The sequence below is a fragment of the Pseudomonas muyukensis genome (assembly GCF_019139535.1).
GTDB classification, from domain to species: domain Bacteria; phylum Pseudomonadota; class Gammaproteobacteria; order Pseudomonadales; family Pseudomonadaceae; genus Aquipseudomonas; species Aquipseudomonas muyukensis.
On record NZ_CP077073.1, the window covers coordinates 5083020 to 5140396 of the forward strand.

General features: G+C 65.2%; 53 protein-coding genes (2 of these 53 cut by a window edge). 28 read left to right on the top strand and 25 right to left on the bottom strand.

What is annotated here, in order from left to right:
• The 7 genes from KSS95_RS22555 to edd form a co-directional block, all read right to left on the bottom strand.
• Positions 1-657, bottom strand: the 5' portion of a protein-coding gene (locus tag KSS95_RS22555; protein WP_217849773.1) for a carbohydrate ABC transporter permease. 252 nt of this gene lie to the left of the window's left edge; 657 of the gene's 909 nt are visible here — the first part of the coding sequence; the start codon lies at positions 655-657; its stop codon lies beyond the left edge, outside the window.
• 115 nt (positions 658-772) lie between these two features.
• The gene (locus tag KSS95_RS22560) at positions 773-2059 is read right to left on the bottom strand and encodes an ABC transporter substrate-binding protein (protein WP_217849775.1); all 1287 of its coding nucleotides are present in this window, start codon (positions 2057-2059) and stop codon (positions 773-775) included.
• A 115-nt stretch (positions 2060-2174) separates the two neighbouring features.
• Positions 2175-3392 carry a D-mannose isomerase gene (locus KSS95_RS22565; protein ID WP_217849777.1) on the bottom strand — a complete coding sequence of 406 codons (1218 nt, stop codon included), beginning with the start codon at positions 3390-3392 and terminating at the stop codon, positions 2175-2177.
• Positions 3393-3637: 245 nt separating this feature from the next.
• Positions 3638-5092 (bottom strand): ATP-binding protein, encoded by a 1455-nt coding sequence (locus tag KSS95_RS22570; protein ID WP_302467658.1) that lies wholly within the window; start codon positions 5090-5092, stop codon positions 3638-3640.
• Positions 5076-5771, bottom strand: a complete 696-nt coding sequence (locus KSS95_RS22575; RefSeq protein WP_290445348.1) for a response regulator — start codon at positions 5769-5771, stop codon at positions 5076-5078. The genes KSS95_RS22570 and KSS95_RS22575 overlap by 17 nt, the downstream gene beginning before the upstream one ends.
• A 111-nt stretch (positions 5772-5882) precedes the next feature.
• A complete protein-coding gene (locus KSS95_RS22580; protein WP_217849785.1) occupies positions 5883-6839 on the bottom strand; it encodes a glucokinase in 957 nt (318 codons plus the stop codon).
• Complete coding sequence (edd, locus tag KSS95_RS22585) at positions 6836-8662, bottom strand: phosphogluconate dehydratase (RefSeq protein ID WP_217849787.1); 1827 nt, start codon at positions 8660-8662, stop codon at positions 6836-6838. Before edd ends, KSS95_RS22580 begins: the two co-directional genes overlap by 4 nt.
• A gap of 265 nt (positions 8663-8927) precedes the next feature.
• Here edd and gap point away from each other — a divergent pair, with 265 nt between their 5' ends.
• The 7 genes from gap to KSS95_RS22620 all read left to right on the top strand — a co-directional run bounded on the left by gap (position 8928) and on the right by KSS95_RS22620 (position 17124).
• Positions 8928-9929 (top strand): type I glyceraldehyde-3-phosphate dehydrogenase, encoded by a 1002-nt coding sequence (gap, locus tag KSS95_RS22590; RefSeq protein WP_217849789.1) that lies wholly within the window; start codon positions 8928-8930, stop codon positions 9927-9929.
• 239 nt (positions 9930-10168) lie between these two features.
• Positions 10169-10681: an RNA polymerase sigma factor gene (locus KSS95_RS22595; protein WP_217849791.1), complete on the top strand. Its 513-nt coding sequence runs from the start codon at positions 10169-10171 to the stop codon at positions 10679-10681.
• Positions 10682-10774: 93 nt separating this feature from the next.
• Positions 10775-11737, top strand: coding sequence for a FecR family protein (locus tag KSS95_RS22600; protein ID WP_217849793.1), 963 nt, complete (start codon positions 10775-10777; stop codon positions 11735-11737).
• 125 nt (positions 11738-11862) lie between these two features.
• The gene (locus KSS95_RS22605) at positions 11863-14469 is read left to right on the top strand and encodes a TonB-dependent receptor (RefSeq protein ID WP_217849795.1); all 2607 of its coding nucleotides are present in this window, start codon (positions 11863-11865) and stop codon (positions 14467-14469) included.
• A 181-nt stretch (positions 14470-14650) separates the two neighbouring features.
• Complete coding sequence (locus tag KSS95_RS22610) at positions 14651-15256, top strand: biliverdin-producing heme oxygenase (RefSeq protein WP_134691693.1); 606 nt, start codon at positions 14651-14653, stop codon at positions 15254-15256.
• A 49-nt stretch (positions 15257-15305) separates the two neighbouring features.
• Entirely contained in the window at positions 15306-15719 is a 414-nt protein-coding gene (locus KSS95_RS22615; RefSeq protein WP_217849797.1) for a YbaN family protein, read from the top strand.
• A gap of 58 nt (positions 15720-15777) precedes the next feature.
• Positions 15778-17124, top strand: coding sequence for a CoA transferase (locus KSS95_RS22620; RefSeq protein ID WP_217849799.1), 1347 nt, complete (start codon positions 15778-15780; stop codon positions 17122-17124).
• Between the two features lie 118 nt (positions 17125-17242).
• Here KSS95_RS22620 and arcD (KSS95_RS22625) read toward each other — a convergent pair whose 3' ends face one another.
• Positions 17243-18670, bottom strand: coding sequence for an arginine-ornithine antiporter (arcD, locus tag KSS95_RS22625; RefSeq protein WP_217849800.1), 1428 nt, complete (start codon positions 18668-18670; stop codon positions 17243-17245).
• Positions 18671-19095: 425 nt separating this feature from the next.
• On the opposite strand from arcD (KSS95_RS22625), the gene arcD (KSS95_RS22630) reads away from it, so the two are divergent.
• From arcD (KSS95_RS22630) to KSS95_RS22685, 12 genes are all read left to right on the top strand, one after another.
• Positions 19096-20523 (top strand): arginine-ornithine antiporter, encoded by a 1428-nt coding sequence (arcD, locus tag KSS95_RS22630; RefSeq protein WP_217849802.1) that lies wholly within the window; start codon positions 19096-19098, stop codon positions 20521-20523.
• Between the two features lie 33 nt (positions 20524-20556).
• Complete coding sequence (gene arcA / locus KSS95_RS22635; protein ID WP_217849804.1) at positions 20557-21813, top strand: arginine deiminase; 1257 nt, start codon at positions 20557-20559, stop codon at positions 21811-21813.
• Positions 21814-21884: 71 nt separating this feature from the next.
• The gene (locus KSS95_RS22640) at positions 21885-22895 is read left to right on the top strand and encodes an ornithine carbamoyltransferase (RefSeq protein ID WP_217849811.1); all 1011 of its coding nucleotides are present in this window, start codon (positions 21885-21887) and stop codon (positions 22893-22895) included.
• Positions 22896-23015: 120 nt separating this feature from the next.
• Positions 23016-23945, top strand: coding sequence for a carbamate kinase (gene arcC, locus KSS95_RS22645; RefSeq protein ID WP_217849828.1), 930 nt, complete (start codon positions 23016-23018; stop codon positions 23943-23945).
• Positions 23946-24001: 56 nt separating this feature from the next.
• Complete coding sequence (locus KSS95_RS22650; RefSeq protein WP_217849835.1) at positions 24002-24370, top strand: DUF5064 family protein; 369 nt, start codon at positions 24002-24004, stop codon at positions 24368-24370.
• Between the two features lie 171 nt (positions 24371-24541).
• A complete protein-coding gene (gene gcsR / locus KSS95_RS22655) occupies positions 24542-26050 on the top strand; it encodes a transcriptional regulator GcsR (RefSeq protein ID WP_217849837.1) in 1509 nt (502 codons plus the stop codon).
• A gap of 282 nt (positions 26051-26332) precedes the next feature.
• Entirely contained in the window at positions 26333-26716 is a 384-nt protein-coding gene (gene gcvH, locus KSS95_RS22660) for a glycine cleavage system protein GcvH (RefSeq protein WP_217849839.1), read from the top strand.
• A gap of 11 nt (positions 26717-26727) precedes the next feature.
• Positions 26728-29583, top strand: coding sequence for an aminomethyl-transferring glycine dehydrogenase (gene gcvP, locus KSS95_RS22665; protein WP_217849845.1), 2856 nt, complete (start codon positions 26728-26730; stop codon positions 29581-29583).
• A gap of 140 nt (positions 29584-29723) precedes the next feature.
• Entirely contained in the window at positions 29724-31100 is a 1377-nt protein-coding gene (locus KSS95_RS22670) for an L-serine ammonia-lyase (RefSeq protein WP_217849847.1), read from the top strand.
• 26 nt (positions 31101-31126) lie between these two features.
• A complete protein-coding gene (gene gcvT / locus KSS95_RS22675; RefSeq protein WP_217849849.1) occupies positions 31127-32248 on the top strand; it encodes a glycine cleavage system aminomethyltransferase GcvT in 1122 nt (373 codons plus the stop codon).
• A 347-nt stretch (positions 32249-32595) separates the two neighbouring features.
• Positions 32596-32808 (top strand): cold-shock protein, encoded by a 213-nt coding sequence (locus KSS95_RS22680; RefSeq protein ID WP_217849850.1) that lies wholly within the window; start codon positions 32596-32598, stop codon positions 32806-32808.
• 100 nt (positions 32809-32908) lie between these two features.
• Positions 32909-33397, top strand: coding sequence for an RDD family protein (locus tag KSS95_RS22685; protein WP_217849852.1), 489 nt, complete (start codon positions 32909-32911; stop codon positions 33395-33397).
• 122 nt (positions 33398-33519) lie between these two features.
• On the opposite strand, the gene lptG is transcribed toward KSS95_RS22685, so the two are convergent.
• Together lptG and lptF are read right to left on the bottom strand one after the other, a co-directional pair.
• On the bottom strand, positions 33520-34581 hold the full coding sequence (lptG, locus tag KSS95_RS22690) for an LPS export ABC transporter permease LptG (protein WP_217849854.1): 1062 nt from the start codon (positions 34579-34581) through the stop codon (positions 33520-33522).
• Positions 34574-35689: an LPS export ABC transporter permease LptF gene (gene lptF, locus KSS95_RS22695; RefSeq protein ID WP_134691709.1), complete on the bottom strand. Its 1116-nt coding sequence runs from the start codon at positions 35687-35689 to the stop codon at positions 34574-34576. The genes lptG and lptF overlap by 8 nt, the downstream gene beginning before the upstream one ends.
• Positions 35690-35979: 290 nt before the next feature.
• Here lptF and KSS95_RS22700 point away from each other — a divergent pair, with 290 nt between their 5' ends.
• From KSS95_RS22700 to rlmF, 5 genes are all read left to right on the top strand, one after another.
• Positions 35980-37473 (top strand): leucyl aminopeptidase, encoded by a 1494-nt coding sequence (locus KSS95_RS22700; protein ID WP_217849855.1) that lies wholly within the window; start codon positions 35980-35982, stop codon positions 37471-37473.
• Between the two features lie 52 nt (positions 37474-37525).
• Positions 37526-37954: a DNA polymerase III subunit chi gene (locus KSS95_RS22705; protein WP_217849857.1), complete on the top strand. Its 429-nt coding sequence runs from the start codon at positions 37526-37528 to the stop codon at positions 37952-37954.
• A gap of 5 nt (positions 37955-37959) precedes the next feature.
• Complete coding sequence (locus KSS95_RS22710; protein WP_217849859.1) at positions 37960-38331, top strand: DNA polymerase III subunit chi; 372 nt, start codon at positions 37960-37962, stop codon at positions 38329-38331.
• A gap of 155 nt (positions 38332-38486) precedes the next feature.
• Complete coding sequence (locus tag KSS95_RS22715) at positions 38487-41333, top strand: valine--tRNA ligase (protein WP_217849866.1); 2847 nt, start codon at positions 38487-38489, stop codon at positions 41331-41333.
• 163 nt (positions 41334-41496) lie between these two features.
• Complete coding sequence (rlmF, locus tag KSS95_RS22720; protein WP_217849874.1) at positions 41497-42447, top strand: 23S rRNA (adenine(1618)-N(6))-methyltransferase RlmF; 951 nt, start codon at positions 41497-41499, stop codon at positions 42445-42447.
• A gap of 47 nt (positions 42448-42494) precedes the next feature.
• On the opposite strand, the gene KSS95_RS22725 is transcribed toward rlmF, so the two are convergent.
• Positions 42495-42776, bottom strand: a complete 282-nt coding sequence (locus KSS95_RS22725; RefSeq protein WP_134691715.1) for an HU family DNA-binding protein — start codon at positions 42774-42776, stop codon at positions 42495-42497.
• 390 nt (positions 42777-43166) lie between these two features.
• On the opposite strand from KSS95_RS22725, the gene yejK reads away from it, so the two are divergent.
• The 3 genes from yejK (at position 43167) to KSS95_RS22740 (ending at position 45166) form a co-directional block, all read left to right on the top strand.
• Entirely contained in the window at positions 43167-44174 is a 1008-nt protein-coding gene (yejK, locus tag KSS95_RS22730) for a nucleoid-associated protein YejK (RefSeq protein WP_217849876.1), read from the top strand.
• A 429-nt stretch (positions 44175-44603) separates the two neighbouring features.
• Positions 44604-44846: a hypothetical protein gene (locus tag KSS95_RS22735; protein ID WP_217849878.1), complete on the top strand. Its 243-nt coding sequence runs from the start codon at positions 44604-44606 to the stop codon at positions 44844-44846.
• Between the two features lie 56 nt (positions 44847-44902).
• Complete coding sequence (locus KSS95_RS22740) at positions 44903-45166, top strand: DUF3077 domain-containing protein (RefSeq protein ID WP_217849881.1); 264 nt, start codon at positions 44903-44905, stop codon at positions 45164-45166.
• 46 nt (positions 45167-45212) lie between these two features.
• Here KSS95_RS22740 and KSS95_RS22745 read toward each other — a convergent pair whose 3' ends face one another.
• The 14 genes from KSS95_RS22745 to KSS95_RS22810 all read right to left on the bottom strand — a co-directional run bounded on the left by KSS95_RS22745 (position 45213) and on the right by KSS95_RS22810 (position 57057).
• Positions 45213-45521: a GIY-YIG nuclease family protein gene (locus tag KSS95_RS22745; RefSeq protein ID WP_217849883.1), complete on the bottom strand. Its 309-nt coding sequence runs from the start codon at positions 45519-45521 to the stop codon at positions 45213-45215.
• Between the two features lie 43 nt (positions 45522-45564).
• The gene (locus KSS95_RS22750; RefSeq protein ID WP_217849884.1) at positions 45565-46023 is read right to left on the bottom strand and encodes a nuclear transport factor 2 family protein; all 459 of its coding nucleotides are present in this window, start codon (positions 46021-46023) and stop codon (positions 45565-45567) included.
• 105 nt (positions 46024-46128) lie between these two features.
• On the bottom strand, positions 46129-47409 hold the full coding sequence (locus KSS95_RS22755) for a CynX/NimT family MFS transporter (RefSeq protein ID WP_217849886.1): 1281 nt from the start codon (positions 47407-47409) through the stop codon (positions 46129-46131).
• Positions 47410-47422: 13 nt separating this feature from the next.
• Positions 47423-48070: a FadR/GntR family transcriptional regulator gene (locus KSS95_RS22760; RefSeq protein ID WP_217849893.1), complete on the bottom strand. Its 648-nt coding sequence runs from the start codon at positions 48068-48070 to the stop codon at positions 47423-47425.
• A gap of 1064 nt (positions 48071-49134) precedes the next feature.
• Positions 49135-50184 carry a histidinol-phosphate transaminase gene (gene hisC, locus KSS95_RS22765; RefSeq protein WP_217849895.1) on the bottom strand — a complete coding sequence of 350 codons (1050 nt, stop codon included), beginning with the start codon at positions 50182-50184 and terminating at the stop codon, positions 49135-49137.
• 2 nt (positions 50185-50186) lie between these two features.
• On the bottom strand, positions 50187-51509 hold the full coding sequence (gene hisD / locus KSS95_RS22770; RefSeq protein ID WP_217849897.1) for a histidinol dehydrogenase: 1323 nt from the start codon (positions 51507-51509) through the stop codon (positions 50187-50189).
• A gap of 126 nt (positions 51510-51635) precedes the next feature.
• Positions 51636-52271, bottom strand: a complete 636-nt coding sequence (gene hisG / locus KSS95_RS22775; RefSeq protein ID WP_011532429.1) for an ATP phosphoribosyltransferase — start codon at positions 52269-52271, stop codon at positions 51636-51638.
• An 85-nt stretch (positions 52272-52356) separates the two neighbouring features.
• Entirely contained in the window at positions 52357-53622 is a 1266-nt protein-coding gene (murA, locus tag KSS95_RS22780) for a UDP-N-acetylglucosamine 1-carboxyvinyltransferase (protein ID WP_217849899.1), read from the bottom strand.
• Between the two features lie 23 nt (positions 53623-53645).
• Positions 53646-53885: a BolA family protein gene (locus KSS95_RS22785; RefSeq protein WP_134693912.1), complete on the bottom strand. Its 240-nt coding sequence runs from the start codon at positions 53883-53885 to the stop codon at positions 53646-53648.
• A 118-nt stretch (positions 53886-54003) separates the two neighbouring features.
• Entirely contained in the window at positions 54004-54306 is a 303-nt protein-coding gene (locus tag KSS95_RS22790) for an STAS domain-containing protein (RefSeq protein WP_217849901.1), read from the bottom strand.
• On the bottom strand, positions 54303-54956 hold the full coding sequence (locus KSS95_RS22795) for an MlaC/ttg2D family ABC transporter substrate-binding protein (RefSeq protein ID WP_217849903.1): 654 nt from the start codon (positions 54954-54956) through the stop codon (positions 54303-54305). Before KSS95_RS22795 ends, KSS95_RS22790 begins: the two co-directional genes overlap by 4 nt.
• Before the next feature lie 9 nt (positions 54957-54965).
• On the bottom strand, positions 54966-55451 hold the full coding sequence (gene mlaD, locus KSS95_RS22800) for an outer membrane lipid asymmetry maintenance protein MlaD (protein ID WP_217849909.1): 486 nt from the start codon (positions 55449-55451) through the stop codon (positions 54966-54968).
• Positions 55451-56248, bottom strand: coding sequence for a lipid asymmetry maintenance ABC transporter permease subunit MlaE (gene mlaE / locus KSS95_RS22805; RefSeq protein ID WP_217849910.1), 798 nt, complete (start codon positions 56246-56248; stop codon positions 55451-55453). Before mlaE ends, mlaD begins: the two co-directional genes overlap by 1 nt.
• The gene (locus KSS95_RS22810; RefSeq protein WP_217849912.1) at positions 56248-57057 is read right to left on the bottom strand and encodes an ATP-binding cassette domain-containing protein; all 810 of its coding nucleotides are present in this window, start codon (positions 57055-57057) and stop codon (positions 56248-56250) included. Before KSS95_RS22810 ends, mlaE begins: the two co-directional genes overlap by 1 nt.
• Before the next feature lie 244 nt (positions 57058-57301).
• Here KSS95_RS22810 and KSS95_RS22815 point away from each other — a divergent pair, with 244 nt between their 5' ends.
• Positions 57302-57377 carry the beginning of a KpsF/GutQ family sugar-phosphate isomerase gene (locus tag KSS95_RS22815; RefSeq protein ID WP_217849914.1) on the top strand. 899 nt of this gene lie beyond the right edge of the window, so the window shows 76 of its 975 coding nt (coding positions 1-76); it begins with the start codon at positions 57302-57304; its stop codon lies beyond the right edge, outside the window.

A 57377-nucleotide genomic window follows, 5' to 3' on the forward strand; every position in this document is an offset into this window, starting at 1 on the left:
CAGGCTGGGCAGCACCACGGTCCAGTAGATGCGCGGCAGGCTGGCGCCGTCGAGTTGGGCGGCGCGGATGATCGACGGGTCGACGCCGCGCAGGCCAGCGAGGAACATCGCCATGATGAAGCCCGAGGCCTGCCACACGGCAGCGATCACCAGGCAGTAGACCACTCGGTCGGGGTCGATCAGCCAGTCCAGGCGAAAGCCTTCCCAGCCCCAGTCGCGCAGCAGCTTGTCCAGGCCCATGCCGGGGTTGAGCAGCCACTTCCAGGCGGTACCGGTGACGATCATCGACAGCGCCATGGGGTAGAGGTAAATGGTGCGGATAAAGCCTTCGCGGCGGATGCGCTGGTCGAGCAGCACGGCGAGGAACACGCCGATGGCCAGGGTGATGCCGATGAACAGGCCGCCGAACAGCAGCAGGTTCTTGCTCGCCACCCACCAGCGGTCGTTGTCGAACAGCCGGGCGTACTGCGCCAGGCCCGCCCACTTGTAGGTGGGCAGGAAAGTCGAGGTGGTGAACGAGAGGACGAAGGTCCACAAAATGTAGCCGTAGAAGCCCACCAGGACGATGAACATGCTCGGCGCCAGCACCAGTTTCGGTAGCCAGCGCTGCAGCGCGTCCAGGGGGGAAGCCCGCAGGCGGGCGGTTGCTGTGGTCATGGTTCATGATCTCGTTTCGAAAACGAACATAGCCCTGTAGGAGCGGCTTTAGCCGCGATCACCCGCGAAGCGGGTGACGGACACCGCGTTGCCTGCATCGTGGCTGAAGCCGCGCCTACTGAGCCGCCTTCACCGCCGCGTAGAGCTTCTTCGCCGCATCGGCAGGATCGGCCTTGGGATCGTTGATGTAGTTGGTCACCACATCGAAGAACGCGCCCTGTACCGCCAGGCTGGTGGCCATGTTGTGCGCCATGCTCGGTTGCAGTCCGCCAGTCTTGGCGTCGGCCAGGAAGTCCTTGGCCGCAGTCTGGGCGCAGCTGTCGAAGCCGTATTTGCCCATGTCGGCAAGCATGTCGTTGCGCACCGGGATCGAGCCCTTGTTGATGCTGAAGACCTTCTGGAAGTCCTCGCCCAATACCTTGCGCGCGATGTCCTGCTGGCCCGCCGCAGTACCCTTGTCCTTCTGCTTGAACACCACCAGCGAGTCGATGTTGTAGAGGAAGGCCTGGTCGGTGCCGGGGAAGGCCACGCACTGGTAGTCCTTGCCGGCGGTCTTCTTGGCCAGGGTCCACTCGCTCTTGGCCCAGTCGCCCATGATCTGCATGCCGGCCTTGCCGTTGATGACCTTGCCCGCTTCCAGGTTCCAGTCCTGGCCCTTGCCGTCGGGGTCCATGTAGGTGGCGACCTTCTTCAGCTCGGTGAGGGCCTTGACCATTGCCGGGCCGGTCAGGGCATCCTTGTCCAGCTCGACCAGGGCCTTCCTGTACCCGTCAACGCCCATGACCGAGAGCACCACGCTCTCGAACACCGTGCTGTCCTGCCACGGCTGGCCACCGTGGGCCAGCGGGATGAAACCGGCGGCCTTGAGCTTGTCGGCGGCGGCGTAGAATTCGTCGAGATTGCTCGGGGCCTTGTCGATACCGGCCTTCTTGAACACCTGCGGGTTGATCCACAGCCAGTTGATGCGGTGGATGTTGACCGGCACGGCCACGTAGTCACCGTCGTACTTCACGGTGTCGGCCACTTTCTTGTCGAGCAGGCTGTCCCACTTTTCTTGCTTGGCCACCTCCTTGAGTACGTCGGGATCGAGCAGCCCGGTGGCAGCCCAGTCCTGGATATCCGGGCCCTTGATCTGCGCGACTCCAGGCGGGTTGCCGGCCACGGCGCGGCTCTTGAGCACGGTCATGGCGGTGGCGCCACCGCCACCGGCAACGGCGCCGTCCTTCCAGGTGAAGCCATCTTTCTCGACCTGGGCCTTGAGCACATCCACCGCGGCCTTTTCACCGCCGGAGGTCCACCAATGGACGACTTCCACGCTGCCTTTGGAGTCGGCGGCCTGGGCACTGAGGGAGAACAGGGAAGCGAAGGAGATCGCGGCGGCGAGACGAAGCGTTGGATGCATGGGAATACCTTTCTTGTTGTTATGCGCGGCAAGACTGTCGCTTGCATGGCATGGAGTGTAGGGAGGTCGCGCGCGGCGCCAGGTAACGAACGGATGGGCGAATGTCATCAGTTGGTTACATAGCCAGGGCGCAAGCCAAGCTGGGCGCCAACGGCAGGCGTGGCAGCAGCAGCGCCTGCAGGGCGTGATAAAGGTCGGGCTTGCCACCCCAGATACGCGCGCTGGGCTGGTTGGACGGGTCGAGCTCGTGGTGCCAGCTGCCATGCACGGGGTCGATGAAGTGCGCGGCGATGAACTCCCAGAAGCAGCGATACCAACCCTCGTACTGCGCCTCGCCGGTGCGTTGCAGCAGGGCCGCGGCGCAGGCGCTGGCCTCGGCATGCACCCAGTGCAGGCGCTCGCGCACCACTGGGCGCTCGTGCCAGTCGAGGGTATAGACCAACCCCGGCGCGCCATCGGCTTGCCAAGCATGGCGGCAGGCACCGTCGAACAGGCCCCTGGCGGCCGGCAGCAATGAGCTGGGCACCGGCAACCGCGCCCGTTGCAGGGCCGCCTCCAGGTGCAGCACCAGGCGCGCCCATTCGAAGGCATGACCTGGCGTGGTGCCGTAGGGACGAAAGCCATCGGCGGGGTTGTCGCGGTTGTAGTCGGGCAATGGCTGCCAGTGCGCGTCGAAATGCTCGGTGACCCGAAAACCGTCGGCGGCGGCCTGGGCGAGGATCAAGCGTTCGACGATCCGCAGGGCGCGGCGCAGCCACCGCGTGTCGCCGGTCACATCGGCCAGGGCGAGAAACGCTTCGACGCCGTGCATGTTGCTGTTGGCGCCCCGGTAAGCCTCCACCTGCCGCCAGTCGCGGGAGAACGACTCGCGCCAGGCGCCCTGCTCCTCGCACCAGAAGCGCTGCTCGATGACCTGGACCACTGCATCCAGCAGGGCCTGGGCCTGTGTGACACCCGCCACCAGCGCCGAGCTGGCGGCCAGGGCGACGAAGGCATGCAGGTAGGCGGCCTTGGCGGTGTCGCCATGACCTTCGGGCTGCGCGTACCAGCCATCGTGCTCCTGGTCGCGCAGCGGGCCTTGCAGGGCCTGGACACCATGCTCGACCAGTTCGCGACACCCCGGCACACCCTGGATATGCGCCAGGGCGAAGCTGTGGCTCATGCGCGCGGTGTTCAAGGTCTCGGCCAGGGCGCAACGGGGCAGACGACCTGCGTCGTCGAGGTTGCCGAAACCCTGGGGCAGGCGCGAGGCTCTAGCGAAGGCAAGCAGGCGCAGGGCCTCGGCGTCGAGCCAGGCACGGTGTGTCGGGGAGTCGATCCAGCGGTTGGCCATGGGCGATGTCTTCCTTGTTGTTGTCAGCCGAGTCTAGTCAGCCGTCCTGGCTGGCATGTCACGAAGGCTCGACGAATTGTCACCATGTAGTGACATCAGGCCCCTGTAGGAGCGGCCTTGTGTCGCGAAAGGGCTGCGAAGCAGCCCCAGCAATTTCAGTATCTGCGCCGAGATCCTGGGGCCGCTCTGCGGCCCTTTCCGACCGGTCCGACGCCTCGGCAAGGCCGCTCCTACAGGGGATCGCGTCATTCGGCTGTACGGGGTAGGTACAAGGTCACCCGCAACCCACCCTCACGCAGGTTGAACAGGCTCACCTCGCCACCATGGCTGTGGGCGATGTTGCGCGCGATCCCCAGCCCCAGCCCATAGCCCTGCTGCTGCCCGGCCAGCCGGAAGTGCGGCTCGAAGACCTGCTCCAGGCGCTGTTCCGGCACCCCCGGCCCCTGGTCGTCCACCTGCAGGACGAAGCTCTCGGCACTGTCGAGGATCCGCAGCTGCGCCCGTTCGCCGTACTTGATGGCGTTGTCGATCAGGTTGCCGATGCAGCGCCGCAACGCCAGTGACTTGCCCAAATACGGCGCCAGCGCCCGTCCCTCGAGGGTGATGCGACCATCGCCCAGGTAAGGCTCGGCGAGCATCTCCAGCACCTGGTTGAGGTCGATCGGCTCGATGTTCTCGTGAATGTCGGTGTCCTTCACGCACTGCAAGGCGCCCTTGACCAGCAGCTCCAGCTCGTCGAGGTCGCGGCTGAATTTCGCTTGCAGTTGCTCGTCCTCGAGCAGTTCGACCCGCAGGCGCAGGCGGGTGATCGGCGTGCGCAGGTCGTGGGACACCGCACTGAACAGCTGGGCGCGCTCGGTCAGGTAGCGGCTGATGCGCTCGCGCATGCTGTTGAATGCCCGCCCCACCTCGACCACCTCGCTGCCGCCGCCCTCGGCCACCGGCGCCACGTCGGCGCCCAGCGACAACTCCCGCGCCGCCCGCGCCAGGCGCTTGAGCGGCCGGCTCTGCCAGTGCACCAGCAAACCGATGAACAGCAACAACAAGGCAGTGGTCAGGGCGATGAAGCCGATCTGCTGGCGCGGCAGGCGCTCGGCCTCGAGGCTGGTGTAGGGCTCGGGCAGCAACGAGGCGATGTACAGCCACTCGCCTTCGCCCAGGCGGATCTGGGTCACCAGCACCGGGGGGTTGAGCGGTTCCAGGGTCAACGAGTAGTGCGCCCAGGAGCGAGGCAGCTCATCGAGTTTCAGGCCGCTGTTGAAGATGCGCAGATCGTCCGGGCTGACGAATTCGACGGAAATCTCCATCTGCTGGCCCAGGCGCTCGTGCAGCACGTCCTGGAACACCTCGATCACCGCCTGCTTGCGCGGCGTCACCGGCAGCACCGACATGTCCAGCGGCTTGACGTTGAGCGAGACGAAAAAGCGCGTGCCGCCCATGCTGCGCAACTGGTCGAGGACCATCGGCCGATACGCCACCGGCAACGAGCGGAAGTAGCTGACGCTGGCGCTCATCGAGTGGGCCAGGCTGCTGGCGCTGGCGCGCAATCCCTGCAACTGGCTGGCGCGCAACTGCGCCACCCAGATCAGGCTCGACAAGCCCTGGGCCAGCAACACCACCAGCAAGGTGAGCAGCAGCATGCGCCCCAGCAGCGAGCGCGGCAGCAGGCGCCAGCGCCCGTCGCTAGCCCGCGCAGACATGGGCCGCCAGCAGGTAGCCACTGCCACGCACGGTGCGGATCAGCCGCGGCGGCTTGTCGGTGTCGCGCAGGCGTTGGCGCAGGCGGCTCACCGCCATGTCGACGATACGGTCCAGTGGCATCGGCTCGCGGCCCCGGGTGGCGTTGCCGATGGTGTCGCGGTCGAGGATCTGTTGTGGGTGGTCGAGGAACAGCTTGAGCAAGGCGAAGTCAGCACCGGAGAGAATCACCTCCTCGCCGTCGCGGTGGAACAGGCGATGGCTGACGGTGTCCAGGCGCCAGTCGTCGAAGGCCAGCACGGCACTGGCCGGCGCGGCCTGGCCGAAGTCGGCGCGGCGCAGCAGGGCCTTGATCCGCGCCTGCAACTCGCGCGGGCTGAAGGGCTTGCCCAGGTAGTCGTCGGCGCCCAGCTCCAGGCCGATGACCCGGTCGGCCTCATCGGAGCTGGCGGTGAGCATGATGATCGGTACCCGTGCCTGGCGCGGGTGCTGGCGCACCCAGCGGCACAGGCTGAAACCATCCTCGTCGGGCAGCATCACGTCGAGGATCACCAGGTCGTAGGGGGTGGCGTCCAGGGCGCGGCGAAAGCCCTGGCCATCGGGTTCGGCATGGACCTGCAAGCCGCAGCGGGCAAGGTAGGTCTGCAACAGTTCGCGGATATCCTGGTCGTCGTCGACCATCAGGATCGATTTGCCGGCAGTGGTCACAATGGTCAGCCCTCTTGTAAACGCAGGTCTTCATGCCTGCTGTTGGGTCCTCATCGCGGGGCAGGCCCGCTCCCTCGATGAGGATCAGTGAACCAGCGACTGCTGCAAGGCTACCCCGGCCCCCAGCAACCCGGAAAACTCCGCCGTCACCAACCATACCGGCACCCCGGCGAAGTAGCCGCTCATGCAGCCCTTGTCGGCGAAACTGGCGGCAAAGCCACTGCGCAGGAACAGTTCGGCGAAGCGCGGGATCACCCCCCCGACAATGTAGACCCCGCCCCGGGCGCCCAGGGTGAGCACATTGTTGCCCGCCACCCGGCCGAGGAAGCGGCAGAACTGCTCGACCACCGCCAGCGCCCGTGGCTCGCCGCCCAGCGCCGCGTCGGTGATCTGCGCCGGGGTCTTGTGCGTCGGCGTGGCACCATCGAGGGCACAGATCGCCTGGTACAAGCGCACCAGCCCACCGCCACTGAGCACCGTCTCGGCACTGACATGGCCGATCTGCCGATGGATTTCCTGATGAATCGCCGCCTCGCGGGCATTGCCCACCGGCAGGTCGACATGCCCGCCCTCCCCCGGCAGCGCCAGCCAGTGCTCACCGTGGCGCAGCAGGCTGCCCACGCCCAGGCCGGTGCCGGGGCCGATCACCAGCGCCGGGCGCGACGGGTCGGTGCGGCCTGCGCAGACTTCACGAAATTCGCCTGCACGCAGGCGGGTCATGCCCAGCGCCATCGCGGAAAAGTCGTTGATCAGCAGCAGGCGCTCGACCTGCAGCGTCTGGCAGAACGCGCTGCGGCTCAGGCGCCAGTGGTTGTTGGTAAAACGGAATTCGTCGCCGTCCACGGGCCCTGCCACCGCCAGGCACACCGCCGCCAGGCCGCCACGGGCGATACCCTGGTCGGCCAGGTAGGCCTCGATGGCCTGCTCGGGGCTGGTGTAGTCGGCGGTGGCCAGCACCTGGACCGCCTGCAGCTCGTTGTCGCGCCACAAGGCGAAACGTGCGTTGGTGCCACCGATGTCGCCGACCAGCAAGGCCTTCATTTGAGGTTCTCCAGGGCCGAAGTGAAGGCGCTCGCGCCCTGTTCGGCGGAACTGAACGCCACGCGCATGAAGCCGAACAGCTCGCGCCCGCAGCCCAGGTCGTTGCCCGTGGGCGGCGTGGGCAGCTCACGGCTGGCCAGTTCCTCGGCCGATACCATGATCCGCAGCGTGCCTTCGGCACCATCGACGCGCACGATATCACCATCGCGTACCCGTGCCAGCGGGCCGCCGTCGTAGGCTTCCGGGCACACATGGATGGCCGCCGGGATCTTGCCCGAGGCGCCAGACATCCGCCCGTCGGTGACCAGCGCCACCTTGTAGCCGCGGTCCTGCAGCACACCGAGGAAAGGTGTCAGCTTGTGCAATTCGGGCATGCCGTTGCAACGCGGGCCCTGGAAGCGCACCACCGCGACCAGGTCGCGCTCCAGCTCGCCGGCCTTGAACGCATCGGCCAGCGCCTGCTGGTCGTGGAACACCCGGGCCGGAGCCTCCACCACGCGGTGCTCGGGGGCCACGGCGGAGACCTTCATCACCCCACGGCCCAGGTTGCCCTCCATCACGCGCAGGCCGCCCTCGGCGGAAAACGGCCGCGCGACCGGGCGCAGGATGCTTTCGTCGAGGCTGGCCTGGGGGCCGTCGCGCCACACCAACTGCCCCTGCTCCAGGAACGGCTCCTGGGTGTAGCGGCGCAGGCCATGGCCGGCCACGGTGTTGACGTCCTCGTGCAACAGGCCGGCATCGAGCAGCTCGCGAATGAGGAAGGCCATGCCGCCGCTGGCCTGGAAGTGATTGATGTCGGCCTTGCCGTTGGGGTAGACGTGGGACAGCGTCGGTACCACCTCGGACAAGTCGGCCATGTCCTGCCAGGTCAGCTGGATACCGGCAGCCTGGGCGATGGCCGGGATGTGCAGGGTGTGGTTGGTCGAGCCACCGGTGGCGTGCAGGGCGACGATGGCATTGACCAGCGCCTTCTCGTCGACGATCTCGCCGATGGGCATGAAGCTGCCGCTGGCCTTGGTCATGCGCGTGACCTGGCGCGCGGCCTCGACGGTGAGCGCGTCGCGCAGCGGCGTGTAAGGGTTGACGAACGAAGCCCCCGGCAGGTGCAGGCCCATCACTTCCATCACCAGCTGGTTGGTGTTGGCGGTGCCGTAGAAGGTACAGGTGCCGGGGCTGTGGTAGCTCTTCATCTCCGACTCGAGCAGCTCCTCGCGGCTGGCCTTGCCCTCGGCATAGCGCTGGCGCACATCGGCCTTCTCCTTGTTGGAGAGGCCCGAGACCATCGGCCCGCCGGGGACGAAGATGGTCGGCAGGTGGCCGAAGCGCAGCGCACCCATCATCAGGCCCGGCACGATCTTGTCGCAGATGCCCAGCATCAGCGCGGCATCGAACATGTTGTGCGACAGCGCGATGGCAGTGGACATGGCGATCACTTCGCGGCTGGCGATGGCCAGCTCCATGCCCGGTTCGCCCTGGGTCACGCCGTCGCACATGGCCGGCACGCCACCGGCGAACTGGCCGACCGAGCCGATCTCGCGCAGCGCCTGTTTGATCTGTTCGGGGAAGTGCTGGTACGGCTGGTGCGCCGAGAGCATGTCGTTGTAGGCCGAGACGATGGCCACGTTGGCGGCGTTCATCAGCCGCAGGGTCTGCTTGTCGTCCCCACCGCAGCCCGCCACGCCGTGGGCGAAGTTGGCGCACTGCAACTGGGCGCGCATGGGGCCTTCACTGGCCGCCCCACGGATCAGCTCAAGGTAGCGTTCACGGGTACGGCGGCTGCGGGCGATGAGCCGTTCGGTGACCTCAAGGATGCGCGGGTGCATGTACTGGACTCCAGGCTAACGGTAAGGGCGGTTTTACCAGGGTTTGCCCCTCCAAACGATTGCGACCTAGGCTCTGGATAGAGGCTCGCGGCCCGTTTGCGACAGGGTGACCCAACCACTCGTTGTATGTTTAAACAAAATACTGCCAGCAAAAAGGCTTGTTTTCTATCTCTCGGTGAATAATCTTGTTATTCCAACAACAAAACCGTTTCAGTGAAGCTGTCCTTTGTGCCACAGGCTTCACCCGACTGCCAGAGGTAACGTCATGACCCTACGCATCGCCATCAACGGATTCGGCCGCATCGGACGCAACGTCCTGCGCGCACTCTACACGCACGGCTACCGCCAGGACCTGCAGGTCGTCGCCATCAACGACCTGGGCGACAGCGCGATGAACGCCCACCTGCTCAAGTTCGACAGCGTCCACGGCACCTTCGATGCCAGCGTCGAGGCCGACCACGAAAGCCTCACCGTCAACGGCGACCGCATCGCCGTCAGCGCCATCCGCAACCCCAGCGAACTGCCGTGGAAGGCCCTGGGCATCGACGTGGTGTTCGAGTGCACCGGGTTGTTCACCGAGCGCGCCAAGGCGGCGGCGCACCTGACAGCCGGTGCCGGCAAGGTGATCGTCAGCGCCCCGGCCAAGGGCGCCGACGCCACCGTGGTCTACGGCGTCAACCACGACGTGCTGCGCGCCTCGCACCAGGTCATCTCCAACGCCTCGTGCACCACCAACTGCCTGGCGCCGATCGCCCAGGTGCTGCACCGCGAGTTCGGTATCGAGCAGGGGCTGATGACCACCATCCACGCCTACACCAACGACCAGGTGCTCACCGATGTCTACCACAGCGACCCCTACCGCGCCCGTTCGGCCACCCAGTCGATGATCCCGAGCAAGACCGGCGCCGCCGAGGCGGTGGGCCTGGTGCTGCCGGAACTGGCCGGCAAGCTCACCGGCATGGCGGTGCGGGTACCGGTGATCAACGTGTCGCTGGTCGACCTGACCGTCAACCTGGCCCGCGAGACCTGCGCCGAGGAGGTCAACCAGCTGTTCCTCGAGGCCAGCCGCCATTCGCGGGTGCTGGGCTACAACGCCCTGCCGCTGGTGTCGTGCGACTTCAACCACAACCCGCTGTCGTCGATCTTCGACGCCAACCATACTCGCGCCAACGGGCGCATGCTCAAGGTGCTGGCCTGGTACGACAACGAGTGGGGCTTCTCCAACCGTATGCTCGACAACTGCCTGGCGCTGTTCAACGCCAGGTGACGTTTTGCACGGTCCCTGTAGGAGCGGCCTTGTGTCGCGATAGGGCTGCGCAGCGGCCCCAGGATTTCGATGTGGATGCAGATATTGCTGGGGCCGCTGCGCGGCCCTACCGCGACACAAGGCCGCGCCTACAGGGATCGCGTTAGCCGCAATATTTACTTGTTCGTGACATTTCCCCGCTTGACCTGGGCCACGGATGATAAGCATTATCATTCACCCCAAAGCGGCCAGGTTTCCCCGTGAGTCAGTCCCGGTTCAACTCAGTTTTCCTCGTCCAGCGCCTCAGCCTGCTGCGTACCTTGCAGCGCATGGTGGGCAACCCCAGCACCGCCGAGGACCTGCTGCAGGAAACCTACCTGAGGGTGACCCGCGCCTTGGGCGAGCGCCCCATCGAGCACCTCGAGCCGTTCGTCTTCCAGACCGCGCGCAACCTCGCCCTGGACCACCTGCGCGCGCGCCGGGTGCAGGCCCGTACCCTGGTCGACGACGTGCCCGACCAGGTGCTGCACAACGTCGCCGCCCCCTTGGGCAGCAGCGAGGACGCCGCCCACGCCGAACAGCTGCTCAAGCACCTGAGCCTGAGCCTGGGCCAGCTCAGCCAGCGCCAGCAACGCATCTTCGTCCTCAGCCGCCTGCACGGTGCCAGCTACCTGGAAATCGCCGAGCAGTTGCAGGTTTCGGCCAGCACGGTGCAGAAGGAACTGAAACTGATCATGGCCATCTGCATGGGCGTGGCCGACCGTCACCAGTGATGCGACCGCTCGCCGCTGGCGTGCGCAAAGCCCTTGCCATGCGCCGGGCCTGCGCAGATCATGCGCAAAAACCGCACCCCGCAAGGATCCCCCGTGACCGACCCGTCCCCACCTCGCCCGACAGCCGCCGCGCCTGACGCTCGCGCCCGTGCCCGCGAAGAAGCGCTGGACTGGTTGATCCGCCTGCAATGCGCCGACGTCGACGACACCCAGGCCTTCGAGCAGTGGCTCGGCGCCAATGCCGAAAACGCCGAAGCCTATGTCGAGGCCGAAGCGCTATGGAACGGCGCGGCGCTGCGCCAGGCCGCCGACCAGTTGCACCTGCAGCGCAAGCGTTCGCTGGGCGGGCGCCTGCGCAGCCACTGGAAACCGCTGGCCAGCGCCGCCGTGCTGCTGGTCGGGCTGTTCACCTTCGGCAACCTGCCGGTGCGCCTGCAGGCCGACCACCTGACCGTGGTCGGCGAGCGCCAGCGCCTGCACCTGGACGACGGCGCCCAGGTGCTGCTCAACACCAACTCGGCCTTTGCCAGCGATGTGCGCGATGGCCGCCAGGTCGCCCGGTTGTTGCAAGGCGAGGCCTACTTCCAGGTGCCGGCCAGCAGCCAACCGGCGCTGGAAGTCCAGGCCGGGCCGTTGCGCGCCAGCGTGCGCGACACCGACTTCGCCGTGCGCTACCTCGATGGCGAGGCCCAGGTGCGCGTGCAGCGCGGCGATGTCGACCTGCAAGGCGCAAGCGACCAGCGCATCCGCCTGCGCGCCGGCGACAGCATCAGCCTCGGCCCCCAGGGTTTCAGCCAACCCCAGCGCCCCGACCTGCACAAGGATCTGGCCTGGGTCGAAGGCCGCCTGGTATTCGAGAACTGCCCGCTGAGCCAGGTGCTCGCCGAAGTACGCCGCTACTACCCCGGTTGGATCATCAGCCGCAACGCGCACCTGGAGCAGGTTGCGGTCACCGGCAACTACCGCCTCGACCAGCCGCTGGAAACCCTGCGCGCCCTGGCCCACATCACCTCGGCACAGCTGCACGAATACCCGGCGCTGGTCATTCTCAACTGACGCAAAAGTTTTTTTACGCGATCGCCTGCCCTGGCCCGTCTCGTTATAGCCAATACGATTGATTCTCGTTCGAAAACGAGAACAGCCACTGCCTATAACACTTCGCGCGACAGGGAGCGCTCTCGATGCCCACAGGTCAAACCCGCCCGTCCTCTTCTTCCCGCCGCTGCGGGCAATTGTCCCTGTTGACCCTGGCCTTGCTCGCCAGCGGCGCCTGCAGCCTGCCGGCCCTGGCCGTGGAGCCGGCCCAGGCCAGCAGCCCGCGCATGGGCGACTACCGCTTCGCCATTGCCCAGCAACCGCTGGTCGAGGCCATCAATGCCTTCAGCCAGGTCACCGGCTGGCAGGTGGGCTTCAGCGCCGAACTGGCCGACGGCGTGGCCTCGCCCGGCGTACAGGGCGCACTGGCCCCGGAAGCGGCGTTGCAGCGCCTGCTGCGCGGCACCGGCCTGGGCTATCGGAAGATCGGCAACGCCAATGTGGTGCTCGAACGCCAGGCCGCCGGCAACACCATCGCCCTGCAGCAGGTGACCGTCAGCGCCACCCGCAGCGCCCAGGACGTCAGCCAGGTGCCGAGCACCGTCAGCGTGCAGACCCGCGAGCAACTGGACCGGCAGAACGTCAACGACATCAAGCAACTGGTGCGCTACGAGCCCGGCGTGTCGGTGTCTGGCACCGGCCAGCGCAGCGGCCTGAACGGTTACAACATCCGTGGCATCGACGGCGACCGGGTGCTGACCCAGGTGGACGGCGTGTCGATTCCCGACAGCTTCTTCTACGGGCCCTTTGCCCAGACCCAGCGCAACTACGTCGATCCCGAGGTGGTCAAGCGGGTCGAGATCCTGCGCGGCCCCGCCTCGGTGCTCTACGGCAGCAACGCCATCGGCGGTGCGGTCAGCTACTTCACCCTTGACCCCGAAGACATCATCAAGCCGGGCAAGGACGTCGGCGCCCGCCTGAAGACCGGTTACAGCTCGGTCGATGAAAGCTGGTTGACCTCCGCCACCGTCGCTGGCCGCCACGGTGATGTCGATGGCCTGCTGCACCTGAGCCAACGCAACGGCCACGAGACCGAGTCCTACGGCGAGCATGGCGGTACCGGCATCAACCGCACCAAGGCCAACCCCGAGGACGTGCGCACCACCAACGTGCTGGCCAAGCTGGGCTGGAACTACGCCGACGACGCGCGCCTGGGCTTTACCTACGAGCGCTACAAGGACGACCGCGACCAGAACATCCTCAGCGCCATAGGCGGGCCCTTCGATGGCAGCCGCCCCCTGGGCATGTACCGCAGCCGCACCGGCAACGACACGGTCACCCGTGAACGCTTCGGCATCGATCATGAGTTCGGCCTGGATTCGCTGGTCGCCGATCACCTGAAATGGAGCCTGAACTACCAGATCGCCAAGACCGACCAGGCCACCTCGGAAATCTATTTCCCGTTCAGCCGCACCGTGCAACGCCAGCGCGACACCACGTACAAAGATCGCCAATGGGTGCTTGATGCGCAGTTGGACAAAGCGTTCAGCCTCGGCGCCACCGAGCACCTGCTGACCTATGGCACAACGTTCAAGCACGAGAAAGTCACCGGCCTGCGCACCGGCAGCGGTACCTGCCTGGTGGTGGGTGGCAGCTGTCGCGCCGTTGGCCAGAACAGCCCGGCCGACTACCAAGCGCCGGTGAGCGACTTCCCCGACCCGACCATCGAAACCTACAGCGTGTTCGTCCAGGACGAGATCCGCTGGAACAACTGGACCTTCCTGCCCGGCGCGCGCTACGACTACACCCGCATCGATCCGAAGATGACCGCCGAATACCTGCGCGGCGCCCAGGACTCCAGCCCAACCCCGGAGACCAGCCGCAACGACGAGAACAAGAAGTGGCACCGCGTCTCGCCCAAGCTCGGCGTGACCTACGCCTTCAACGACAACTACACCTGGTACGGCCAGTACGCCGAGGGCTTCCGCACCCCGAGCGCCAAGGCCATCTGGGGCCGCTTCGAGAACCCCGCCGGCGGCTACGTGGTCGAGCCCAACCCAGGGCTGCAGCCTGAAAAGAGCAAGAGCTACGAAACCGGCCTGCGCGGCAACTTCGATGCTGGCAGCTTCGATGTGGCGGTGTTCTACAACAAGTACCGCGACTTCATCAACGAAGAAGCCGTCAAGTCCTCCAACCTGGGCAGCGCCTTCCAGACCAGCAACATCAAGCACGCCACCATCAAGGGCGCCGAGGTCAAGGGCCGCCTGAACCTGGACCGTTTCGGCGCACCGGAGGGCCTGTACAGCATCGGTTCCATCGCCTATGCCTATGGCCGCAATGACGACACCGGCCAACCACTGAACAGCGTCAACCCGCTGACCGGCGTGTTCGGTGTCGGTTACGAGCAGCCAGACTACGGCAGCCAGCTCAGCTGGACCGTGGTCAAGCGCAAGAACCGCGTGGACGACAGCAAGTTCTTCGCCCCCGATGGTTCCAGCTCGGACTTCCGCACCCCAGGCTACGGCGTGCTCGACCTGACCGGCTTCTACCGGATCAGCGACGACCTGACCATCAACGGCGGCGTCTACAACCTGACCGACAAGAAGTACTGGCAGTGGGACGATGTACGCAAGTACGCCATGGTCGGCAGCCCCAATGGCCAGAGCGAAGCGGCCGCAACCCAGCCGGCCAACCTCGATCGCCTGACCGCTCCGGGGCGCAACTTCGCCATCAACCTGGTGTGGGACATCTGACCGGTTGAGCTCGCCATCGCGGCGCAGGCCCGCTCCCTCAGGTCGTCCGGGGGAGCGGGCTTGCGCCGCGATGCGTTGCGCCCCGTGAGAATGATTTCACTTCGCAGGTGAGGTTTTTTTACTGTTCCGCGTCTTCTCTTTCGTCTTGTCACTAGACAGCCCCATTTTCCAAGGATGCCCCATGACCGCCCCTTCCTCCGAACGCGCCGCCCTGCGCTCCCAGCGCCTCAACCAGGTGACCCACGCCCCGCACACCGAGCTGGACGCCCTGGTCAAGTCGCACAAGCCGTTCGACAGCCGCGAAAGCTTCGCCCGCTTCGTCGTCGCCCAGTACCTGTTCCAGTCCGAGCTGCAGGCGCTGTACACCGACCCACAGCTGATCGCCATCGTCCCGGACCTCGCCGAGCGCTGCCGCGCCGAGCAGGCCCGCCTGGACCTGGCCGACCTGGACACCGAAGTCCCGGCGCCCTTCGCCGGCGCCCTGGGCAAACCCAGCCTGGGTGAAGCCCTGGGCTGGATCTTCGTCTCCGAAGGCTCCAAACTGGGCGCCGCGTTCCTGATCAAGCGCGCCGTGGCCCTGGAGCTGTCCGAGACCTTCGGCGCCCGCCACCTGGGCGAGCCGGCCGGTGGCCGTGCCGAAGGCTGGAAGCAGTTCACCCGCATTCTCGACAGCCTGGAACTGTCGCCCGAGGAAGACGCCGCCGCCGAACGTGGCGCGGTCGCTGCCTTCGAGCGCTTCACCGAGCTGCTCAAGCATGCCTATGCCGCCGACGCGGCGCTGGCCTGACACGCTTTACCCGGCCGCCTGCGGGCGGCCGCACCGTTGCAGTGAGACCATGACCCGAATCGCCCGCTCCAAAGTATCCCGCCTGCTGTATGCGATCCTGGCCTATGCGAGCCTGGGCATAGGCCTGGTCGCCATCGTCATCCCCGGGCTGCCGACCACCGAGTTCATCCTCCTCGCTGCCTGGGCCGCCACCCGCAGCTCGCCGCGCCTGTCGGCCTGGCTGGAAAACCACCGTTTGTTCGGGCCGATCCTGTACAACTGGCGCAACGGCAAGGTGATCCAGCGTCGCGCCAAGGTCAGCGCGACGCTCAGCATGTTGTTGTGCGCAGGCGTCATGCTCACCGTCCTCGAGCACCACTGGCCGGTGTTCCTGGCCATCAGCGGCATGGCCCTGGGCAACCTGTGGATCTGGTCGCGCCCCGAGCGCCCGACCCCGGCCGGCTCGGCCGAACTGCAACGCTGAGGGGTTTGCACCCCGACGGCGGATGGGCTGAAATGGGATCCACGAAGGAGGATCCTGCATGCCACCGTTGCTCGACAGCATCGCCCAAGCCCTCACCCTCGACCCCGCCGCCGCGCGCTGGCAGGGGATTGGCGCCCTGCCCTCGACATTCGCCGTGAGCGAACTGGCCGGCGCCAGCATCGCCGCCTGTGGCCTGGCCCTGGCCCGTTTGCTCGAAAGCCAGCAGGGCAGCTGCCCGCTGGTCAGCGTCGACCGCCGCCTGGCCTCGTTCTGGTTCGCCAGCAGCCTGCGCCCCCATGGCTGGCAGACCCCGCCCCTGTGGGATGCCGTCGCCGGCGACTACCGCACCCGCGACGGCTGGATTCGCCTGCACACCAATGCCGCGCATCATCGTGCCGCCGCCTTGCAGGTCCTTGGCACCCCCGCCGAGCGCGCCAGCGTGGCCAGGCAGGTGGCCGACTGGCCTGGCGATGCACTGGAGGCCGCCGTGGTCGAGGCCGGCGGTTGCGCGGCGCGGATGCGTACCTGGCTGGACTGGTGCATGCACCCCCAGGGCCTGGCGGTCAACCAGGAGCCGCTGATCCTGCGCGAGCCCGGCCCGGGACGGCCCGGCCACTGGCTGGGCGACGCCAACCGGCCGTTGGCCGGGGTCAAGGTACTTGACCTCACCCGCATCCTCGCCGGCCCCATCGCCACCCGCCTGCTGGCAGGCTTCGGTGCCCAGGTGCTGCGCATCGACCCGCCCGGCTGGGCGGAACCTGCGGTGGCGCCGGAAGTCACCCTGGGCAAGCGCTGCGCGCGCCTGGACCTGCGCACGCAGGAGGGGCGGCAGACTTTTGCCAGCCTGCTGGCCGACGCCGACATCCTGGTCCACGGCTACCGCGCCGACGCCCTCGACGAGCTCGGCCTGGGCGCTGAATGGCGCCGCCAGCGCAACCCCGGGCTGATCGACGTGAGCCTCAATGCCTACGGCTGGAGCGGTCCCTGGCAGCATCGCCGCGGCTTCGACAGCCTGGTACAGATGAGCACCGGCATCGCCCGCGAGGGCATGCGCTGGCAGCAGGCCGAGCGGCCAGTGCCCTTGCCGGTGCAGGCCCTGGACCATGCCACCGGTTACCTGATGGCAGCGGAAGCGATACGGGCGCTGGACGAACGCCTGCGCAGCGGTGCAGGCTGCCGCAGTCGCTTGTCGCTGGCCCGTACCGCCAAGTTGCTGGTCGAGCACGGGACGGTGGAGGAGGACCTGCCGCTGGCGGCGGAGTCGGCCGAGGACCTCGCCGCGCACATCGAACGCACGCCCTGGGGCCAGGCACAGCGACTCAAGGCACCGCTGAAGGTGGGCCAAGCATCGATGGACTGGGGCTCGGGGGCTGTCGAGCTGGGTTCGGCGCCAGCGCGATGGTGAGCATCATCGCGCACGCCACTCAAGCATCAGGGCGACGCGCTGCATGGCAGCGGCTACGCCGGTGTTCGCCAGCAAGGCTGGCGCCTACGCGGTCGGATGCCGACCAACACACCTGCGCCTACAGGCTCAACAGCCCCGAATACAACGCATATGCCGCCAACCCCGCCCCCGCCAGCACCGCCGCGAAGATCAGCTTCTCCCAGGCGGTGAACAACACCTGCCCCTGCTCACGCTTGGCCTGGGCGAACAGGATCACCCCCGGCGCGTACAGCAGCGCCGACAACAGCACATACTTGAGCCCACCGGCATACAGCAGCCACACCGCGTACAGCAACGCGATCAGCGCCACCAGCATGTCCTTGCGCCGCAACCCCGGCTGCCCCTGGTAGCTTTCGCCCTTGAACGTCAGCAACACCGCATAGGCCGCCGACCAGAAGTACGGCACCAGGATCATCGACGAGGCCAGGTAGATCAGGCTGGTGTAGGTTCCGGCCGAGAACAGGGTGATCAGCAGGAAGCCCTGGATCATCACGTTGGTCAGCCACAAGGCATTGGCCGGCACATGGTTGGCGTTCTCCTGCGCCAGGAACTGCGGCATGGTCTTGTCACGCGCGGTGGCGAACAGGATCTCGGCACACAGCAGCGCCCAGGACAGCAGCGCCCCCAGCAGCGATATCGCCAGGCCGATGCTGATCAGCAACGCGCCCCAGGGCCCGACGATATGCTCCAGCACCGAGGCCAGCGACGGGTTCTGCAACCCGGCCAGCTCCGGCTGGGTCATCACCCCCAGCGACAGCACGTTGACCAGCACCAGCAGGGCCAGCACCCCGAGAAAACCGATCACCGTGGCCTTGCCCACATCCGAACGGTGCAGCGCCCGCCCCGAATAGACACTCGCCCCCTCGATGCCGATGAACACGAACACCGTCACCAGCATCATGTTGCGCACCTGCTCCATGACGCTGCCGAACTGCGGGTTGCTCAGGCCCCAGATGTCCCGGGTGAAGATGTCGGCGCGAAAGGCAGCCGCGGCGATGACGATGAAGATCAGCAGCGGCACCACCTTGGCCACGGTGGTCACCTGGTTGATGAACGCCGCCTCCTTGATGCCACGCAACACCAGAAAATGCACGGCCCACAGCAACAACGAGGCGCAGCCGATGGCCACCGGGGTGTTGCCCTGGCCGAACACCGGAAAGTAGAAGCCCAAGGTGCTGAACAGCAGCACGAAGTAGCCGACGTTGCCCAGCCAGGCACTGATCCAGTAGCCCCAGGCCGAGGAAAAGCCCATGTACTCGCCGAAGCCGGCCTTGGCATAGGCATACACCCCCGAGTCCAGCTCGGGCTTGCGGTTGGCCAGGCTCTGGAACACGAAGGCCAGTGCCAGCATGCCCACCGCGGTGATGCCCCAGCCGATCAGCACTGCCCCCACATCCGCGCGGGCCGCCATGTTCTGCGGCAACGAGAAGATCCCGCCGCCAATCATCGATCCGACCACCAGCGCGATCAGCGCGCCAAGGCGCAGCTTCTGTCCCGGTTCGCTCATGGGGCTCCTCGTGCGCGCGTGCGCGTGAACGTATTAACCAACATAAATGTTACAAGTTCTTTATTGAATCGAGCCATTAAACCTATAGCACTCATAACCGGAATGTCTATAGCCGCTTCCTGTTAAAAATGACAGTTGCGAAGTGCCTGGCAGCTCGCCTAAACCTGTCGCTGTTTACTGTGAAAAATTTGCGAAAACCCTAAAAGAGACTAACTTCTCATTTCGCAGGCGAAACGGAGCGTTTGCTCTAGAAGGACATGGAGGTGCCAGCGCACAAGGCCTGCGGCGAAGCTGTCGGCATCCTCCAGGAGACGCATGAGGGATTTTTCTTACCTTCATGCGGGCATGAACTGATCTAAGTCAGCGAATGATCCAGGCGTCAGATTTATTCTGAGGTCAACTTTCTCCTGGTACGGAGTCGTTAAATGTCTGATTCTCCCGGAAAACTAAAACTGGGTGCACTTGTTGCACTTGTCGTCGGCTCGATGATCGGCGGCGGGATCTTCTCGTTGCCACAAAACATGGCCGCCAGCGCTGGCGTCGGCGCCGTGCTGATCGGCTGGGCCATCACCGCGGTGGGCATGCTCACCCTCGCCTTCGTGTTCCAGACCCTGGCCAACCGCAAGCCCGACCTTGACGGCGGGGTATATGCCTATGCCAAGGCCGGCTTCGGCGACTACATGGGCTTTTCCTCGGCCTGGGGCTACTGGATCAGCGCCTGGCTGGGCAACGTCGGCTACTTCGTGCTGCTGTTCAGCACCCTGGGCTATTTCTTCCCGGTGTTCGGCGAAGGCAATACCCCGGCGGCGGTGATCGGCGCCTCGGTGCTGCTGTGGGCCGTGCACTTCCTGGTGCTGCGCGGCATCAAGGAAGCCGCGTTCATCAACCTGGTCACCACCGTGGCCAAGGTCGTGCCGCTGGCGCTGTTCGCGCTGATCTGCCTGTTCGCCTTCAGGCTCGACATCTTCACCGCCGATATCTGGGCCCTGGGCACACCGGAGCTGGGCGGCGTGATGGACCAGGTGCGCAACATGATGCTGGTCACCGTGTGGGTGTTCATCGGCATCGAGGGCGCGAGCATCTTTTCCTCCCGGGCGGAAAAACGCTCCGACGTCGGCAAGGCCACGGTCATCGGTTTCGTCACCGTGCTGCTGTTCCTGGTGCTGGTCAACGTGCTGTCGCTGGGCGTGATGACCCAGCCGGAACTGGCCAAGCTGCAGAACCCGTCGATGGCCGCGGTGCTCGAGCACGTCGTCGGCCACTGGGGCGCGGTGCTGATCAGCGTCGGCCTGATCATCTCGCTGCTCGGGGCCCTGCTCTCCTGGGTGCTGCTGTGCGCCGAGATCATGTTCGCCGCGGCCAAGGACCACACCATGCCGGAGTTCCTGCGCCGCGAGAACGCCAACCACGTGCCGGCCAACGCCCTGTGGCTGACCAACGCCATGGTGCAGATCTTCCTGGTCATCACCCTGTTCTCCAACAGCACCTACCTGTCGCTGATCTACCTCGCCACCTCGATGATCCTGGTGCCCTACCTGTGGTCGGCCGCCTACGCGGTGCTCCTGGCGGTGCGCAGCGAGACCTACGAACAGGCCCTGGCCGAGCGCAAGAAAGACCTGATCATCGGCGCCATCGCCCTGCTGTATGCCATCTGGCTGCTGTACGCCGGCGGGGTGAAATACCTGCTGCTCTCGGCCCTGCTCTATGCCCCTGGCGCCATCCTGTTCGCCAAGGCCAAGCGCGAAGTCGGCCAACCGATCTTCACCAACGTCGAGAAACTGATCTTCGCCGCCGTGGTGCTAGGCGCCCTGGTGGCGGCCTACGGGCTCTACGACGGCTTCCTGACTCTCTGAACCCCACGTCTTCGCTTTACCGGAGGATTCACCATGTCCACTGAGAAACAGAAATACGGCGTCCATTCCGAAGCCGGCAAACTGCGCAAAGTGATGGTCTGCAGCCCGGGCCTGGCGCACAAGCGCCTGACCCCGAGCAACTGCGACGAGCTGCTGTTCGACGACGTGATCTGGGTCGACCAGGCCAAGCGCGACCACTTCGACTTCGTCACCAAGATGCGCGAGCGCGGCGTCGATGTGCTGGAGATGCACAACCTGCTGACCGATATCGTCCAGCAGCCCGAGGCGCTGAAGTGGATTCTCGACCGCAAGATCACCTCCGACACCGTGGGCGTCGGCCTCACCAATGAAGTGCGCAGCTGGCTCGAAGGCCTCGACCCGCGCCACCTGGCCGAGTTCCTGATCGGCGGTGTGGCCGGCCAGGACCTGCCGGAAAGCGAGGGCGCCAGCGTGGTCAAGATGTACAACGACTACCTGGGCCACTCCAGCTTCATCCTGCCGCCGCTGCCCAACACCCAGTTCACCCGTGACACCACCTGCTGGATCTACGGCGGTGTGACCCTGAACCCGATGTACTGGCCGGCGCGACGCCAGGAAACCCTGCTGACCACCGCGATCTACAAGTTCCACAAGGAGTTCACCGAAAAAGGCGACTTCCAGGTCTGGTACGGCGATCCGGACAAGGACCACGGCAACGCCACCCTCGAGGGCGGCGACGTGATGCCGATCGGCAAGGGTATCGTGCTCATCGGCATGGGCGAGCGCACCTCGCGCCAGGCCATCGGCCAGCTGGCGCAGAACCTGTTCGCCAAGGGCGCGGTAGAGAAGGTCATCGTCGCCGGCCTGCCCAAGTCCCGCGCCGCCATGCACCTGGACACCGTGTTCAGCTTCTGCGACCGCGACCTGGTCACGGTCTTCCCTGAAGTGGTCAGGGAGATCGTGCCGTTCATCATCCGCCCGGACGAAAGCAAGCCCTACGGCATGGATGTGCGCCGCGAGAACAAGTCGTTCATCGAGGTGGTCGGCGAGCAACTGGGGGTCAAGCTGCGCGTGGTCGAGACCGGCGGCAACAGCTTCGCCGCCGAACGCGAACAGTGGGATGACGGCAACAACGTGGTGGCCATCGAGCCGGGCGTGGTCATCGGCTATGACCGCAACACCTACACCAACACCCTGCTGCGCAAGGCCGGGATCGAGGTCATCACCATCAGCGCCGGCGAACTGGGCCGGGGCCGCGGCGGCGGCCACTGCATGACCTGCCCGATCGTGCGCGACCCTATCGACTACTAACGCCCATTGCACCCGGCCGCATCCAGCAGACAGCGGCCGGGCATACCTCACCGAATCCAAGGAGAACCGTCATGGCGTTCAACATCCACAACCGCAACCTGCTCAGCCTCGAACACCACAGCACCCGCGAGCTGCGCTACCTGCTGGACCTGTCCCGCGACCTCAAGCGCGCCAAGTACACCGGCACCGAGCAGCAGCACCTGAAGGGCAACAACATCGCCCTGATCTTCGAGAAAACCTCGACCCGCACCCGCTGCGCCTTCGAAGTCGCCGCCTATGACCAGGGCGCCAACGTCACCTACATCGACCCCAACTCCTCGCAGATCGGCCACAAGGAAAGCATGAAGGACACCGCCCGCGTGCTCGGGCGCATGTACGACGCCATCGAGTATCGCGGCTTCAAGCAGGAGATCGTCGAGGAACTGGCCAAGTTCGCCGGCGTGCCAGTGTTCAACGGCCTGACCGACGAGTACCACCCGACCCAGATGATCGCCGACGTGCTGACCATGCGCGAACACAGCGACAAGCCGCTGCACGACATCAGCTATGCCTACCTGGGCGACGCCCGCAACAACATGGGCAACTCGCTGCTGCTGATCGGCGCCAAGCTCGGCATGGATGTGCGCATTGCCGCGCCGAAGGCGCTGTGGCCGCATGACGACCTGGTCGAGCGCTGCAAGCAGTACGCCGAGGAAAGCGGCGCGCGCATCACCCTGACCGAAGACCCGAAAGCCGCGGTCAAGGGCGTGGACTTCGTCCACACCGACGTCTGGGTGTCGATGGGCGAGCCGGTCGAGGCCTGGGGCGAGCGTATCCAGCAACTGCTGCCCTACCAGGTAAACAAGGAGCTGATGAAGTCCACCGGCAACCCACGCACCAAGTTCATGCACTGCCTGCCGGCGTTCCACAACTCCGAGACCAAGGTCGGCAAGCAGATCGCCGAACAGTACCCGCACCTGGCCAACGGCATCGAAGTGACCGATGACGTGTTCGAGTCGCCGGCGTGCATCGCCTTCGAGCAGGCGGAAAACCGCATGCACACCATCAAGGCGATCCTGGTATCGACCCTGGCCGACCTGTAATCCCGCGCGCCCTCTGTAGGAGCCAGCCTTGCTGGCGAACCGGTCCACCGATGCCGATGGCATTCGCCGGCAAAGCCGGCTCCTACAGGGACCGCGCCACCCAGCAGAAGGACATTCCCCATGCGTATCGTTGTTGCATTGGGCGGCAACGCCCTGCTGCGCCGCGGCGAACCGATGACCGCCGACAACCAGCGCGCCAATATCCGCACCGCCACCGAGCAGATCGCCAAGATCCACCCCGGCAACGAGCTGGTCATCGCCCACGGCAACGGCCCGCAGGTCGGCCTGCTGGCCCTGCAGGGGCTGTCGTACAAGGCCGATGAAGCCTATCCGCTGGACGTGCTCGGCGCCGAGACCGAAGGCATGATCGGCTACATGATCGAACAGGAACTGGGCAACCTGCTGGACTTCGAGGTGCCGTTCGCCACCCTGCTGACGCAAGTGGAAGTGGATGCCAACGACCCGGCGTTCAAGGACCCGACCAAGTTCATCGGCCCGGTCTACGCCAAGGACGAGGCCGAGCGCCTGGCCAAGGAAAAAGGCTGGGTGGTCAAGCCCGACGGCGACAAGTACCGCCGCGTGGTGGCCAGCCCGAAACCCAAGCGCATCTTCGAGATCCGCCCGATCAAATGGCTGCTGGAGAAGAGCAGCATCGTGATCTGCGCCGGCGGTGGCGGCATCCCCACCCTGTACGACGAAAACCGCAAGCTCAAGGGCGTCGAGGCGGTGATCGACAAGGACCTGTGCTCTGCCCTGCTGGCCGAGCAACTGGAAGCCGACCTGCTGATCATCGCCACCGACGTCGACGCGGCGTACATCGACTGGGGCAAGCCGACCCAGAAGGCCATTGCCCAGGCACACCCCGACGAGCTGGAACGGCTGGGCTTCGCCGCAGGCTCCATGGGGCCGAAGGTCCAGGCCGCCTGCGATTTCGCCCGCCATACGGGTAAAGTGGCGGTGATCAGTTCGCTGGAGAACATCGAGGACATCGTCAAGGGCACCGCCGGCACGCGGGTTTCCACCGCCAAGCCCGGTATCAGCTACCGTTGAATGCAGTTGGCGGGTGCCCGGCGCCCGCCGTTTTCAACCTTCCGAAGGAGTCTGCCATGGCCCAGTACGCGCCCGGTCATGTACACATTGAGCGCAACGCGCTGAACACCAACGACCACAGCTACGACCTCAATATCGAATACGAGGCGGCGACCGACCCCAAGGAAGGCAGAGGTATACAGTTCCGCATGCACGGCCATATCGAGGGCAAGACGGTCGATGAGAAATTCTTCCTGGCCAGGGACCAGGTGCTGCCGAGCTTTCTGATGCAATTGAGCCGCAAGGCCCAGTCCTACCTGCCGCCACCGAAGAAGTTCGAGAACCTCGGCTCGCCGCACAAGCTGTATGACTACATGTTCGAAGACATTCGCACCAAGCTGGATGTGAAATCGGGCGACCCGATCAAACCTGAACATCTCGAGTAATTGCTGGGGCTGCTGCGCAGCCCTTTCCTACAGGTACATGCGATCCCTGTAGGAGCGGCCTTGCCGAGGCGTCGGACCGGTCGGAAAGGGCCGCAAAGCGGCCCCAGCAATGTTGGGCTGGTCACGGCTCCCAAGGCATACTACGGCCTCCCTCGGCCATAATTGCCCCCCATGCGCATCCACGTCAGCTTCATCGACCGCGTCGGCATCACCCAGGAAGTCCTGGCCTTGCTCGGCGCCCGCAACCTCAACCTCGATGCCGTGGAGATGGTCCCGCCGAACGTCTACATCGACGCCCCGACCCTCAGCCCCGCCGTGCTCGAGGAACTGCACGACGCCCTGTTCGAGGTGCACGGCGTGCAATCGGTGGAAGTGGTCGACATCCTCCCCGGCCAGCGCCGCCACCTGCAGCTCGACGCCCTGCTCGCCGCCATGAGCGACCCGGTGCTGGCAGTGGACAGCGCCGGCAAGGTGCTGTTGGCCAACCCGGCGCTGATCGCCCTGTGCGGCCGCGAGTCGGCCGGGCGCTCGGTGGGCGAGCTGTTTGGCGATCCCGACCTGCTGCAGGCGCTGCTGGACAACAACTTCCACCTGCCGATGCGCGAGATGCAGCTCAACGGCCAGAGCCTGCTACTCGATGCCACGCCGATCACCCACGCCGGCGGCCTGCTGACCCTGTACCCGCCGAACCGCATGGGCGAGCGCCTGTCGGCGCTGCACCATGACCATGCCGAAGGCTTCGACGCCATGCTCGGCGACTCCCCGGCGATTCGTACCCTCAAGGCCCGCGCCCTGCGCGTGGCCGCACTCGACGCGCCGCTGCTGGTGCATGGCGAGACCGGCACCGGCAAGGAACTGGTGGCCCGTGCCTGCCATGCCATCAGCAGCCGCCATGCCGCGCCGTTCCTGGCGCTGAACTGCGCCGCACTGCCCGAGAGCCTGGCCGAGAGCGAACTGTTCGGCTATGCCCCCGGCGCCTTCACCGGCGCGCAACGGGGCGGCAAGCCCGGGCTGATGGAGCTGGCCAACCAGGGCACGGTGTTCCTCGACGAGATCGGCGAGATGTCGCCCTACCTGCAAGCCAAGCTGCTGCGTTTTCTCAGCGATGGCAGCTTCCGCCGGGTCGGCGGCGACCGCGAGGTGAAAGTGGACGTGCGCATCATCAGCGCTACCCACCGCGACCTGGAGCGCATGGTCGCCGAGGGCACTTTCCGCGAAGACCTTTTCTACCGCCTCAACGTCCTCAACCTGCAGGTGCCGCCGCTGCGCGAGCGCGGCCAGGACATCCTGTCGCTGGCACACTTCTTCATGCAGCAGGCCTGCACCCAGATCCAGCGCCCGGCCTGCCGCCTGGCCCCGGCCACGCACCCGGCGCTGCTGGCCAACCCCTGGCCGGGCAACGTGCGCCAGTTGCAGAACGTGATCTTCCGCGCCGCGGCCATCTGCGAAAGCAACGTGGTGGATATCGGCGACCTCGACATCGCCGGCACCTCGGTGGCTCGTGGACAGGATGGCGAGGTAGCGAGTCTGGAACAGGCGGTGGGGGATTTCGAGCGCGAGCTGTTGCAGCGGCTGTATGCCAGCTACCCCTCGACCCGGCAGCTGGCGGGGCGCTTGCAGACTTCGCACACAGCCATCGCCCAGCGCTTGCGCAAATATGGAATTCCAACCAGAGGTTGAAGCAGGCGGCATCACCAGTAGCGATTTCATTACAGCGTATCGATATCGATACACATCCATTTGCATGCGCCTTTGCAAGGGTTTGATCCCGCAACGCTTTTGATTCCCGGCCTACCTGTATCGATTTCATTCCACAAAAATGACAAAAAATCTAATGAACTTATTCAAGCCATTGATTAATAAAGATTTTTAACAGCTGGCCGCATTATTGCTAAGGGAATTCCAACCTTAAGAGCGCGGAGCCTACCGCGCCCAACGCCCCCTGCTTCCCGAGGAATTCCCATGAGCGAGTTGCGTTTCACCGAAGATCACGAATGGCTGCGCGTCGAAGCCGATGGCAGCGTCACCGTGGGCATCACCGCCTACGCCCAGAACGCCCTCGGCGACGTGGTCTATGTGCAACTGCCGGAGCTGCAGCAGTACGAAAAGGGCGCCGAAGCCTCCACCGTGGAATCGGTCAAGGCCGCCAGCGGCGTGTACATGCCGCTCACCGGTGAAGTGGTCGCGGTCAACGAAGGCCTGAACGACAGCCCCGAGCGGGTCAACGAAGACCCGCTGGGCGAAGGCTGGTTCTTCCGCTTCCTCCCTGCCGACATCAGCGAAGTGCACGCCCTGCTCGACCAGGACGCCTACGACCGCCTGCTCAAAGCCAACGACGACGCCTGAGGTAGCCCACCATGACCATCAACCTCGGCACCGCCAACGAATTCATCGCCCGCCATATCGGCCCGCGCGCCGCCGATGAGCAGGCCATGCTCAGCAGCCTCGGCTTCGACTCGCTGGAGGCCATGACCGCCGCCGTCATCCCTGACAGCATCAAGGGCACCAGCGTGCTGGGCAGCCACGACGGCCAGAGCGAGGCCGACGCCCTCGCCGCGCTGAAAGCCATCGCCGGCAAGAACCAGCTGTTCAAGAGCTACATCGGCCAGGGCTACTACAACACCCACACGCCGGCGCCGATCCTGCGCAACCTCCTGGAAAACCCGGCCTGGTACACCGCCTATACCCCGTACCAGCCGGAGATCTCCCAGGGCCGCCTGGAAGCGCTTCTGAACTTCCAGACCCTGATCAGCGACCTCACCGGCCTGCCGATCGCCAACGCCTCGCTGCTCGACGAAGCCACCGCCGCCGCCGAGGCCATGACCTTCTGCAAGCGCCTGTCGAAGAACAAGGCCAGCCACGCCTTCTTCGCTTCCAGCCATTGCCACCCGCAAACCCTCGACGTACTGCGCACCCGTGCCGAGCCGCTGGGCATCGAGGTGGTGGTGGGCGACGAGCGTGAGCTAGGCGACGTCAGCGCCTACTTCGGCGCCTTGCTGCAATACCCGGCCAGCAACGGTGACCTGTTCGACTACCGCGAAGTGGTGCAGCGGTTCCACGGCGCGGGCGCCCTGGTGGCCGTGGCCGCCGACCTGCTGGCCCTGACCCTGCTCACTGCGCCGGGCGAGTTCGACGCCGACGTGGCCATCGGCAGCGCCCAGCGCTTCGGCGTGCCGCTGGGCTTCGGTGGCCCGCACGCGGCCTACTTCGCCACCCGCGATGCGTACAAGCGCGACATGCCGGGCCGCCTGGTCGGCGTGTCGATCGACCGCTTCGGCAAGAGCGCCCTGCGCCTGGCCATGCAGACCCGCGAACAGCACATCCGCCGCGAGAAGGCCACCAGCAACATCTGCACCGCCCAGGTGCTGCTGGCCAACATCGCCAGCATGTACGCCGTGTACCACGGCCCGGCGGGCCTCAAGCGCATCGCCGAGCGCACCCACGCGCTGACCGCGATCCTCGCCACTGGCCTGACCAAGCTGGGCATCAAGGTGGTCACCGAGGCGTTCTTCGACACCCTGACCCTGGCCACCGGCAGTGCCACCGCCGCCCTGCACGACAAGGCCCGTGCCCAGGGCATCAACCTGCGCCAGGTCGACGCCGCCCACCTGGGCCTGTCGCTGGACGAAACCAGCAGCCAGGCCGATGTCCAGGCCCTGTGGCAGTTGCTCAGCGATGGCCAGGCAGCCCCGGACTTCGCCGCCCTGGCCGCCACCGTCGCCCAGCGCCTGCCGGCCAAGCTGCTGCGCCAGTCGGCCATCCTCGAGCACCCGGTGTTCAACCGCTACCACAGCGAAACCGAGCTGATGCGCTACCTGCGCCGCCTGGCCGACAAGGACCTGGCGCTGGACCGCAGCATGATCCCGCTGGGCTCGTGCACCATGAAGCTCAACGCCGCCAGCGAGATGATCCCGGTGACCTGGGCCGAGTTCGGCAACCTGCACCCGTTCGCCCCGGCCGAGCAGAGCCAGGGCTACCTGCAGATGACCAGCGAGCTGGAGGCCATGCTCTGCGCCGCCACCGGCTACGACGCCGTGTCGCTGCAGCCCAACGCCGGTTCCCAGGGCGAGTACGCAGGCCTGCTGGCGATCCGCGCCTACCACCGCAGCCGTGGCGACAGCCACCGCGACATCTGCCTGATCCCATCCTCGGCCCACGGCACCAACCCGGCGACCGCGCACATGGCCGGCATGCGCGTGGTGGTCACCGCCTGCGACGCCCGCGGCAACGTCGACATCGACGACCTGCGCGCCAAGGCCATCGAGCACCGCGAACGCCTGGCCGCGATCATGATCACCTACCCCTCGACCCATGGCGTGTTCGAGGAAGCCATCGGCGAGATCTGCGCGATCATCCACGACAACGGCGGCCAGGTGTACATCGACGGCGCCAACATGAACGCCATGGTCGGCCTGTGCGCCCCGGGCAAGTTCGGCGGCGACGTTTCGCACCTGAACCTGCACAAGACCTTCTGCATTCCCCACGGCGGTGGTGGCCCAGGCGTCGGCCCGATCGGCGTCAAGGCGCACCTGGCGCCGTTCCTGCCTGGCCACGCGGCGCTGGAGAACACCACAGGCGCCGTGTGCGCCGCGCCGTTCGGCAGCGCGAGCATTCTGCCGATCACCTGGATGTACATTCGCATGATGGGTGGCGCCGGCCTCAAGCGCGCCTCGCAGATGGCGATCCTCAACGCCAACTACATCGCCCGTCGCCTGGAAGAGCACTATCCTGTGCTGTACACCGGTGGCAACGGCCTGGTGGCGCATGAGTGCATCCTCGACCTGCGCCCGCTCAAGGACACCAGCGGCATCAGCGTCGACGACGTCGCCAAGCGCCTGATCGACTTCGGTTTCCACGCCCCGACCATGTCCTTCCCGGTGGCCGGCACGCTGATGATCGAACCGACCGAGAGCGAGTCCAAGGAGGAACTGGACCGTTTCTGCGATGCCATGATCCAGATCCGCGAGGAGATCCGTGCGGTGGAGACTGGCAGCCTGGACAAGGACGACAACCCGCTGAAGAACGCCCCGCACACCGCGGCGGAACTGGCCGGCGAATGGGCCCACGGTTACAGCCGCGAGCAGGCGGTCTACCCGCTGCCGAGCCTGGTGGAAGGCAAGTACTGGCCACCGGTGGGCCGGGTCGACAACGTGTTCGGCGACCGCAACCTGGTCTGCGCCTGCCCGTCGATCGAGAGCTATCAGGACGTCTGATCGGGTGGGGCCGCTGCGCGCCCCATCGCCGGCAAGCCGGCTCCCACAGGGTCAGCGCTAACCTGTGGGAGCCGGCTTGCCGGCGATGGGCTGCGTAGCAGCCCCAATGGGTTTACCGGCTGTCATCAGGAGGAACCACCATGTCCCTGAGCGTCTTCGACCTGTTCAAGATCGGCATCGGCCCCTCCAGCTCGCACACGGTCGGGCCGATGCGCGCCGCCGCGCGCTTCGCCGAAGGCCTGCGCCGCGATGGCCTGCTGGCCAGCACGGCCAGCGTCAAGGCCGAGCTGTATGGCTCGCTCGGCGCTACCGGCAAGGGTCACGGCAGCGACAAGGCGGTGCTGCTCGGCCTGGAGGGCGAACACCCCGACAGCGTCGACACCGAAGCCATTCCCGCGCGCCTGCAGGCCATTCGCGACAGCGGCCGGCTCAGCCTGCTCGGTGAGCACGCCATCGCCTTCGTCGAAAAACAGCACCTGGCAATGATCCGCAAGCCGCTGGACTATCACCCCAACGGCATGATCTTTCGTGCCTTCGACGCCGCCGGCCTGCAGATCCGCAGCCGCGAGTACTATTCAGTGGGCGGCGGTTTCGTGGTCGACGAAGAGGCCGCGGGCCATGACCGCATCGTCGAGGACAGCACCGTGCTGGCCTACCCGTTCAAGACCGCCAGGGAGCTGCTGGCCCATTGCACCACGCAACAGCTGTCGTTCAGCCAGGTGATGCTGGCCAACGAAGCCGCCTGGCGCCCCGAAGCCGAGACCCGCGCCGGCCTGCTGCGCATCTGGCAGGTGATGCAGGACTGCGTCGAGGCCGGTTGCCGGCACGAAGGCATCCTGCCCGGTGGGCTGAAGGTCAAGCGCCGCGCCCCGGCGTTGTACCGCCAGCTCAGCCGCCACCCGGAAGCCAGCCTGCGCGATGCGCTGTCGGTGCTCGACTGGGTCAACCTCTATGCCCTGGCGGTGAACGAGGAAAACGCCTACGGCGGCCGCGTGGTCACCGCGCCGACCAACGGCGCGGCGGGCATCGTGCCGGCGGTGCTGCACTACTACATGCGCTTCGTCCCCGGCGCCAGCGAGGACGGCGTGGTGCGCTTCCTGCTCACCGCTGCGGCCATCGGCATCCTCTACAAGGAAAACGCCTCGATCTCCGGCGCCGAGGTCGGCTGCCAGGGCGAGGTCGGCGTGGCCTGCTCGATGGCCGCAGGCGCCCTGTGCGAAGTGATGGGCGGCACCGCGCAACAGGTCGAGAACGCCGCCGAGATCGGCATGGAACACAACCTGGGCCTGACCTGCGACCCCATCGGCGGGCTGGTCCAGGTGCCCTGCATCGAGCGCAACGCCATGGGCTCGGTGAAGGCGATCAACGCGGTGCGCATGGCCCTGCGCGGCGACGGGCAGCACTACGTGTCCCTCGACAAGGTCATCCGCACCATGCGCCAGACCGGCGCCGACATGAAAAGCAAATACAAGGAGACCGCCCGCGGCGGTCTGGCCGTCAACATCATCGAATGTTGACCCGAATAAAAACCAAGGAGTCACCGATGTCCGAAACACTGCACAAGACCCCGCTGCACGCCCTGCATCTGGAACTGGGCGCGCGCATGGTGCCGTTCGCCGGCTACGACATGCCCGTGCAGTACCCGCTGGGCGTGCTCAAGGAACACCTGCACACCCGCGAGCAGGCTGGCCTGTTCGATGTCTCGCACATGGGCCAGATCATCCTGCGCGGCAGCGACGCCGCCCGCGCCCTGGAAACCCTGGTGCCGGTGGACATCCTCGACCTGCCGGTGGGCATGCAGCGCTACGCCATGTTCACCAACGCCGAGGGCGGCATCCTCGACGACCTGATGGTCGCCAACCTGGGTGACGACACGTTGTTCCTGGTGGTCAACGCCGCCTGCAAGGACCAGGACCTGGCCCACCTGCGCAAGCATATCGGTGATCGCTGCGAGATCCAGCCGCTGTTCGAGGAACGCGCCCTGCTCGCCCTGCAAGGCCCGGCGGCGGTCAAGGTGCTGGAGCGCCTGGCCCCGGAAGTGGCCAGCATGACGTTCATGCAGTTGCGCCCGGTCAGCCTGCTGGGCAACGATTGCTTCGTCAGCCGCTCGGGCTACACCGGCGAGGACGGCTACGAGATCTCGGTGCCGGCCGCCGCCGCCGACACCCTGGCCCGTCGCCTGCTGGCCGAGCCCGAGGTCCAGCCGATCGGCCTGGGCGCGCGCGACTCGCTGCGCCTGGAAGCCGGCCTGTGCCTGTACGGCCACGACATGGACACCACCACCACGCCGATCGAAGCCAGCCTGTTGTGGGCCATCTCCAAGGTGCGCCGCGCCGATGGCGCACGGGCCGGTGGCTTCCCAGGTGCCGATACCGTGTTTGCCCAACAACAGACCGGCGTGGCGCGCAAGCGCGTAGGCCTTCTGCCCCAGGAGCGCACGCCTGTGCGTGAGGGCGCGCAGATCGTCGACCAGGCGGGCAAGGTGGTCGGCGAAGTGTGCAGCGGCGGATTCGGCCCGACGCTCGGCGCGCCCGTGACCATGGGCTATGTCGATAGCGAACATGCGGCCCTCGACACGGCGTTGTTTGCCGTTGTCCGTGGCAAGCAAGTTGCCCTGAAAGTCAGCAAAATGCCTTTCGTGGCGCAGCGTTACTACCGTGGCTGAATGAGTGGATTGGACGGGTTCGACATATTCGTTTTCGAACCTGTCCAATAACTTCTGAACATAGCGCCAGGCCAGGCGCCACGCCGTTTCCGACAAATCGTTCGGTGATCGGGAAAAGCCTGATTTTCACCCACCGGAAGGGCTTGTTTTTCGCTCGGCAGTTGGCGTAGAGTCACTGCACTGTGTTTGCATGGGTCGCAACAGTTCGTGACCTGGGCCAGTAGCTGCAATCTGCTACAACCCGTTCGACGTCTCTTACTTTCCTGCAACCCAGCCCGGTAATCTTTCACTGACAAACCCGTGAAAGAAACTGTCATCAAAATTTAAGTTTCATAGGAAATAAGACAATGGCTGAGCGTCAGAACGGTACCGTCAAGTGGTTCAATGACGAGAAAGGTTACGGCTTCATCACCCCAGAAAGCGGTGCTGATCTGTTTGTTCACTTCCGCGCCATTCAGGGCAACGGCTTCAAGAGCCTGAAAGAAGGCCAGAAAGTCACCTTCGTTGCAGTGCAGGGCCAGAAAGGCATGCAGGCTGACGAAGTTCAAGTCGCTGAATAAGACTGGATCCGTCTCAAAAAAGCCCCTGTGTTGACGCACAGGGGCTTTTTTGTGCCTGTAATTCCCTAGAATGGGCCTTTGCCATCCGGAGCTGTCATGCATGTCCAAGCCTTTGCTCATTCCCCAGGGTGATTTTCCAGCGGTCGGCCTGGGCCGTCGCCTGGCCGCGATGTTCTACGACTTCCTGCTGTGCACCGCCCTGCTGATCGTGACCGCCGGCGCCTACAAGATGATCCAGATGGCGATCATCGGCGAGGCGCGCATGCGCGAGCTGACCGACGCCGGGGCGCTGGATGGCGACCCGCTGCTGTCGACAATCCTGGTGTTCGCCCTGTTCGGTTTCTTCGCCAAGTTCTGGACCCATGGCGGCCAGACCCTGGGCATGCAGGTGTGGGGCGTGCGCGTGCAGAACGCCGATGGTAGCGCCATCAGCCTGTGGCAGGCGCTGCTGCGTTTCGTGGTGGCGATCGCCTCGTGGCTATGCCTGGGGCTGGGCTTCATCTGGTCGTTGTTCGACCAACGTAAACGCAGCTGGCATGACATCTACTCCGAGACCCAACTGGTACGCCTGCCCAAACGCAAGAAATAGCCAGCACAGATCCCCTGTAGGAGCCAGCCTTGCTGGCGAACCCTGCCCCCCGGTTCGCCAGCAAGGCTGGCTCCTACAGGCACAAAAAAGCCGACCCTGGGGTCGGCTTCTTGTTTGGCGGATCAGCCCGCCCTGCGCATCAGCCACAAACCGGCCAGCGCACAGATGCCGGCGGGTATCACCACCGCCAGCAACGGTGGGAAGCCGAACACCTGGCTCGACGGCCCCAGCAGATCACCCGCAATACGGAACACGAAGCCCACCAGCACGCCGGTGAACACGCGCTGGCCAAGGGTCACCGAACGCAGCGGGCCGAAGATGAACGAAATCGCCATCAACACCAGCGCCGCGGTGACTGCCGGCTGCAGCACCTTGGTCCAGAACGCCAGCCAGTAACGGGAGTTGTTCAGCCCCTGGTCGGACAGGTAGTGGATGTAGTCCCACAACCCGGTGATCGACAGCGACTCCGGTGCCAACACCACGGTATTGAGCAATTCCGGGGTCACCGAAACATCCCAGACTTCTTCAGGCGCGTTGACCACTTCGGTGTGGTCGCCACGGAAATAGGTCGTGGCCACATCGTTCAGCACCCACTTGCCGTCCTGATACTGCGCGCGACGGGCGAAGCTGGAGGTCTGGATCTTGCGCTCGTCGTCGAAGCGGTAGCGGGTCACGCCGAGCAACAGGCCGTTGGGCTGCACCGAGTTGATGTGCACGAACTCCTCGCCCTGGCGATGCCACATGCCGCGCTTGGAGCTTTGCGCCTCGCCACCGCCCTGGGCCAGCGAACGGTCGGCCTGGGCCTTGTTCTCGGTGACCGGGGCGACGTATTCGCCAATCAGCAGGCCGACCAGCATCAGCACCAGCATCGGCTTCATCACCGCCCAGACGATACGGCCGATGGACACCCCGGCAGCGCGCATGATGGTCAGTTCGCTGCTGCTGGCCAGGCTACCCAGGCCAATCAGGCAGCCGATCAGGGCCGCCATCGGCAGCATGTCGTAGAGCCGGCGCGGCGCCGTGAGCAGCACATAGGCGCTGGCATCCATCACCGTGTAGGTATTGCTCAAATCGCTCATCTCGTCGATGAAGGCGAACAGCGAGGCCAGGCCGAGGATGATGCCGAGCACGGCGAGGATCGCCAGCAGCACGCTCTGGCCGATGTAGCGGTCCAGTTTAACCACGGGCCACCTCCGCACGACGCGCGGCACGCTTGAGGCGCAGCGGCTCCCAGTACATCAAGCCGAGGCCGATCAGCAGGAACAGGGCATGGACCCACCAGATACCCAGCGAGAGGGGCAGCTTGCCCTTCTCCAGGGCGCCGCGCACGGAAATCAGCATTGTCAGATAGGCCATGTACAGGAGGATCGCCGGCAGCAGCTTGAGGAAGCGGCCCTGGCGAGGATTGACGCGCGACAGCGGCACGGCCAGCAGGGTCACCACGAACACCAGCAGCGGCAGCGACAGGCGCCACTGCAGCTCGGCACGCTCGCGCACGCCGTCATGACCGATCAGGTCGCGGGTCGGGATCGCCTCGCGTTCGGTCACCTCCTGGGCGACCTCAGGCTTGGGCAGCAGCACGCCGTAGGTGTCGTACTTGATCGCACGGTAGTCGGCCTGGCCGGGGTTGCCGTCGTAGCGGTAGCCGTTTTCCAGCACCAGGTAGCGGTTGCCGTCGGCCTGCACCTCCTGGTGGCCCTTTTCGGCGACCAGTACCGAAGGCGCGCGGTCCTTGGTCTTGTCCTGGTTGAAGCGTTTCTCGGAGATGAACACCCCGGCCAGGTTGACGCGGTCATCGGACAGCTGCTCGGTGTAGGTCACCCGCGAACCGTCGCGCAGGGTCTGGAAACGGCCCGGCACCAGGGTGTCGAACTCGGTCAGGGCGTCCTGCTGGGCGATGATCTTCTGCACCTGGGCCACGCCCAGGGGGGCCAGGCTCAGGCTCAGCCAGGCCACCAGCAGGGCGATCAACGCCGCCGGCGCCATGGTCATCGCCAGCAGGCGCTGCTGGCTCATGCCGGTCGCCGAGAGCACGGTCATCTCGCTTTCGAGATACAGCCGGCCATAGGCAAGCAGGATGCCGAGGAACAGCCCCAGCGGCAGGATCAGTTGCAGGAACCCCGGCAGGCGGAAGCCCATGATCATGAACAGCACGCTCGGGTCGAGCACGCCCTGGGCCGCCTGGGCCAGGTACTTGATGAAGCGCCCGCTCATGATGATCACCAGCAGCACGGCGCTGACGGCGCTCAAGGTCACCAGGACCTCGCGGGACAGATAACGAAAGACGATCAAACCAGACACTCCTGGGTTGTCAGGGGCTCAAAGCCAGACGAACGATGCGGGCAGCCAAGCCCCATGCCGGTTCGCCAAGGCGAACCTCCATGTAAAAGTGCGCGCATTATCCTGTGATTGACGGCGCCTGTCACTTGGCGGCGCATGACGCCGCATGTCGGGGTTGTCATGAAGGTCGCGGCAGGCTCAAACTGGCAGCTTTTCCGCAGGCCGGCAGAGGTCGCCGGGGCGGTTTTCCGGGCGCGTTCACAAGACAGCGCCAACTGACAGATCATTCGGGGACTCCAGACATGGAACTGGTTGTAAAAAGCGTAGCCGCTGTATCCGTCAAGACCGCCACCCTGGTCGTGCCGGTGGGCGAAAACCGCAAGCTCGGCGCCACGGCCAAGGCCGTGGACGATGCCAGCGGCGGTGCCATCAGCGCCCTGCTCAAGCGCGGCGACCTGGCCGGCAAGCCGGGCCAGACCCTGCTGCTGCACAGCGTGCCGGGCCTGAAGGCCGAGCGCGTGCTGCTGGTGGGCAGCGGCAAGGACGAAGCCCTCGGCGACCGCACCTGGCGCAAGCTGGCCGCCAGCGTCGCCGGCGTGCTCAAGGGCCTGGGCGGCAGCGACGCGACGCTGGCCCTGGACGACCTGGCCGTCAGCGGCCGTGACGGCCACTACGGCAAGTACCGCCTGCTGGCCGAAACCCTGCTCGACAGCAACTACCTGTTCGACCGCTACAAGAGCCAGAAGGCCGAACCGCGCGCCCTGAAGAAAATCACCCTGCTCACCGCCAAGGCCGGCCAGGCCGAGGTCGAGCGCGCCGTCAAGCACGCTACCGCCATCGCCACCGGCATGGCCTACACCCGCGACCTGGGCAACCTGCCGCCGAACGTCTGCCACCCAAGCTTCCTCGCCGAGCAGGCCAAGGACCTGGGCAAGGCGCACAAGGGCCTGAAGGTCGAGGTGCTGGACGAGAAGAAGATCAAGGACCTGGGCATGGGCGCGTTCTACGCCGTGGGCCAGGGCAGCGACCAGCCGCCACGGCTGATCGTGCTCAGCTACCAGGGCGCCAAGAAGAGCGAGAAGCCGTTCGTGCTGGTTGGCAAGGGCATCACCTTCGACACCGGCGGCATCAGCCTCAAGCCAGGTGCCGGCATGGACGAGATGAAGTACGACATGGGTGGTGCCGCCAGCGTGTTCGGCACCCTGCGCGCGGTGCTCGAGCTGCAGCTGCCGATCAACCTGGTGTGCCTGTTGGCCTGCGCCGAAAACATGCCGAGCGGCGGCGCCAGCCGCCCGGGCGACATCGTCACCACCATGAGCGGGCAGACCGTCGAGATCCTCAATACCGACGCCGAAGGGCGCCTGGTGTTGTGCGATGCACTGACCTACGCCGAGCGCTTCAAGCCGCAAGCCGTCATCGATATCGCCACCCTGACCGGCGCCTGCGTCGTTGCCCTGGGCGGCCACACTTCGGGCCTGATGGGCAATAACGACGAGCTGATCGGCCAACTGCTGGACGCCGGCAAGCGCGCTGACGACCGCGCCTGGCAACTGCCGTTGTTCGACGAGTACCAGGAGCAACTGGACAGCCCGTTCGCCGATATCGCCAACATCGGCGGGCCGAAAGGTGGCGCCATCACCGCTGGCTGCTTCCTGTCGCGCTTCACCAAGCAGTACCACTGGGCGCACCTGGACATCGCCGGTACCGCCTGGATCAGCGGTGGCAAGGACAAGGGCGCCTCGGGCCGCCCGGTACCGCTGCTCACCCAGTACCTGCTGGACCGCGCCGGCGCCTGATGGCGCCCCACCGCTGGCGCCCTCGCGCGCCGGCGGCGGGCACTGACCGACCATGAGCCAAGTCGACTTCTACATCTTGCCCACCGACGCCCTGTCGGCGCGGCTGGATTTCGCCTGCAAACTCTGTGAAAAGGCCTGGCGCCTCGGCCATCGGGTGTACCTGCATTGCCAGGACGAGGCGCAACGCAGCGAGCTCGACCTGCGCCTGTGGCAGTTCAAGGGCGAGGCCTTCGTGCCCCACGACCACGCCGAACAGTACCCGGACGCCATTGTCGCGCTGGGCATCGGCAGCGAGGCCGGCGAACACCGCGACCTGCTGATCAACCTGGGCGGCGATGTCCCCGCCTTCGTCGGCCAGTTCGCGCGGGTCGCCGAGATCGTCGTCGAGGAACCAGCCATCCGCCTGGCCGCCCGCGAGCGATTCCGTTTCTACCGCGAACAGGGCTATGCTCTGCAAGACCACCGCTTACAGCGACTTTGACGACGATGGACAAGCAGCTGAACTCCCTCACCCATTCCGCCCACCTGCTCGACGACCTCGAATCGATTCGCGAGCTGCTGGGTGACGCCAACCTGCAACCGCCCCTGCTGACCGAGACGGTCGAGCAGATTCCATTGCTGCTCGACGAACCCACCGGCGCCCCGGCGCCGGTCGCCGAGCCGGCATCTGCGCCCGCCCCCGAAGACGATGCCCAGACCCGCCGCCAGGACACCCTGCTGCACCTGGACGCCGAACTGCGCACCGCCGCCCAGCAGATCATGCAGGACGTGATCAACGACTTCACCCCGCATATCGAGACCGAGATCAAGCGCCGCCTCGATGCGCGCCTGGAGCGCCTGCTCAAGCGTTCCGAGTGATCCCGTTCGCCAGCAAGGCGGGCTCCTACGCACGATCCCCTGTAGGAGCCCGCCTTGCTGGCGAAATCGCTCATCCCCTCCCCTGTCGCCTGCGGCCTCCACGTTGGTTATACTTCCCGGCTTTCCCGAATTAATGCCTAAGGGTCCCGCCGCGCATGGATAAGACCTACCAGCCGCACGCCATCGAAACTTCCTGGTACAACACCTGGGAGTCCGAGAACTATTTCGCCCCACAAGGTGCAGGCGAGTCCTACACCATCATGATCCCGCCGCCGAACGTCACCGGCAGCCTGCACATGGGCCACGGTTTCAACAACGCGATCATGGACGCCCTGATCCGTTTCCGCCGCATGCAGGGTCGCGACACCCTGTGGCAGCCAGGCACCGACCACGCCGGTATCGCCACCCAGATGCTGGTGGAGCGCCAGCTCGAGGCCAAGGGCCAGAATCGCCACGACCTGGGCCGCGACAAGTTCCTGGAAAAGGTCTGGGAATGGAAGGATCAGTCGGGTGGCAACATCAGCCGCCAGATCCGCCGCCTGGGCTCGTCGGTGGACTGGAGCCGCGAGCGCTTCACCATGGACGACGGCCTGTCCGAAGCGGTCAAGGAAGCCTTCGTGCGCCTGCACGAGGACGGCCTGATCTACCGCGGCAAGCGCCTGGTCAACTGGGACACCAAGCTGCACACGGCGATCTCCGACCTCGAAGTGGAAAACCACGACGAGAAAGGCCACCTGTGGAACCTGCGCTACCCGCTGGCCGATGGCGCCAAGACCGCCGAAGGCAAGGACCACCTGGTGGTCGCCACCACCCGTCCGGAAACCCTGCTCGGTGACGTCGCCGTCGCCGTCAACCCGACCGACGCGCGCTACCAGGCACTGATCGGCAAGTTCGTCGAACTGCCGCTGGTCGGCCGCCGCATCCCGATCATCGCCGACGACTACTGCGATCCGGAATTCGGCACCGGCTGCGTGAAGATCACCCCGGCCCACGACTTCAACGACTACGAAGTCGGCAAACGCCACCACCTGCCGCTGCTGAACATCTTCGACAAGAACGCCACCGTGCTGGCCGCGGTCCAGGCGTTCAACCTCGACGGCAGTGTCAACGAGCAGCTCGACACCTCGCTGCCGGCCCAATACGCCGGCCTCGACCGCTTCGTCGCGCGCAAGCAGATGGTCGCCGACCTCGACGCCCAAGGCCTGCTGGTGAGCATCGACGACCACGCCCTGAAGGTGCCCAAGGGCGACCGCTCCGGCACCGTCATCGAGCCGTGGCTGACCGACCAGTGGTACGTCTCTACCAAGCCGCTGGCCGAGCCTGCCATTGCCGCCGTGGAAGACGGCCGCATCCAGTTCGTGCCCAAGCAGTACGAGAACATGTATTTCTCCTGGATGCGCGACATCCAGGACTGGTGCATCAGCCGCCAGCTGTGGTGGGGCCACCGCATCCCGGCCTGGTACGACGAGGCCGGCCAGGTCTATGTCGGCCGCGACGAGGCCGAAGTGCGCGCCAAGCACAACCTGGGCGCCGACGTAGCGCTGCGCCAGGACGACGACGTACTCGACACCTGGTTCAGCTCGGGCCTGTGGACCTTCTCCACCCTGGGCTGGCCGGAGCAGACCGAGTTCCTGAAGAAATTCCACAGCACCGACGTGCTGGTGACCGGCTTCGACATCATCTTCTTCTGGGTTGCGCGCATGATCATGCTGACCATGCACCTGATCAAGAACGAGGACGGCACCCCGCAGGTCCCGTTCAAGACCGTGTACGTGCATGGCCTGGTGCGCGACGGCCAGGGCCAGAAGATGTCCAAGTCCAAGGGCAACGTGCTGGACCCGCTGGACATCGTCGACGGCATCACCCTCGACGCCCTGCTGGAAAAACGCACCAGCGGCATGATGCAGCCCAAGCTTGCCGAGAAGATCGCCAAGCAGACCAAGGCCGAGTTCCCCGAAGGTATCGCCAGCTACGGCACCGACGCCCTGCGCTTCACCTTCTGCTCGCTGGCCTCCACCGGCCGTGACATCAAGTTCGACATGGGCCGCGTCGAAGGCTACCGCAACTTCTGCAACAAGATCTGGAACGCCGCCCGCTACGTGCTGGACAAGGGCGAGGACTGCGGCCAGAACGGCGAGGCCTACGAGCTGTCGCTGGCCGACCGCTGGATCATCTCGCAGTTGCAGCGCACCGAAGCCGAAGTCACCCGCCAGCTCGAGCAGTTCCGCTTCGACCTGGCCAGCCAGGCGCTGTACGAGTTCATCTGGAACCAGTACTGCGACTGGTACCTGGAGTTGTCCAAGCCAGTGCTGTGGGACGAAAACGCCCCGGTCGAGCGCGCCCGCGGCACCCGTCGCACCCTGGTGCGCGTGCTGGAAGTGGCCCTGCGCCTGGCCCACCCGTTCATGCCGTTCATCACCGAAGAGATCTGGCAGCGCATCGCGCCGCTGGCCGGCATCGACGGCAAGACCATCATGCTGCAGCCGTGGCCGGTAGCCGTCGAGGCGCGCATCGACGCCGCCGCCGAGGGCGATATCGAGTGGCTCAAGGAACTGATGGTCGGCCTGCGCAACATCCGCGCCGAGATGAACATCGGCCCAGGCAAGCCGTTGCCGCTGTTCCTGAAGAACGCCAACGCCGACGACCAGCGTCGCCTGCAGGAAAACGAAGCCCTGCTCAAGAAGCTGGCCAAGGTCGAGTCGTTCACCGTGCTGAGCGAACAGGACGAAGCACCGCTGTCGGCCACCGCCCTGGTGGGTGACCTGCAAGTGCTGGTACCCATGGCCGGCCTGATCGACAAGGACGCCGAACTGGCGCGCCTGAGCAAGGAGATCCAGCGCCTGCAAGGTGAAGTCCAGCGCGTCGGCGGCAAGCTGTCCAACGCCGCCTTCGTCGACAAGGCCCCGCCGGCGGTCATCGAGAAGGAACGCGCCAAGCTGGCCGAGTCGGAGCAGGCCCTGGCCAACTTCACCGAGCAGCACGCGCGGATTGCAGCGCTGTAACAACCTGATAGACCGCTGGGGCCGCGTTGCGGCCCTTTCGCGACACAAGGCCGCTCCTACAGGGACGGCGCCCGATCGAGAGGCGCCGCTATCCTGTAGGAGCGGCCTTGTGTCGCGAAAGGGCTGCAAAGCAGCCCCAGGGCCTGCAACACCGGATCCGACCATGACCGACAAACCTACCCTGCACCCACGCAACCGCCACCAGGGCCGCTACGATTTCCCGGCGCTGATCAAGGCCCACCCGGACCTCGCCCGCTTCACCATCACCAACCCCCACGGCAAGCCCAGCATCGACTTCGCCAACCCCGAGGCCGTACGGGTGTTCAACCGCGCCCTGCTCAAGGCCCAGTACGGTATCCAGCACTGGGACATCCCCGCCGACTACCTGTGCCCGCCGATCCCTGGCCGCGCCGACTACATTCACGTGCTGGCCGACCTGCTGGCCGAGGACAATCGCGGCGAAATCCCTCGCGGCCCCCAGGTGCGCGCGCTGGATGTAGGCGTCGGCGCCAACTGCATCTACCCGCTGCTTGGCCACGGTGACTACCGCTGGCGCTTCCTCGGCTCGGACATCGACAGCGTCGCCCTGGCCTCGGCCAAGGCCATCGTCCAGGCCAACAAGCTCGACAAGGCCATTGGCCTGCGCCTGCAGCCTGAGCGCAAGCACATCCTCAGTGGCCTGCTGCAGGCCGACGAGCGCTTCGACGTCACCCTGTGCAACCCGCCCTTCCACGCCTCGCGCGAGGAAGCCACCCGCGGCAGCCAGCGCAAATGGAAGAACCTCGGCAAGCAGGACCCCAAGCGCAAGCTGCCGGTGCTGAATTTCGGTGGGCAGAACAATGAACTGTGGTGCGAAGGCGGCGAGATCCGCTTCGTCAGCCAACTGGTCGCCGAAAGCGTGCAATACGCCGCGCAGGTGCTGTGGTTCACCAGCCTGGTATCCAAGGCCAGCAACCTGCCGGGCATCGAGGCGGCCTTGAAGAAGGCCGGGGTGAAAGCCCTGCGCATCGTCGAGATGGGCCAGGGGCAGAAGCAGAGCCGTATGGTCGCCTGGAGCTTCCAGGACGACGCGGCGCGCCAGCAATGGCATGCCTTGGGTAAATCGCGGGCATGAAAAAACCGCGCCCGGGCAAGCCGGGCGCGGTTTCGTCAAATCAACAATTACTTGTTGATCGAGTCGGTCAGCACTTTGGCTGGAACGAACTTGACGACTTTCTTGGCAGCGATTTCGATGGCGGCGCCAGTCGAAGGGTTGCGGCCGGTGCGGGCAGGACGCTCGGTGACTTTCAGTTTGCCGATGCCTGGCAGGGTGATTTCGGCGCCGTTTTCCAGTTGGTCGGCAACGATCTGGCCCAGTTGCTCCAGAGCAGCACGCGCGGTGGTTTTCGGCGCGTCGATGGATTCAGCGATATCGGCAATCAGTTGGTCTTTGGTCAGTGCCATGGTGGTGTTCCTTCCCTATCAAATCAGAGGTTGTGCAGCGTGCTTGTCGGTGGTCGGGCCAGCCCGGGACATTCCAGAGGCCGCGTCGATCGCGTATGTAGATACGCAAATCGGCGTTTGGTTCGACACCCCGCAAGCGATCTGCCAGCAATGCGCCACCCAAGGGGCGCAAGACCGCGCAAAGCTACCACAGGAATCGATAAATATCCGCTCTCGACACTGATTTTGTGCAGGTTTTTCGGGGGTTTCGGAAAAAACCGCAGAAAATTGAACAAAAAACGAACAACTGGCATTTACGCCAACATCTGGCCACTGCACCGCACTCCCCCTGAGGTAAACTTAACGCCTTTTGCAGCGCGGCCCCATGCCGCCCTTTACCCCGAGAATTCCATGCCAATCCGTCATTGCATCGTTCACCTGATCGACAAGAAGCCCGATGGCAGCCCCGCCGTACTGCATGCCCGCGACAGCGAACTGGCAGCCTCCGACGCCATCGAAAACCTGCTGGCCGACCTCAACGACAGCTACAACGCCAAACAGGGCAAGGCCTGGGGCTTTTTCCACGGCGAGTCTGGTGCCTACCCGTTCAGTGGCTGGCTCAAGCAGTACCAGGACGGGGAAAAGGACTTCGCCAGCTTCAGCCGTATCGCCGTCGAGCACCTGCAGAAGCTGATGGAAGAATCCAACCTCTCCACTGGCGGGCACGTGCTGTTCGCCCACTACCAGCAAGGCATGACCGAGTACCTGGCCATCGCCCTGCTGCACCACAGCGAAGGCGTGGCGGTGAACGCCGAGCTGGACGTGACCCCATCACGCCACCTGGACCTGGGCCAGTTGCACCTGGCGGCGCGGGTCAACCTGTCGGAGTGGAAGAACAACCAGCATTCCAAGCAGTACATCTCGTTCATCAAGGGCAAGAACGGCAAGAAGGTCTCGGACTACTTCCGCGACTTCATCGGCTGCCAGGAGGGCGTCGACGGCCCGGGCGAGACCCGCACCCTGCTCAAGGCGTTCAGCGATTTCGTCGAAAAGGAAGACCTGCCCGAAGAAGCTGCGCGGGAGAAGACCCAGACCCTGGTCGACTACGCCACCACACAGACCAAGCTGGGCGAGCCGATGGCGCTGGAGGAGCTCTCCAGCCTGATCGACGAGGACCGTCCCGAGGCGTTCTTCGACCACATTCGCAACAGCGACTATGGCCTGTCGCCGGAGATCCCGGCCGACAAGCGCACCCTCAACCAGTTCCGCCGCTTCACCGGGCGCGCCGAAGGCCTGTCGATCAGTTTCGAGGCACATTTGCTGGGTTCGAAGGTCGAGTATGACGAAGCAGCCGGGACGCTGGTGATCAAGGGCTTGCCGACCCAACTGATCGACCAGCTGAAGCGGCGCAAGGACTGAGATCGCCGGGGGCGCGTTGCGCCCCTATCGCGACACAAGGCCGCGCCCACAGGGAAACGCGATCATCTGTAGGAGCGGCCTTGTGTCGCGAAAGGGCTGCAAAGCAGCCCCAGTGATCTCAAGTAGATCGCCGTTTTTAAGACTTTCCCCATTCCCTGTAGTCCATTTCCCAAACATACTTCCAAGCCCTTTCAAGCCATTGCGGTGCTCTGGGTTGGCCTCTAGTCTCGGGCTGTCGCTGCACAATCAGCGATCGGCTTTGACAGGCCGCTGAGAACCTTCCGCATGGCTTTCGCTCTATGGCGGCTGTGCGTGGGGCACCTCGTGTGCGCCGGGTCAGGTTCTCTCACCGGTCTGTCAACCCACGTATAGCTGCCACCCACTTGTTTGACAGCAGTTGGTAGTGGCCCTTCTGAGAGAGCCAAGCCAATGCTGAAGATTGTCCCCGATCCACCCCACAACCCTCATTCCCTCGAAGACACCCTCATCCAGGCCACCGAGTACGCCCTGTGCGCCTTGACCGTGGCCCATCAGGCCGTGCAGCTCAAACCCAGGTCGCCGGCCGCCGTGCTGATGATGGCGTCGATGCATGAAATGGAGTCACTGCGTGTGTTGCTCGAAGCGGCATTGATCCAGGTACAAATGCCAGCGCAGGCGCCGACGTTGCATTAAGCCCAATCGCGGGGCAAGCGCCCGCACAGGCAGCAACCATTTCAGGGAGAGCAGCCATGAGCACAGACAACACCCCCACCACCGCTGGCAAGACCAAGTTCTACCAAGGCGAAGGCATGACCGACCCGCTGTTCTGCATCGAGCCCGGCATCCCCTGCCAGCACGCCCGCGACCAGGCCTCGGAGCTGATGGGCTGCGTACGCGACCTGACCATCACCGGGATCATGGAGGAAAAGCCCCAACTGCTCTGGGCATCGTATTACCTGAGCGCGCTGGCCAAGGCGCTGATGGATGATGCCGAGCTCGGCATGAAGCACTAGAAACCTCGCGGGACAAGGCGGCGCCGCAGGTCTGCACGGTCACCTGTCATGGGGTCGTGGCGAGCGTGACGACACCACCGGTGTAGGAGGCCACCAACGCCTCCTTCGCCGCCTTGCGCAGCTTCTTCACCAACCGCTCCTGGCGCAGCGCCTCGCCCTTGTCGGGCCACTGCTCCACATACACCAGCGCCTGCGCCGGGCTGGTCTTGAAATACCGCGCCCCCTGCCCCTTCTGGTGCTTGGCGAAGCGCCGCTGCGGATCGTCGCTGATGCCGCAGTACAGCGAGCCGTTGGCGGCACGCACCAGGTAGACGTACCAGGGTTTGCAGTCGGGGGAAGGCGCTGATTCGCTCACGGCTCGGTTCGGTGCAACGGAAGAAGGTCGCCAGCTTAACGCCTCAGCGCGCCTGCTGGAATGCGCGAAGCCCCTTGAACGCCTGCTGGCGCACCTTGTTCTGCAGCATCGGCGTCCAGCCCAGCAGCACGCCCGGCATGCCCAGTGCCTGGCGCGACCAGCGCCACAGGTCGAAGGTATCGTCGTGCTGGCAGATCAGCCCGTCGCGAATCACGAAGCGTGCCTGGATATCGTTGACCACCACCCGCCCGGTCTGGCTGAACAGGTAGGTGGCCACCCAGTGCGCGCCATCGCTGCGCACGTCGTCGAAAGTCAGGGTGAAGTCCTTGGCGCGGGTAGTGAGCATCCGCCACATGTCACCCGCGTCGCGCCCGCGCAAAGTGCCGAAGACCGGGTCGCTGAAGACGATGTCTTCGCTGTAGCAGGCCACCATGGCCTCGGCGTCCAGGCGCTGGAAGGCCTGGTAGAAACGGGTGATCAGGGCGCTGTTGGCATCGCTCATGGACTGTTCCTGCGCAAGGTGCGAAACCCGCAAGATACTGCCTGGATGCCCGCAACACCATGCTCATTCGCCGCGTGAATGACGATCGCGGCACAAGCCCGCGGCCTAGACGCGCTCGCTGCCGACCTGCACATGCAGCGCCCGCCCGGCGCCCAGCCCGAATACGATCGCGCCGATACCCAGCACCGCGAAGATCCAGCCCACCGCGCTCCAGCCTGCGGTCAGATCATGCACCAGCCCCACCGCGAACGGCCCCATGGACGCCAGGGTGTAGCCGACCCCCTGGGCCATGCTCGACAGGTTGGCGGCCACGTGTGCGTCCTTGGAGCGCAGCACGATCAGGGTCAATGCCAGGGCAAAGGTGCCGCCCTGCCCCAGCCCGAGCAGAATCGCCCAGCCCCACAGGCCCTCGATCGGCGCATACAGGCAGCCGAACAACCCGGCCAGGGTCACCAGCATCACGATCACGATGGCCAGCCGCTGGTCCTTGCCGCGCGTTGCCAACCAAGGCGCGCTCAAGGCACTGACCAATTGCACGATCACCGACCCCGACAGCACCAGCCCTGCCTCGGTCGGGCTCAGGCCTCGGCCGATAAGGATCGACGGCAGCCAGCCGAAGACGATGTAGGCCAGCGACGACTGCAACCCCATGTACAGGGTGACCTGCCAGGCCAGCGGGTCGCGCCACAGCCCACGCACCCGGTAGGCGGCCTTGTGCAGCCCGTGGCCCTGGCGCGCCTGGGGCAGCCACACCAGCATCGCCAGCAGGGCCGGCAGCAGCCAGAAGCCCAGGCCGATGGCCCAGCTGTCGTCGAAGTGCCGGGTCAAGGGCACGGTGGCGCCGGCGGCCATGGCCGCGCCCAGGCACAGCGCCATGGTGTAGACCCCGGTCAGGGTGCCGGCGTGCTGCGGGAAGTCGCGCTTGACGATGCCGGGCAGCAGCACGCCGATGATGCCGATGCTGGCCCCGGCCATCAGGCTGCCGAGGAACACCCCGGCGCTACCCAGCGCGCTGCGCACCAGGATGCCCAGGGCCAGCGTCAGGAGGATGCCGAGGATCACCCGCTCGCTGCCGAAACGCCGCGCCAGGATCGGCGCCAACGGTGCGAAAAGCCCCAGGCACAACACTGGCAGGGTGGTCAGCAGGCCTGCTTGCGAGGCATTCAGGCCTAGGCCTGCGCTGACCTGGCCGAGCACGGGCGCCATGCTCGACAGTGCCGGGCGCAGGTTCAGCGCCACCAGCACCAGCCCCAGCAACAGCAACCAGGGCCGGCGCAGCAACACGGGTTGCTGCTGGACCTGCTCGTCGTCGGCTTCGGCGTCGATCAACAGCTCTTCAAGTTCCGCCTCGCGTTGGGCGGTGTCGTGGTTCGCTCGTTCGGCCATGGCCTTCTCGCTGTCAGGATTCGATGAGGGTCCGGCTCAGGTGCTTGGCCCGTTGCGGATCACGTTGTTCGAGGGCGTCGACGATCTCTGCGTGCAGGTCGAACACGGCCTGGCAGCGGGGGACGGTGGACATGTTGTGTTGCAGGGCCGCGGCCACCACGCCGGAGAAATAGCGGTAGAGCTCGCTCAGGGCGGGGTTGTGGGCGGCGTCGACCAGCAGCTGGTGAAACTGGATGTCGCAGGCGACGTAGGCGGGGATATCGCTGTGAAAATGCGCGGCGCTGTGTTGCAGGGCTTCGCGCAGTTGCTGCAGGTCGTGCTCGGTGCGGCGCATGGCGGCCAGGCCGATGGCTTCGGCCTCGAGGATGTGGCGGGTTTCGCGGGCGTGTTCGACGGTGCAGCGGGACATGGCCTGGACGGCTTGCAGCGGGTCGGAGACGGTACGCAGGTAGCTGCCGTCGCCCTGGCGGATTTCCACCAGGCCGCTGAAGGCCAGGACGCGCATGGCTTCGCGCACGGTGTTGCGGCTGATGCCCAGGTCGCTGGCCAGCTCGGGTTCGGTGGGCAGGCGTTGGCCTATCGACCAGGAGCCCCTGGCGATGCGGTCGCGGAGCTGGTCTACGGCTTGTTCTACCAGGGAGCGTTTGGTTAGCTGGGACACTTAGCGGGAACGTCCGGTCATCGGATGAATTTTTGGGACGATAGCGGGTTGGTGGGGGGATGCAGGGGCGGGTTCGGGTTCGGGTTCGGGTTCGGGTTCGGGTTCGGGTTCGGGTTCGGGTTCGGGTTCGGTAGTGATGGTTTTGATTTTTGTATGCGCATTCGTAGATGATGTCGACATTCAGTCACCTTTTCGCCCTTACGGCGACCTACTTTTGCACGCGGGCAAAAGTAGGCAAAAACCGCTGGCTCCATTCATCCGGCCCCTACGCTGCGCTCCGGGGTTCCCTCGCTCCGTTCTTGCTCCCGTGGGTACCGCGCTGTAGGGCCCATCCTGGGCCCCAGCGCTCGACGGCCATCCATGGCCGTCGCCCCACTACGCAAGAACTCCACTCGGCCTCCTGAAGTCGCAATTGGCGGCGCCTGATCTATCGCGCACTTAGAAGCAAAATCAAGAGCAGATCAAGAGCAGATCAAGAGCAGATATTTTTGGTTTGTTAGTTGGGAATGTGTTGTTTGTTCCGACGCCATCGTGGGGCAAGCCCACTCCCACGCTTGGCCACTTTATCGGCTTGGCGTGGGAGCGGGCCCCGCAATGCGATCCAGAGTTCCCAGTGATTCAACTAGCGACTAGCTGCGCCAGTGCAGGCGCCGCTCCTAACTTCGCGACTTCAGGAGGCCGAACGCAGGTCTTGCGTAGGGAGGTGACGGGCATGGATGCCCGTCAAGCGCTGGGGCCCAGGATGGGCCCTGCAGCGCGGCCCTCCCGGGAGCAAGGCCGGAGTGAGGGAACCCCGGAGCGAAGCGTAGGGGCCGGATGAATGGAGCGAGGATTTTTTGGTGACTTTTTGATCCTTCAAAAAGTTACCCGCCGTAAGGGCGGAAAGGTGACTATGCGTCGACATCACAAATGAATGCGCATACAACTACCAAAACCCACACCAACAACAACAACAACAACAACAACAACAACAACAACAACAACAACAACAACAACAACAACAACAAGGGGCGAATCAGGAGTTATACAGCCACTCCCAACCCGCCCCCGTCAAAACCCCAGAATTAATTCAACGCATCAAGCAACGCCCGATTCATCTCCGGCGTTCCAATGGTAATCCGCAGGAACTGCGCAATCCGCTCCTGCTTGAAGTGCCGCACAATCACCCCTTGCTCCCGCAACCGCGCCGCGATCCCCGCAGCATCCTGCTCGGGATGCCGAGCAAAGATGAAGTTCGCCGCCGAAGGCAACACCTCGAACCCCCGCGCCAGCAACTCGGCCACCAGCCCCTCCCGGCTATCGATGACCTTGCGGCAAGTCTCATCAAAATAAGCCCGGTCCTCGAACGCCACCGCCGCCCCGACAATCGCCATGCGATCCAACGGGTAGGAGTTGAAGCTGTTCTTGATCCGCTCCAACGCCTCGATCAAGTCAGGGTGGCCAACCGCCAAGCCCACCCGCAGCCCCGCCAACGAACGCGACTTGGACAAGGTCTGGGTCACCAGCAGGTTGTCATAGCGATCGACCAGGCTGATAGCCGTCTCACCACCAAAATCGATGTAGGCCTCATCGACCACCACCACCGAATCCCGGTTGGCCTGCAACAACTGCTCGACCGCTTCCAGCGCCAGCAGGCAACCGGTCGGCGCATTGGGGTTGGGGAAAATGATCCCGGCATTGGGCTTGCTGTAGTCCGAAACCCGGATCTGGAACTGCTCATCCAGCGCCACCTGCTCGAAGCCAATGCCATACAGGCCGCAATACACCGGGTAGAAGCTGTAGCTCACGTCCGGGAACAGCAGCGGCCCCCGGTCATGCTGGAACAGGCCATGGAAGATGTGCGCCAGCACCTCGTCCGAGCCATTACCAACGAACACCTGCGCCGGCGTCACGCGGTAATACTCGGCCACCGCCTGCTTGAGCCGATCACCGTTCGGGTCCGGGTACAGCCGCAGGTTGTCGTTCAGCTCGCCACGCATCGCCTCCAGCGCCTTGGGCGACGGGCCATAGGGGTTCTCGTTGGTGTTGAGCTTGACCAAGCGCGCCAACTTGGGCTGCTCGCCCGGCACGTAAGGCACCAGGTCCTTGACGAAGGGGCTCCAGAAACGACTCATGCTCAGTTCCCCTTCTCGTTGAGGATGCGGTATTCGGCGCTGCGCGCGTGGGCGGTCAGCGATTCGCCACGAGCCAGCACCGAAGCGGTGTGGCCCAGCTCGGAGGCGCCCTGCTCGGAGCAGAAGATGATCGACGAACGCTTCTGGAAGTCATACACGCCCAGCGGCGACGAGAACCGCGCAGTACCCGAGGTCGGCAACACGTGGTTGGGGCCGGCGCAGTAGTCGCCCAGCGCCTCGCTGGTGTGGCGGCCCATGAAGATCGCGCCGGCGTGGCGAATCTGCGCCAGCCAGGCCTGTGGATCGGCCACCGACAGCTCCAGGTGCTCAGGCGCGATGCGGTTGGCCACCTCGATGGCCTGCTGCATGTCACGCACCTGGATCAGCGCGCCACGGCCATTGATCGACTTCTCGATGATCTCGGCACGCTCCATGCTCGGCAGCAACTTGTCGATGCTGGCGGCGACACGGTCGAGGAACGCGGCGTCCGGGCTGACCAGGATCGCCTGGGCATCCTCGTCGTGCTCGGCCTGGGAGAACAGGTCCATGGCGATCCAGTCCGGATCGGTCTGGCCGTCGCAGACCACGAGGATTTCCGACGGGCCGGCGATCATGTCGATGCCGACCTGGCCAAACACATGGCGCTTGGCGGTAGCCACGTAGATATTGCCCGGGCCGACGATCTTGTCCACCTGCGGCACGCTCTCGGTGCCGTAGGCCAAGGCGGCGACGGCCTGGGCCCCGCCCACGGTGAAGACCCGGTCGACACCGGCGATGCAGGCGGCCGCCAGCACCAGCTCGTTGACCTCGCCACGCGGGGTCGGCACCACCATCACCACCTCGCCGACACCAGCGACCTTGGCCGGAATGGCGTTCATCAGCACCGACGACGGGTACGACGCCTTGCCGCCCGGCACATACAGCCCGGCGCGGTCCAGTGGGGTGACCTTCTGCCCGAGCACGGTGCCGTCGGCCTCGGTGTACTGCCAGGAGTCCTGCTTCTGCCGCTCATGGTAGATACGCACGCGGTTGGCGGCTTTCTCCAGGGCTTCGCGCTGGGTCGGGGTGATGCGGGTCAGGGCCAGTTCCAGGCGCTCGCGATCGAGGATCAGGTCGTCGATCGACTGGGCCTCAACGCCATCGAAACGCTGGGTGAACTCCACCAGCGCCGCGTCGCCGCGCTCGCGCACGGCCTTGATGATGTCGAGCACGCGCTGGTTGACCGCGTCATCGGACACACTTTCCCAGCTCAGCAGATGATCCAGATGTCGGGCGAAATCCTGGTCAGCGGCGTTGAGACGGGCAATTGCAGTGGACACGGTCATGGCGAGGGCCTCGTTGTTAGCGGATGTTCAGGCGCCCTAAAGCTACCACTCCATCCGCGCGGGCACCTGAGAAAGAAGGCTATGACGCGGATAGACGGGCGCGACAGCAAAGGTCGCGCGCAGTAGTCAGCCGCGGTGTCGCGATTCGACAGCGTTGCGCAGGGTGTCGATCAGGCTCTGGATACGGGCGTGCTGCATCTTCATGGAGGCCTTGTTGACCACCAGGCGCGAGCTGATCGTGGCGATCAGTTCCTGTGGCTCCAGGCCATTGGCGCGCAGGGTGTTGCCGGTGTCGACCACGTCGATGATCTTGTCGGCGAGGTTGATCAACGGGGCCAGCTCCATGGAGCCGTACAACTTGATGATGTCGACCTGGCGGCCCTGCTCGGCGTAGTAGCGCTTGGCTACGTTGACGAACTTGGTGGCCACGCGCAGGCGGCCCTTGGGTTCAGGGGCACCGGTGACGCCGGCGGTCATCAGCTTGCATTGGGCGATCTGCAGGTCCAGGGGCTCGTACAGGCCCTGGCCGCCGTATTCCATCAGCACGTCCTTGCCGGCCACCCCGAGGTCGGCGGCACCATGCTCGACATAGGTCGGCACGTCGGTGGCACGCACGATGAGCAGGCGTACGTCATCCTGCGTGGTGGGGATGATCAGCTTGCGGCTCTTGTCCGGATTCTCGGTCGGGACGATACCGGCTTCGGCCAGCAACGGCAGGGTATCGTCGAGAATGCGGCCCTTGGATAGCGCGATGGTCAACATGGGAACGTCGGTCCTTAAGCAGCTATAGCCAGCCGGGCACAGCCCGGCTGTATAAAATTCGGGGCGCTTCCCTGCGCCGTACAGACTAGCCCGGTACGCGACGGATCTTCGCGCCCAGCATCTGCAGTTTTTCCTCGATGCACTCGTAACCACGGTCGATGTGGTAGATGCGGTCGATCAAGGTGTCGCCTTCGGCGACCAGCGCCGACAGCACCAGGCTGGCGGACGCACGCAGGTCGGTGGCCATCACCGGGGCGCCCTTGAGCTTGCTGACGCCGGTGACGATGGCGGTGTTGCCTTCGACCTGGATCTGCGCGCCCATGCGATGCATCTCGTAGACGTGCATGAAGCGGTTCTCGAAGATGGTCTCGATCACCGCACCAGTGCCCTCACCGATGGCATTGAGCGAGATGAACTGCGCCTGCATGTCGGTGGGGAACGCCGGGTACGGCGCGGTGCGCAGGTTGACAGCCTTCGGCCGCTTGCCGTGCATGTCCAGCTCGATCCAGTCCTCGCCGGTGGTGATGTCGGCGCCAGCTTCCTTGAGCTTCTCAAGGACGGCTTCGAGGATGGTCGGATCGGTGTCCTTGACCTTGACGCGACCACCGGTCACGGCAGCGGCAACCAGGTAGGTGCCGGTCTCGATACGGTCGGGCATGACGCGATAGTTGGCCGAGTGCAGGCGCTCGACGCCATCGATGGTGATGGTGTCGGTGCCAGCGCCCTGGATCTTGCCACCCATGGCGTTGATGAAATTGGCCAGGTCGACCACTTCCGGTTCGCGGGCAGCGTTCTGCAGCACGCTGCGGCCCTTGGCCAGGGCCGCGGCCATCATGATGTTCTCGGTACCGGTAACGCTGACGGTGTCGAAGAAGAAGTGCGCGCCGCGCAGGCCGCCTTCAGGCGCCTTGGCCTTGATGTAGCCACCTTCGACTTCGATCTTCGCACCCATGGCTTCCAGGCCGCGGATGTGCAGGTCGACCGGGCGCGAGCCAATGGCGCAACCGCCGGGCAGGGCCACTTCGGCCTCGCCGAAACGGGCGACCATCGGGCCAAGCACCAGGATCGAGGCGCGCATGGTCTTGACCAGCTCGTATGGCGCGACCAGGGTCTTGATGGTGCGCGGGTCGATTTCCACCGCGAGCTTCTCGTCGATCACAGGCTCGATGCCCATGCGACCGAACAGCTCGATCATGGTGGTGATGTCGTGCAGGTGCGGCAGGTTGCCGACCGTGACCGGGCCATCGGCCAGCAGGGTAGCCGAGAGAATCGGCAGGGCTGCGTTCTTCGCGCCGGAAATGCGGATCTCGCCGTCGAGGCGTGCACCGCCAGTGATAATCAGTTTGTCCATTCGTGTCTCGCCGCCAAGTTGGCTCAGGTGCGCTCAGCCCAGGCTGCGCTGCTGAAGAATTTCATGGTTACCGCGTGGATGCTGCCGTTGGCGATCCATGGATTGAGGTGAGCATAGATCGCCTGCTGACGCTTGACCGGGCTCTGGCCCGCCAGCTCGTCGCTGATCACGTTCAACTGGAAGTTGCAGCCTTCGCCTTCAACTTCGACCCGGGTTCCCGGCATTTTTTCTTCCAGAAAGCTTTTAACTTCTACGGCCTGCATGCTCAACCTCGATCGGCGCCCAACGCGCGCGGGTCGGCCATCATACAAAAAAGCCCCTCGCCTGCGAAGCCCATGCGCGGGCTCGCTGACCGAGGGGCCTCCACCTGGCGCCAGGCCATCAGCCTGCCAGTACTTCGTCGAGGTCGTAGACCTCGGCGATTTCCCGCATGTCGCTGGGCATGCCGCGCAGTTCCCAGGCCTTGCCGGCGGCCTGGGCGTCACGCATGAACGCCAGCAGCAGCGACAGGCCGACACTGCTGGACTTGACCACCGCCGTGCAATCGAGCACCAGGTGCGCCTCGCGGCTGGCGGCGATCAGTGCCTTGCCCTGCTTGCGCAGGGCCGGGCCGCTGCGGTAGTCCAGCACGCCGGCCAGGGCCAGGACCCCCGGCTCGGCCATGCTCACGGCGGCGTCGCTCATTTGACTTCCTTATCCGGCGAACTGTCGGCGGTTTGCTTGGCCTTGGCCACTTCGCCGGCCCAGCCGTCGATGGTCTTGTCCAGGTTGTTGCCGTTGCGCTGCATGGCGTCCTGGAACTGGTCGCGGAACAGCTTGCCGATGTTGATGCCGTTGACGATGACGTTGCGCACTTTCCACTGGCCATCGAGCTTCTGCATGGTGTACTGCACCGGGTAGACCGCGCCGTTGTTACCGGTGATCTTCATGCCGACGCTGGTGCGATCGCCGTCTTCGGCACGCGCCGGGTCGACGGTGATGCCCTGGTTGTCGTATTCCAGCAGGGCGTTGCCGTAGAACTGCATCAGGCTGCGCTTGAAGTTCTCCTGGAAGCGCTGCATCTGCTCAGGCGTGGCCTTGCGCGAATACTTGACGGTCATGATGCTCTTGGAGATGCCATCGGCATCGACCACCGGCCCAAGGTTGCTGTTCAGGGCGCTGTAGAACGCCTCCGGGTTGGCCTTGTACTGCGCCTTGTTGGCTTTCAGGTCGCTGAGCAACTGGCTGGTGGTGCCCTGGATCACATCACGGGCGGATTGCCCCGGCGCCGCCAGGGCCAGCAGGGGGAAGGCCGCCAGCAGGACCAGCAGGCCACGTCGCAGGATCGAAATCATGGAAACTCCTTAGTTAGCCGGTTGAGCTTCTTTGGGTTCCTTGCCCACCGAGTTGAGCAGGAACTTGCCGATCAGATCTTCCAGCACCAGCGCCGACTGGGTGTCGTGGATGGTGCTGCCATCCTTGAGCAACGCGTCTTCGCCGCCCACGCTGATGCCGATGTACTTCTCGCCCAGCAGGCCGGCAGTCAGGATCGAGGCAGTGGAGTCGGTCGGCAGGTTGTCGACGTTCTTGTCCAACTGCAGCGTTACCCGACCGGTATACGAGTCGCGGTCCAGATCGATGGCCGTGACCTTGCCGATGGTCACACCGGCCATGGTCACTTTAGCTCTGACCGTCAAACCGGCGATATTGTCGAAGTAGGCGTAAACTTTGTACGTGTCGCTGCTCGGGCTGGCCGACAGCCCGCTGACACGCAGGGCCAGCAGCAGCAGCGCCAGGATCCCGGCCAGGAGGAACAGGCCGACACCGATTTCCAGGGTGCGGTTTTGCATCAGAAATCTCCAAACATCAAGGCGGTCAGAATAAAGTCCAGACCCAGGACTGCCAGCGAGGCATAGACCACGGTCTTGGTAGTGGCACGGCTGATCCCTTCTGAGGTGGGCTCGCAGTCATACCCCTGGAATACGGCGATCCAGGTCACGACGAAGGCGAACACCAGGCTCTTGATCAAGCCATTGATCACGTCGTCGGCGAAAGAAACGCTGTTCTGCATATTGGCCCAGAACGAGCCTTCGTAGACGCCCAGCCAGTCCACGGCAACCCACGAGCCGCCCCAGATACCGACCACGCTGAAGATCAGCGCCAGCAACGGCAGCGAGATGAAGCCGGCCCACAGGCGCGGGGCAACGATGTACTTGAGCGGGTCGACGCCGATCATCTCGAGGCTGGACAGCTGCTCGGTGGATTTCATGTTGCCGATTTCGGCGGTCAACGCCGAGCCCGCGCGCCCGGCGAACAGCAAGGCGGTGACCACCGGCCCGAGCTCGCGCAGCAGGGTCAGGGCGACCATCTGCCCCACCGCCTGCTCCGAGCCATACTTGGTGAGGATGCTGTAGCCCTGCAGCGCCAGCACCATGCCGATGAACACACCGGACACGACGATGATCGCCAGCGACAGCACGCCGACCGAATACAGCTGCTTGACCAGCAGCTGGAAGCTGCCGCCGATGCCGCCACGGCCGATCAGCGCATGCCCGAGGAACAGGCACGAGCGCCCCAGCACGGCCAGCACGTCGATGGCCGAGCGGCCAAACAGGCGGATACGTTCGAGTAAGGATTTTCTGCGCATCAACGCGTCCCCAGCAGATCGGCGCGGTAGTCAGGCGCAGGGAAATGGAAAGGTACCGGACCGTCCGGGTCACCCTTCATGAACTGGCGGATGCGCGGGTTGTCCGAGCCCATCAGCTCGGCCGGCGTGCCCTGCCCCAGTACCTGGCCGTCGCCCACCACATAGATGTAGTCGGCGATGCTGGCGGTTTCCGCCAGGTCGTGGGAAACCACGATGCTGGTGATGCCCAGGGCGTCGTTGAGCAGCCGGATCAGGCGCACCAGCACCCCCATGGCGATCGGGTCCTGGCCGACGAACGGTTCGTCGTACATGAGGATCTGTGGGTCCAGGGCGATCGCCCGGGCCAGCGCCACGCGGCGTTTCATGCCGCCGGACAGTTCGTCGGGCATCAGGTCGATGGCGCCGCGCAGGCCCACGGCCTGCAGCTTCATGAGCACGATGTCGCGGATCATCTCGTCCGACAGCTGCGTATGCACGCGCAGCGGGAAGGCGACGTTCTCGAAGACATCGAGGTCGGTGAACAGCGCGCCGCTCTGGAACAGCACGCCCATCTGCTTGCGCGCATCGAACAGATCGCCCCGCGACAGCGCGGGCAGGTTCTGGCCATTGACCCAGACTTCGCCGCTGGCCGGGCGCAGCTGCGCGCCCATCAGGCGCAGCAGGGTGGTCTTGCCGCAGCCCGAAGGCCCCATGATGCCAGTGACCTTGCCGCGCGGAATACGAATGTCCACGTTGCTGAAAATGCTGCGCGAACCGCGCTTGAAGGTGACGCCCTTCAACTCGACCGCACAGGCGCTATCCACACTCATCTAGACTCCTTGCTAGTGCAGCCTCGCCTAGTTGACGCCGGCCTTCATCATGAAGGCACACGCGCCCGTGGCAGGCCGAATAGCGGCGAACTATAGCACCGCTGATAGGCCCGCCCCAAGGCCATCGCCTGACTCGTTCAGGGCACAGACAGGGTTGTGCGACAGGCATATGACATTCGATGGATGAGCGTTTCACACATTGCAGCTATAATCGCCGCCTTTTCATCAGGCATTGCGTTTCGACATGACCCAATCCAGCGAGCTGATCCAATCCGCCCAGCGCACCCTGCGCCTCGAACTCGAGGCCGTGGAGGCCCTGC

Bases quoted from the DNA above. Each gene is read 5' to 3' on its own strand.
- arcD (WP_217849802.1), top strand. From the start codon at position 19,096: ATGTCTGATTCTCCCGGAAAACTAAAACTGGGTGCACTTGTTGCACTT.
- KSS95_RS22650 (WP_217849835.1), top strand. From the start codon at position 24,002: ATGGCCCAGTACGCGCCCGGTCATGTACACATTGAGCGCAACGCGCTG.
- KSS95_RS22735 (WP_217849878.1), top strand. From the start codon at position 44,604: ATGCTGAAGATTGTCCCCGATCCACCCCACAACCCTCATTCCCTCGAA.
- KSS95_RS22570 (WP_302467658.1), bottom strand. From the start codon at position 5,092: ATGTCTGCGCGGGCTAGCGACGGGCGCTGGCGCCTGCTGCCGCGCTCG.
- arcA (WP_217849804.1), top strand. From the start codon at position 20,557: ATGTCCACTGAGAAACAGAAATACGGCGTCCATTCCGAAGCCGGCAAA.
- arcD (WP_217849800.1), bottom strand. From the start codon at position 18,670: ATGAGCGAACCGGGACAGAAGCTGCGCCTTGGCGCGCTGATCGCGCTG.
- yejK (WP_217849876.1), top strand. From the start codon at position 43,167: ATGCCAATCCGTCATTGCATCGTTCACCTGATCGACAAGAAGCCCGAT.
- KSS95_RS22710 (WP_217849859.1), top strand. From the start codon at position 37,960: ATGGACAAGCAGCTGAACTCCCTCACCCATTCCGCCCACCTGCTCGAC.
- KSS95_RS22785 (WP_134693912.1), bottom strand. From the start codon at position 53,885: ATGCAGGCCGTAGAAGTTAAAAGCTTTCTGGAAGAAAAAATGCCGGGA.
- KSS95_RS22750 (WP_217849884.1), bottom strand. From the start codon at position 46,023: ATGAGCGATGCCAACAGCGCCCTGATCACCCGTTTCTACCAGGCCTTC.
- KSS95_RS22620 (WP_217849799.1), top strand. From the start codon at position 15,778: ATGCCACCGTTGCTCGACAGCATCGCCCAAGCCCTCACCCTCGACCCC.
- rlmF (WP_217849874.1), top strand. From the start codon at position 41,497: ATGACCGACAAACCTACCCTGCACCCACGCAACCGCCACCAGGGCCGC.
- KSS95_RS22580 (WP_217849785.1), bottom strand. From the start codon at position 6,839: ATGAAGGCCTTGCTGGTCGGCGACATCGGTGGCACCAACGCACGTTTC.
- KSS95_RS22810 (WP_217849912.1), bottom strand. From the start codon at position 57,057: ATGAGTGTGGATAGCGCCTGTGCGGTCGAGTTGAAGGGCGTCACCTTC.
- KSS95_RS22740 (WP_217849881.1), top strand. From the start codon at position 44,903: ATGAGCACAGACAACACCCCCACCACCGCTGGCAAGACCAAGTTCTAC.
- mlaE (WP_217849910.1), bottom strand. From the start codon at position 56,248: ATGCGCAGAAAATCCTTACTCGAACGTATCCGCCTGTTTGGCCGCTCG.
- gap (WP_217849789.1), top strand. From the start codon at position 8,928: ATGACCCTACGCATCGCCATCAACGGATTCGGCCGCATCGGACGCAAC.
- mlaD (WP_217849909.1), bottom strand. From the start codon at position 55,451: ATGCAAAACCGCACCCTGGAAATCGGTGTCGGCCTGTTCCTCCTGGCC.
- gcvT (WP_217849849.1), top strand. From the start codon at position 31,127: ATGTCCGAAACACTGCACAAGACCCCGCTGCACGCCCTGCATCTGGAA.
- KSS95_RS22685 (WP_217849852.1), top strand. From the start codon at position 32,909: ATGTCCAAGCCTTTGCTCATTCCCCAGGGTGATTTTCCAGCGGTCGGC.
- KSS95_RS22670 (WP_217849847.1), top strand. From the start codon at position 29,724: ATGTCCCTGAGCGTCTTCGACCTGTTCAAGATCGGCATCGGCCCCTCC.
- edd (WP_217849787.1), bottom strand. From the start codon at position 8,662: ATGCACCCGCGCATCCTTGAGGTCACCGAACGGCTCATCGCCCGCAGC.
- KSS95_RS22715 (WP_217849866.1), top strand. From the start codon at position 38,487: ATGGATAAGACCTACCAGCCGCACGCCATCGAAACTTCCTGGTACAAC.
- gcsR (WP_217849837.1), top strand. From the start codon at position 24,542: ATGCGCATCCACGTCAGCTTCATCGACCGCGTCGGCATCACCCAGGAA.
- KSS95_RS22755 (WP_217849886.1), bottom strand. From the start codon at position 47,409: ATGGCCGAACGAGCGAACCACGACACCGCCCAACGCGAGGCGGAACTT.
- KSS95_RS22615 (WP_217849797.1), top strand. From the start codon at position 15,306: ATGACCCGAATCGCCCGCTCCAAAGTATCCCGCCTGCTGTATGCGATC.
- KSS95_RS22700 (WP_217849855.1), top strand. From the start codon at position 35,980: ATGGAACTGGTTGTAAAAAGCGTAGCCGCTGTATCCGTCAAGACCGCC.
- KSS95_RS22575 (WP_290445348.1), bottom strand. From the start codon at position 5,771: ATGGTCGACGACGACCAGGATATCCGCGAACTGTTGCAGACCTACCTT.
- KSS95_RS22610 (WP_134691693.1), top strand. From the start codon at position 14,651: ATGACCGCCCCTTCCTCCGAACGCGCCGCCCTGCGCTCCCAGCGCCTC.
- KSS95_RS22680 (WP_217849850.1), top strand. From the start codon at position 32,596: ATGGCTGAGCGTCAGAACGGTACCGTCAAGTGGTTCAATGACGAGAAA.
- KSS95_RS22795 (WP_217849903.1), bottom strand. From the start codon at position 54,956: ATGATTTCGATCCTGCGACGTGGCCTGCTGGTCCTGCTGGCGGCCTTC.
- KSS95_RS22605 (WP_217849795.1), top strand. From the start codon at position 11,863: ATGCCCACAGGTCAAACCCGCCCGTCCTCTTCTTCCCGCCGCTGCGGG.
- KSS95_RS22565 (WP_217849777.1), bottom strand. From the start codon at position 3,392: ATGGCCAACCGCTGGATCGACTCCCCGACACACCGTGCCTGGCTCGAC.
- hisG (WP_011532429.1), bottom strand. From the start codon at position 52,271: ATGTTGACCATCGCGCTATCCAAGGGCCGCATTCTCGACGATACCCTG.
- gcvP (WP_217849845.1), top strand. From the start codon at position 26,728: ATGACCATCAACCTCGGCACCGCCAACGAATTCATCGCCCGCCATATC.
- KSS95_RS22560 (WP_217849775.1), bottom strand. From the start codon at position 2,059: ATGCATCCAACGCTTCGTCTCGCCGCCGCGATCTCCTTCGCTTCCCTG.
- murA (WP_217849899.1), bottom strand. From the start codon at position 53,622: ATGGACAAACTGATTATCACTGGCGGTGCACGCCTCGACGGCGAGATC.
- arcC (WP_217849828.1), top strand. From the start codon at position 23,016: ATGCGTATCGTTGTTGCATTGGGCGGCAACGCCCTGCTGCGCCGCGGC.
- KSS95_RS22640 (WP_217849811.1), top strand. From the start codon at position 21,885: ATGGCGTTCAACATCCACAACCGCAACCTGCTCAGCCTCGAACACCAC.
- KSS95_RS22705 (WP_217849857.1), top strand. From the start codon at position 37,526: ATGAGCCAAGTCGACTTCTACATCTTGCCCACCGACGCCCTGTCGGCG.
- gcvH (WP_217849839.1), top strand. From the start codon at position 26,333: ATGAGCGAGTTGCGTTTCACCGAAGATCACGAATGGCTGCGCGTCGAA.
- KSS95_RS22725 (WP_134691715.1), bottom strand. From the start codon at position 42,776: ATGGCACTGACCAAAGACCAACTGATTGCCGATATCGCTGAATCCATC.
- hisC (WP_217849895.1), bottom strand. From the start codon at position 50,184: ATGAGTCGTTTCTGGAGCCCCTTCGTCAAGGACCTGGTGCCTTACGTG.
- hisD (WP_217849897.1), bottom strand. From the start codon at position 51,509: ATGACCGTGTCCACTGCAATTGCCCGTCTCAACGCCGCTGACCAGGAT.
- KSS95_RS22790 (WP_217849901.1), bottom strand. From the start codon at position 54,306: ATGAGCGACGCCGCCGTGAGCATGGCCGAGCCGGGGGTCCTGGCCCTG.